Origin of the sequence: Erwinia typographi (assembly GCF_000773975.1) — a bacterium.
GTDB lineage: Bacteria > Pseudomonadota > Gammaproteobacteria > Enterobacterales > Enterobacteriaceae > Erwinia > Erwinia typographi.
In genome coordinates, this window is record NZ_JRUQ01000007.1 from 1 (window position 1) to 57,448 (window position 57,448).

Genomic DNA, 57,448 nt, shown 5'->3' on the forward strand with positions numbered 1-57,448 from the left:
GCTATTTAGGACGGGTCACACACGGCAAAAAGGCGCTGAAAAGCGCCTTTTTTTATGCCCTTGCCGCGTGGTCAGAAGCGGTAACCGGCACCAAAGAAGAAGACGAAAGGATTGATATTGGTATCGATGCTCTGGTGGCCCGCAGGAGAGTCAAAGCCCACTTTGGTTTTAATATTCATGTACCACAGTGAGGCATTCAGCATCCAGTCCGGCGTCAGCTGATAATCCAGACCAACCTGTCCGGCAACCCCCCACGAATTTTTCACGCTCAGATTGCTCAGCCCGGCATCCCGCCCCGTCTGGTTAAAATCGTTATCGTAAAACACGGTGTAGTTCACGCCGACACCGACATAGGGCTGCACCTTGCTGGTATTGTCCATGAAGTACCACTGCGCCATCAGCGTTGGCGGCAGCTGATGCACCGTCGCCAGCGTGCCGGTTGCCGGCAGTCCTACTTTATGCCTGAAGGGCGTAGCCCCCAGCAATTCAATACCGATGTTGTCGGTTGCCATATAGGTGAAGGTCAGGCCCAACTGCGTATTGTTGCTGACGTCGAACTCGCCCAGCCCCAACACGTTGTCAGAGCCGCCGGTAGGACGAACCGTGGCCGTTCCGGCACGCATGAAGAAATCGCCTGCCTGATGGGCAGAAGCCACTACCGGTAACAATGTCGCCACTGCGATAACCAACGCTTTCACTTTCATAACCACTCCTTTGCAAATTAAGGTGCGCGCCACTGCGCAGTCGTCTTTTTGATTGGCGACAGTTTCACTCTAATTTTGCAAAAGATCATCTCAATCAATTCTTTCTAACCCCTTAAAAAATATAGAGTTGATTTGGATCAATTTACTGACCTTTTTTAACGGCGTCAGCGTCAGTAAATCCTCATCGCCTCTTTAACCGAAAGTTATGTAAGTCAGGGTGCCAGGTTGCCCACAGACCATGTACAATCGCCGGATCGTAATTATGGGTTTTTCAAGGAGTGTACATGTCATTCACGGCAGGTTCGTTATACCGTGACACCGGGAATTTTTTCCGCCATCAGCTGCTGACCATCGTTCTGATGTCGCTGCTGACCTCATTTATCACCGTGCTGATTGGCCATGCGTTAACGCCCGGCCCGGATCAGCTCTCGCTTCTGACCGAAGGGGATGCCGGTTCCGGGATGAGCCTGCTGGAGATGGTGCAGAATATGTCGCCCGATCAGCAGCGCGTGCTGCTGCGCGCTTCCGCCGCCGGAACCTTCGCTTCGCTGATAGGCAATACGCTGCTGCTGGGCGGAATGCTGAGCCTGATCCCAATGGTTTCCGCCGGACAGCGGGTGAGCGCCCTGCGCGCCATTGGCGCCTCGGCCCCGACGCTGCCGCGTCTGCTGCTGCTGGTATTCCTGATGACGCTGGTCATCCAGCTCGGCTTTATGGCGCTGGTGGTGCCAGGACTGGCGCTGGCGGTGCTGCTGTCGCTGTCGCCGGTGATCCTGGCGACCGAAAAGGTCGGCATCTTCGGCGCTATGCGCACCAGCATTCGCCTGGTCTGGAGCCAGATGAAGGTCGTCTCGCCAGCCGTTGCCGTGTGGCTGCTGGCGAAGGTGGCGGTTCTGCTGCTGGCCTCGTCGATGACCGTTCTGCCCGCTAACGTAGCGTCAGTGGTGCTCAACGCGTTGAGTAACCTGATCTCGGCAATACTGGTTATTTATCTGTATCGCCTGTATATGCTGTTACGTTAATCGCTGAAGGCGCGCCGCAGATGAGACGCGCCTTCACTGCTTAATTTTTTAGCCTGGTACCCGGAAACCTTCTATGAAGCAGTTACTTGATTTCCTCCCTCTTGTGGTCTTTTTTGTCTTCTACAAGCTGTACGATATTTTCGTTGCCTCCGGCGCGCTGATTGCCGCCACCGCACTGGCGCTGGTTGCCAGTTGGCTGCTGTACCGCAGGCTGGAAAAAATGACCATCATCACCTTCGTGCTGGTAGCCGTGTTCGGCACGCTGACGCTGGTCTTCCATAACGATGAATTCATCAAGTGGAAAGTGACCGTCATCTACACCCTGTTTGCCGCTGCGCTGCTGTTCAGCCAGTTCTGGATGAAGCAGCCGCTGATCCAGAGTATGCTCGGTAAAGAGCTGACGCTGCCTGCCTTCGCGTGGAAAAGGCTGAATATAGCCTGGGCGCTGTTCTTCTTTGCCTGCGGTCTGGCAAATATTTATGTCGCGTTTTGGCTGTCGCAAGAATTTTGGGTTAATTTTAAAGTGTTCGGTCTGACCGGCCTCACCCTGCTCTTTACCGTCATCAGCGGTCTGTATATCTATCGCCTGATGCCACAAGAAGAAAAATAAAATAAATTCAGCGCCCGGCAACTGTCCGGGCTTTGCGCAGTAATTGACTGAGAAGCATAACAATGAGCGATGACGATAACCGAGTCCCGCAGGGCGAAATGGTGCTGCGTACCTTAGCTATGCCTGCTGATACCAATGCGAACGGCGATATCTTTGGCGGCTGGCTGATGTCGCAAATGGATATCGGTGGCGCGATTCTGGCCAAGGAGATTGCCGGTGGCCGCGTAGTGACCGTTCGGGCCGATGGCATGACCTTCCTTAAGCCGGTGGCCGTGGGCGATGTGGTCAGTTGCCATGCCCGCTGTATTCGCACTGGCTCCAGTTCCATTACCATCAACGTTGAGGTCTGGATTAAAAAGGTGGCCTCCGAACCGATTGGCCAGCGCTATTGCACCACCGAAGCCGTCTTTATTTACGTTGCCGTCGACAGCGCAGGAAAATCCCGCGCGCTACCCGAGGGTAAAAACCACTTTCAGTACGACGAGCAGGGATAAACCGACAGAGAGAGTGAAAGGCACCTCAGCTGACAGGGCGTCATGCGGAGCGTTGAGGTGCCGTTTGCTTAGCGTTACTCCAGGCTGGTGCCGCCGTTGATTTTGAAAATGATGTTCATGGTCAAATCTTTGCCTGGCTTATTCGCTTCATATCGCCATTTCTTCATCGCCTGCTTTACCTCACGCTCAAACATATTGCGCGGCTCCGCGGAGAGAATGCGAATATTATCCACCTGTCCCTGGCTGTCGACGTCAAACTGCACCCTCACGCGGCCTTCCATGCGCAACGCAAAGGCACGGGCCGGATAGGCTGGCTTACCTACGCTCAGCGCCTTAGGTCCGCTGGAGATGGAGGTAGACGGCGCCGGAGACGTTTTAGGCGCGGTCGACGGCTTAAGCGCCGTGGCGGTCTTCTCAGTATTCAGCGGCGCAGTCTGGCGCGGCTCGGTGCGCGGCTTGATCTCTTTCTTCGGTTTAACCACTTCCTTTTTCACCGGCTTCGGCTTAGGTTTAGGCACCTCAGGCTTAGGGATCGGAACGGGTTCGGGCTTTGGCGGCTCCGGCTCAGGGACCGGCTCGGGCTCAGGTTCAGGTTCCGCCACCGGCTGCGGCGCAGGCTGAGGTTCCGGCTGCACTTCAGGTGCGACCATTGACACGCTTATCGGCTGAGACGCTTTCGGCACTTCAACAACCTGGTGAAAAGAAGCATAAAGTATCCCCCCAATCACTACGGCATGTAGCCCCAGCGAAAACAGCATCGGCAGCGAAACACGGCTGGGTAAAGAATTTTCTGCAAGCGTCGTCATAATCTTTCTGCTGTAAGAATTGAAGCGTAAGTTTAAATGCAAATAGCAATCAGTTTCAATAAACTCTCTGCTTAAGCACCCCGATTTCGTCAGAAAAATCGTGTTGCGACGATGCGAATCAAGCCTGCGCACGCTTTCGTTTGCAGTTAGCTCAGCGATGACTTAACGTGAGTGCCGATATTATTGTCCTGACAGGAGTTGTAAACGTGCTCTACGTAATCTACGCGGAAGATAATGCTGATTCTCTGGAAAAGCGAACTGCTGTGCGCCCTGCCCACCTTGCGCGTCTGCAACTGCTGCACGATGAAGGCCGCCTGATTCTGGCTGGCCCGATGCCGGCGGTCGACAGCAACGATCCGGGGAAAGCGGGCTTCAGCGGCTCCACCATTGTGGCCGAGTTCAGCTCGCTGGAAGAGGCTCAGTCCTGGGCACAGGACGATCCCTATATTGCGGCGGGCGTCTACAAACAGGTTGCCGTCAAGCCGTTCAAACGCGTGTTCTGACAGCGTTAGCACCGCCTGATGAACAGCCGTTCATCAGGCGCAGTACGTCAGAAGTCGCCAGTCTGAGTAATAAACAGAATAGATCGCCGCTGCTGCTGGCTAAGCTGATGACGGATAGTGTGCATCCGGCCATATCTCCGCGACTGCCCTTCCAGCCAGCGCGCCCGCCGCCGCTGAACCTGACGCAACATACGCCAGCGTCCGACTTCATTTCTACTCCGTCTCATCTTGCCCTCTACGTGGTAAAAAACTCGCGCCGCATTATAGACCTTTCTTTCTGCAGGCCAGGTCCGATGACTTTAAAAAGGAAAAGGTTTCGCCCGTTGTAATCAACACGTAAACTCCCTCTATTCAAGCGTGAACAGGATTTCCACTTAATGACGACGTTTTATACAGTGCTCAGCTGGCTGCTGATCTTCGGTTACTGGCTATTGATTGCCGGGGTAACGCTGCGCATTCTGATGAAGCGCCGTGCCGTGCCCTCCGCTATGGCCTGGCTGCTGATAATTTATATTCTGCCGCTGGTGGGGATCATTGCTTATCTGTCGTTCGGCGAGTTGCATCTGGGAAAGCGCCGTGCCGAACGCGCCCGTACCATGTGGCCCTCCACCGCCAGATGGCTTAGCGACCTCAAATCCTGTCACCATATCTTCGCCGATGAAAACAGCGACGTTGCCCGTTCGCTGTTTCAGCTGTGCGAAAATCGCCAGGGCGTGGCTGGCGTCAAAGGTAACCAGCTACAGCTGCTGACGTCCACCGATGATACGCTGCAAGCGCTGGTGCGCGATATCCAACTGGCCCGTCATAATATCGAGATGGTCTTTTATATCTGGCAGCCGGGCGGCAAGGCGGATGAGGTTGCGGAGGCGCTGATGGCGGCCGCGCGCCGCGGCGTGCATTGCCGTCTGATGCTGGACTCCGCTGGCAGCGTGCAGTTTTTCCGCAGCCCGTGGGCGACCATGATGCGCAACGCCGGTGTGGATGTGGTGGAGTCGTTAAAAGTCAGCCTGATGCGCGTGTTCCTGCGCAGAATGGATCTGCGCCAGCATCGCAAAGTGGTACTGATTGATAACTATGTAGCCTACACGGGCAGCATGAACCTGGTCGATCCCCGCTATTTCAAGCAGGACGCGGGCGTCGGCCAGTGGATAGACCTGATGGCGCGTATGGAAGGCCCGGTGGCCACCACCATGGGGATTATCTACTCCTGCGACTGGGAAATTGAAACCGGCAAGCGGATTTTACCGCCACCTCCCGATGCCAACATCATGCCTTTTGAACAGGAGAGCGGCCATACTATCCAGGTGATCGCCTCCGGTCCCGGCTTCCCGGAGGACCTTATCCATCAGGCGCTGCTGACTGCGGTTTATTCCGCACGCGAGCAGCTGATTATGACCACGCCCTACTTTGTGCCCAGCGAGGACCTGCTGCACGCTATCTGTACCGCCGCCCTGCGCGGCGTAGACGTCAGCATTATCGTGCCGCGTCACAACGATTCACTGCTGGTTGGCTGGGCAAGTCGGGCGTTTTTTGCCGAACTGCTGGCCGCCGGGGTCAAAATTTATCAATTCGAAGATGGCCTGCTGCACACCAAGAGCGTGCTGGTTGACGGGCAGCTCAGCCTGGTGGGCACGGTCAATCTCGATATGCGCAGCCTGTGGCTGAACTTTGAGATTACCCTGGTGATTGATGATGACGGATTCGGCGACGATCTGGCCCACGTTCAGGATGATTATATCGCCCGTTCGCGGCTGGTCGACGCTCAGCGCTGGTCACGGCGCGCCTACTGGCAGCGAATTGCTGAACGACTGTTTTACTTCTTCAGCCCGTTGCTGTAAAACGAGCGGAATTGCACAGCGCCCGCAGGGGCATTATGGGAAATGTTATGGATTTAAATAACCGCCTTACCGAAGATGAGACCCTTGAACAGGCCTACGATATATTCCTCGAACTGGCGGGCGATAATCTTGATCCGGCCGATATCATTCTGTTCAACCTTCAGTTTGAAGAGCGCGGCGGCGCCGAGCTGTTTGACCCTTCTGATGACTGGTCAGAACACGTAGATTATGACCTGAACCCGGACTTCTTTGCTGAGGTAGTGATTGGTCTGGGCGATGCCGACGGCGAGCCAATCAACGATGTTTTTGCCCGCGTGCTGCTGTGTCGCGAAAAGGATCACAAGCTTTGCCATATTCTGTGGCGTGAATAGCGACCTCAGGCTGAAGCAGACAGACAGTAAAAGGCCGGGCATTTGCCCGGCCTTTTCGTTTCCGCTAAAGCGGATCGACCTTCAGGCAGGAGACCGCATGATGAAAGCTCCCCTCCAGCAGCGGACGGGTTTTGGCGCATTCCGGCCCGGCAATCGGACAGCGCGTGCGGAAGACGCAGCCGGAGGGCGGATTGATTGGGGAAGGCAATTCCCCTTCCAGCAGCTGAATCGTCTTGTTTTTTTCCAGATCGGGATCGGGGATCGGCACGGCTGACATCAGCGCGCGGGTATAGGGATGCTGCGGATTCTGATAAACCTCTTTATAGGTTCCCAGCTCCACCGCATGGCCCAGATACATCACCAGCACGCGATCAGAAATATGCTTCACCACCGCCAGGTCATGAGCGATGAAGATCAGCGATAGCCCCATCTCACGCTGCAATTTTTGCAGCAGGTTGACCACCTGAGCCTGAATCGACACGTCAAGCGCCGAAACCGGTTCGTCACAGATAATCAGCTTCGGTTCAAGGATCAGCGCCCTGGCGATGCCGATACGCTGGCACTGCCCGCCGGAGAACTCATGGGGATAGCGGTTGATCAGGTTAGGCAGCAGCCCTACCTTCATCATCATCGCTTTAACCCGCTCCTTCACTTCCTGACGCGCCATTTTCGGCTGGTAGGTGCGCAGCGGCTCGGCGATGATATCGCCAATGGTCATCCTTGGGTTTAGCGAGGCCAGCGGGTCCTGGAAAATCATCTGAATATCGCTGCGCGCCCTGCGCCACTCCTCTTCGCTCTGTCCCAGCAGATTGCGCCCCAGCCAGGCTACGCGGCCTTCCGTTGCCTTCACCAGCCCGATGATAGCGCGGGCCAGCGTCGACTTGCCGCAGCCGGACTCGCCGACCACGCCCAGCGTCTCGCCTTCGTAAAGACGCAGGCTGACGCCATCCACCGCCTTCAGGGTTTTTGACGGCTGCCAGAACCACTGTTTGCCGTCCTTAATGTCAAAATGCACTTTCAGATCGGCAATTTCTAACAGCACTTTCTTTTCCGCTACCGCGCTCATACCAGCTCCTCCGCGGGTTTAAAGCAGGCACGCAGGCGTCCTTCGCCAAAAGGCTCCAGCGGCGGCGCGGTGGCACAAATCGCCATGGAATGCTGGCAGCGCGGCTGGAACGGGCAGCCTGGGGGCAGACGCAGCAGGTTTGGCGGGTTGCCTGCGATGGTGACCAGGGTCTCGCCTTCCTCGGCATCCAGCCGCGGAACGGCATTCAGCAGGCCAATTGAATAAGGATGCGTAGGCCGGTAAAACACGTCGCGCGAGGTGCCGTATTCCATCGTCCGACCGGCATACATCACCAGCACGCGATCGCAGATGCCCGCCACCACGCCCAGATCGTGGGTGATCATAATGATAGCCGTATTGAATTCGCGCTTGAGGTCGTTCAGCAAAGTCATGATCTGCGCCTGTACCGTCACGTCCAGCGCGGTGGTCGGCTCGTCGGCAATCAGCAGTTTAGGACGGCACAGCAGCGCCATAGCGATCATCACGCGCTGGCGCATCCCGCCGGAAAACTCGTGCGGGAACATCTTCATGCGCTTGCGCGCCTCCGGCATTTTAACCGCGTCCAGCATACGCACGGACTCTTCAAAAGCCTGCGCGCTACCCATCCCCTTGTGTAGCTTGAGGACTTCCATCAGCTGCTCACCCACCTTCATGTAGGGATTAAGCGAAGTCATCGGGTCCTGAAAAATCATCGCCATCTGCTCGGCTCGCAGGCGATTCAGCTGCTTTTCGGGCAGGTTAAGGATCTCTTTGCCGTTAAACAGCGCCGAGCCGCCAATGCGCCCGTTGCTGGCCAGCAGGCCCATCAGGGCGAAGGCGGTCTGCGACTTGCCGGAGCCGGACTCGCCAACGATACCGAGGGTTTCCCCGGCGCGCAGGTTGAAGTTCAGATCGTTCACGGCCGTGACGTCGCCGTCAGGCGTGCCGAAGGTCACGCGCAGGTCCTTCACGTCGAGCAGAAGGTCGGTTCCCGCTTTCTTTGCCATTACTGGCTGCATTTCAATTACGCTCATCGGGAAACTCCTTAACGATCTTTCGGGTCGAGGGCATCACGAAGGCCATCGCCGATAAAGTTGAAACAGAACAGCGTCACCACCAGGAATCCTGCCGGGAACAGCAGCAGCCACGGTGAAACTTCCATCGAGTTGGCGCCGTCACTTAGCAACGCGCCCCAACTGCTCAGCGGTTCCTGGGTGCCAAGGCCGAGGAAGCTGAGGAAAGACTCAAACAGGATCATGCTGGGTACCAGCAGCGAGGCGTAAACCACCACCACGCCAAGCACGTTAGGCACAATATGGCGCAGCACAATGCTAATGGTGGAGACCCCGCCGACGTGCGCCGCTTCAATAAACTCTTTGCGTTTCAGGCTCAGGGTTTGCCCTCGCACGATACGCGCCATATCCAGCCAGGAAACCAGACCGATAGCGACGAAAATCAGCAGAATATTACGGCCGAAGAAAGTTACCAGCAGGATCACAAAGAACATAAACGGGAAGGAGTTAAGGATTTCCAGCAGGCGCATCATCACCGAGTCAGTTTTGCCGCCGAGATAGCCCGCAAGGGAGCCGTACAGCGTACCTACCAGCACTGCCACCAGCGCCGAGGCAATTCCCACCATCAGCGAGATGCGGCCGCCAATCGCCACGCGGACCAGCAGGTCGCGACCGGAGGAGTCGGTGCCGAAGTAGTGTTTCGATACCATATCCGGTGCCGCAGACATCATTCCCCAGTCGGTATCGTCATAAGTAAACGAGGAGAGCATCGGGGCTAAAATCACGAACAGTGCAATCAGCAGCAGTACAATCAGGCTGGTCAGTGCCGCACGGTTATGGATAAAGCGGCGTCGGGCGTCCTGCCACAGGCTGCGGCCTTCAACCTCCAGCTTTTCGCTGAACGCTTCGAGCGCTTCGCTCTTTTTTTTACTCAACATCATGGAGCGCTCCGCAATTAATAACGAATTTTGGGATCGATGACGGCATACAGCACGTCGACAATCGCGTTGAACAGAATAGTCAGCACGCCGACCAGGATGGTCAGGCTCAGCACCAGCGAGTAGTCACGGTTCAATGCGCCGTTGACAAACAGCTGGCCGATACCCGGCAGGCCATAAATGGTTTCAATCACCATTGAGCCGGTGATGATGCCGACGAAAGCTGGCCCCAGATAGGAGAGCACCGGCAGCATCGCCGGTTTCAGCGCGTGACGTAGCACAATGCGGCGCATCGGCAGCCCTTTGGCGCGGGCGGTGCGGATAAAGTTAGAGTGGAGGATCTCGATCATGGAACCACGGGTAATACGCGCGATGCTGGCGATATAGGCCAGCGACAGCGCCACCATCGGCAGGATCATATATTTGACCTCCCCGCCGTTCCACCCGCCGCCGGGCAGCCACTTCAGCGCGATGGCGAAGATCAGCACCAGCAGCGGCGCGACCACAAAGCTGGGGATCACCACGCCGGTCATCGCCACCCCCATCACCACAAAGTCCCATTTGCTGTTCTGCTTCAGGGCGGCAATAACGCCTGCGGCGACGCCCAGAACCACCGCCAGGATGAAGGCGGCAAGCCCAAGTTTGGCCGACACCGGGAAGGCATGGCCAACCAGGTAGTTAACCGAATAATCTTTATATTTGAACGACGGTCCAAAATCGCCGTGGGCGAGCTGTACCAGATAGTTGGTGTACTGTTTCCAGATTGGATCGTTCAGATGGTATTTGGCTTCGATATTGGCCATCACTTCAGGCGACAGCGTGCGCTCACCGGTAAAAGGACTCCCTGGTGCTAAACGCATCATAAAGAAGGAGATGGTAATCAAAATAAGTAACGTCGGAATCGCTTCCAGAAAACGACGAAAGATGAACTTTAACATTGCCCGTACCTGCTGGCTTGTGCCTCAGCACTGCTTAAAATACACACGCTGAGGGAAGGTCGCCCTTCCCCCAAATTGTTGCGATTAATGCTTAATGATATACAGATTTTTATCGTACACATTGTCCAGCGGATCTTTACCTGTGTAGCCGCCGACGTAGGTTTTCACCAGACGGGCATTCACATAGTAATAGACGGGAGCAATTACCGAGTCTTTGTCGAGGATCTGCTCGGCTTTCGCGTACAGATCGCTACGTCCTTTTTCATCGGTTGCCTGAGCGGCATCGGCCATCACTTTATCGAAAGCAGGCGATTTATAGTGTGAGGTGTTGTTGCTGCTGCCAGACAGCATGGTGTTCAGGAACGAGGTGGGTTCGTTGTAGTCGGCACACCAGGCGGCGCGGGAGACATCAAAGTTTCCCTGATGACGCGTGTCGAGGAAGGTTTTCCATTCCTGATTGTTCAGCTTGATGTTGACGCCAAGGTTTTTCTTCCAGATCGACGCGGCGGCAATCGCCAGCTTTTTATGCAGATCGGAGGTGTTGTACAGCAGCTCAAAGGTCAGCGGCTTGTCGGCAGTGTAACCAGCCTCCGCCAGCAGTTTTTTCGCTTCCGCATTACGTTTGTCCTGAGACCAGCTGAACCATTCTGGCTTAATCAGATCTGCGCCATCGGTCGCAGGAGGCGTGTAGCTATAGGCTGGCAGCTGGCCCTGTGCCAGAACTTTGTTAACCATGATGTCACGATCCAGACCCAGCTTCAGCGCCGCGCGGACGCGTGGATCGGTAAACGGTGCTTTCTGGTTATTGATTTCATAATAATAAGTACACAGATACGGATCGACATGCAGCTCTTTCGGATTATCGCGCTGCAACTTTTTAAACAGCTCAATCGGCATGTTGTTATAGGTCATGTCGCTGCCGTCGTTACTGAAGTAACGGTTGACGTCGCTGACTTCAGAAGAGATGGGCAGGAAGGTCACTTTATCCAGCCTGGTGTTGGCGTTATCCCAGTAGTCCGGGTTACGCACCAGCACGATACGCTCGTTGATCACATGCGTCTGCAATTTGAACGCGCCGTTACCCACCCAGTTTTCAGGCTGAGTCCATTTTTCGCCAAATTTATCGACCGCTGGTTTGTAAACCGGGGACATCGAAGGGTGGATCAGCAGCTTGAAGAAATAAGGTACGGACTCGCTCAGGGTAACCTGAAGGGTATTGGCGTCGATCGCCTTCACACCCAGGGTGTCGGGGCTTTTTTTCCCGGCGATAATGTCATCGATGTTTTCGAGGTGACCATATTGCAGATAGCTCGCATAAGGCGATGCCGTTTTTGGATCGGCCAGGCGCTGCCAGCTATAAACGAAATCTTGTGCGGTGACCGGCTCGCCGTTGGACCATTTGGCATTTTTACGCAGGTGGAAAGTCCAGATTTTGCCGTCTTTGTTTTCCCAGCTCTCCGCCACGCCAGGGATCGGATGTCCCTGAATGTCGCTAATCACCAGCCCTTCCAACAGATCGCGGTTGACGTTAGACTCCGGCACCCCTTCAATTTTATGCGGGTCCAGCGACTGCACTTCATCGCCATTCCCCTTTACCAGCTCCTGCTTTGCCGCTAATTCGACGCCCGCAGGCACCGTGGCGGCCACGGCCATATTGCCCGCCAGCGCGGACAGAATGCCAAGTGCAATCAGGCTTTTTTTCGTGATGTTGGTCATGAGTTATCTACTCCAGTTTTTATCATTGCTGATGGGATAGAAACCATCAGCTACCCCGTTTCCGGCTTTCTGCCCGACACGTCTGAAGATGACGTTCGGATCGCTGTTTACCCTTTCCTGCTAACATCCTTGCGGCTGGACGGAAAATGTTTCGCCCGGCCTCAATGCTTAACGATATAAAAATATTTTAAATCGGTCAGATCCTGTGGATCCTTGCCGGTAAATCCGCCAACCCACGGTTTCACCAGCCGTGCGCTGACGCGGTAATACACTGGCACAATCGCCGAGTCGCTATCCAGCTGCTGCTCCGCCTGCTGATAGACGGCCGCACGTTCGCTGTCGGCAACCGTTAATGATTTCGCCATCAGCGCATCGAATTTTTCGCTTTTGTAAAAGGCGGTGTTGCTGGATGAGTGACTTAACATGGCGTTGAGGAAGGTTGACGGTTCGTTGTAATCGGAGCACCAGGTGGCGCGCGCCACGTCGAAATTCCCCTGATGGCGGGTATCGAGCATGGTTTTCCACTCCTGATTATCCAGTACCACTTTCGCGCCGAGATTCTTACTCCACATCGACGCGGCGGCAATCGCCTGCTTTTTATTCACGTCAGAGGTGTTGTAGAGCAGGTGGAAACTCAGCGGCCTGTCGCTGCTGTAACCCGCTTCTGCCAGCAGTTTTTTCGCCTGCTCATTTCGCTGCGGCTGGGTCAGGTTCATCCACGCAGGCTGTGTCAGCTGCGCGCCGTCAATAAATGGCGGGGTGAAGCCCCCTGCCGGAATTTGTCCCTGCCCCATGATTTTGTCGGCGATGATGCTGCGATCCAGCGTCAGCTTGACCGCTGTCCGTACGCGGGGATCGTTAAACGGCGGACGCTTATTATTCAGCTCATAGTAGAAAGTACACAGTAGCGGGCTGATGCGCACCTGGCTGCCCAGCGTCTTTTTCAGCGTAGGGAACAGATCTGGTGGCAGTACGCTGCCGGTCATATCGATCTCGCCGCTGCGATAGCGATTGACATCATTTGACGCGGAATCAATCGGCAGAAAGGTCGCGGTATCAATGACCGTTTTGGCATTATTCCAGTAGCGATCGTTGCGTTTAACCACGATTTTTTCGTTGATCACCCAATCGCTCAGGAGATAGGCGCCGTTGCCCACATAATGCCCTGGCTGAGTCCACTGTTCGCCCCACTGCTCGATGGCTTTACGATTCACCGGCTTCAGTGAAGTATGGGCCGTAAGGGCGATAAAATAAGGAACCGGCTCACTGAGCGTGACCTCAAGGTGGCGATCGTCCAGCGCTTTTACCCCCAGCGTATCCGCCGTTTTTTTTCCGGCAAGGATCTCATCAACATTGTTGATATGGGCATATTGCAGGTAGCTGGCGTAAGGCGAAGCCGTTTTCGGATCCACCAGCCGCTGCCAGCTATAAACAAAATCAGCCGCGGTAACTGGCTCGCCGTTGCTCCACTTAGCATCCGCACGCAGAGTGAATGTCCAGACTTTTCCCTGCTGGCTCTGCCAGCTTTCCGCCACGCCGGGCACCACATGCCCAGAGTTATCGGTGGTGGTCAGTCCTTCGAGCAAATTGAGGATCACGTTACTCTCAGGGACGCCCTCAACTTTTTGCGGGTCCAGCGAGGAGACTTCGCTACTGTTATTGATCACTATGCTCTGCAGGGGAGACAGCGTGACGTTGGCTGGTACCGTAGCGGCAGTGGCGTGGGCTGTTACCATGCCAAAACTCACCATAGTGGCCCGATATACGAACTGGCGGGAATGCCAAAAACATTTCATGAAGCGTTCATAACCTGTGTCCATGGGTCTGCGGTCAAATCGGAAAAAGTGGTATTCATTTGCACATCCAATGCCAGTTTTATGCGAATCATCCGAAAACTATCAGAACGCTAATTTTTTCGCCAAAGCAAAATAACAAAAATGTTACCTGATTCTCTTTTATCACAAGTAATTAATATGAGGAAACGTTATTTAACGACAAGAATTAACTGCTATTACTTTGATTTTAAGGGATTTACTGGATAGATAGCTTAGAAAACGCCCACTTCAGCCAGGGTTTTCGCTCACAAATCAGGCTACTTTCTCAGCTTTGTGTTAAATTCAGGTATTACTTCTGCCAAATGATAATTAATAAGCATATTAATTCAGAAAATCGGCACAGAGGATGATGAAGTTAATGTTAAAAAAATCACATTTCATCATTATTTTATGCAGGATGAGTGAGTTGCAGCCGTTTGCAGTAATTACACTAATAAACTGATTATCATATTAAGTTAAATGAATAACCGCACCATTATGGTGCGAATATCCACTCTGAAGCCCTGTTTTAGCGCCTCATTTTGCAGCATAAAAAAATAAAGCGCAGATTATGCGCTTTAGCGGGAGATTTTTAGCGGGGGATTACTCAGCTGACTAAGCCGGGGAATAGCGCTCTGATGCCGGTGACCACAAACTCAATCCCCAGCGCCATCAGCAGCAGGCCCATGATACGGGTGATCACGTTGATCCCGGTTTGGCCAAGAACCCTCACCATCAGCGGCGCGCCACGAAACAGCAGCCAACAGCAGAAGGCAAACAGGGCAATCGCCACGCTAAAGCCCAGCAGATTTTGCCAGCTGTGATAGCGGGTGCTCCAGACTATCGTCGAACTGATAGCCCCTGGCCCCGCCATTAAAGGCAGCGCCAGCGGCACCACGCCAATACTTTCACGGATGGCAGATTCTGATTTCTCCTGCTTGTTCTGCTTATCTTCCCCCAGCTTGCCGCTGATCATCGACATTGCAATGGTCACCACCAGAATGCCCCCGGCAATGCGAAAGGAATCGATGGAGATGCCAAAGATATGCAGAATACCGTCGCCCAGAAACAGCGAGGTCCAGAGAATGATCGCCACCGACAGGTTTGCCGTCAGGTTAGTTTTATTACGGGCGGCGGCTACCTGATAGCTGGTCATGCTGATAAATACCGGGATAATGCCCACCGGATTGACCAGGGCAAACAGCCCAACAAAAAATTTAATATAGCCAGAAAGATCTAAAAGTGCCGGGTTCACGCGATACTCCCTAAGCGGGCCAAGTTACTGGCGGCTAATGTAAAGGAAAACCCTCACGCTGGCTATGGTCAGAGGCTCGAATTTATACCTGGATTTTAGGCCACAAGGTAGCGTAAATCACTGGCATTCCCCCATCAGTCCATTAATGCATTCTACCCTTTCACCTTTTGGCAACACTTCGCTAATACACTCAGCATGGCCTGGCGCAAATCATGCGGCTGAAAGGTGTCAGCTTTGGTTAAAGATGATCCAAATCAAAATTAGCTTACCTCTAAGTGAGTAAGCTTTTCATCACCAAGGGAGTGGTTAGCAATCGTCCCCGGTTGATCCCAATGGCCGAAGGCGAAGACTCTTTCAGTAAACCTGTAGAACTTTTCGGAAAAGATGCCAGGCTAGTCACAGCGATCTCACAACACCTTAACAGCGCGTGGCTATACTCCTAAGTTCTGACTTGTTTACTAATAGAGTTTAACTTCCATCAGGAGATGCATTATGGCCGTTACTAATGTTGCTGAACTTAACGCTCTGGTTGAGCGTGTCAAAAAAGCCCAGCGCGAATATGCCAATTTCACTCAAGAGCAGGTCGACAAGATTTTCCGCGCGGCAGCGCTGGCCGCAGCCGATGCCCGTATTCCCCTTGCTAAAATGGCCGTTGCCGAATCCGGCATGGGGATTGTCGAAGACAAAGTCATCAAAAACCATTTTGCTTCCGAATACATCTACAACGCCTATAAAGACGAAAAAACCTGCGGTATCCTCGGCACCGATGAAACCTTCGGTACTATCACTATCGCCGAACCTATCGGCCTGATCTGCGGTATCGTTCCGACCACTAACCCAACCTCCACCGCTATCTTCAAGGCGCTGATCAGCCTCAAAACCCGCAACGGCATTATCTTCTCTCCGCATCCACGCGCTAAAGACGCCACCAATAAAGCCGCTGACATTGTGCTTCAGGCCGCGATTGCTGCGGGTGCGCCAAAAGATATTATCGGCTGGATTGATGCGCCTTCCGTCGAGCTGTCCAACCAGCTGATGCACCATCCGGAAATTAACCTGATCCTCGCTACCGGTGGCCCAGGCATGGTTAAGGCAGCCTACAGCTCAGGTAAACCAGCCATTGGCGTAGGCGCAGGTAATACGCCGGTAGTGATAGATGAAACCGCCGATATTAAACGTGCCGTCGCCTCCATTCTGATGTCAAAAACCTTCGATAACGGCGTAATTTGTGCTTCTGAACAGTCCGTCATCGTCGTTGATTCTGCCTATGACGCGGTTCGCGAGCGTTTCGTCAGCCACGGCGGTTACATGCTTCAGGGCAAAGATCTGAAGGCAGTGCAGGATATCATCCTGAAAAATGGCGGTCTGAATGCCGCTATCGTCGGGCAGCCAGCGGTGAAAATTGCTGAAATGGCCGGTATTAAAGTGCCAGCCGATACCAAAATCCTGATTGGCGAAGTGAAACTGGTTGATGAGTCCGAACCTTTCGCTCACGAGAAGCTCTCTCCTACCCTCGCCATGTACCGCGCGAAAGATTTCAATGACGCGGTTAGCAAAGCGGAAAAACTGGTCGCGATGGGCGGTATCGGCCACACCTCGTGCCTGTACACTGACCAGGACAACGAGCGTGAACGCGTCAATTACTTCGGCGACAAAATGAAGACCGCGCGTATCCTGATTAACACTCCGGCCTCGCAGGGCGGTATTGGCGACCTGTATAACTTTAAGCTGGCGCCTTCCCTGACGCTAGGCTGTGGTTCCTGGGGTGGTAACTCCATTTCTGAAAACGTCGGACCTAAACATCTGATCAACAAGAAAACCGTGGCTAAGCGAGCAGAGAATATGTTGTGGCATAAACTTCCTAAGTCTATCTACTTCCGTCGTGGTTCGCTGCCGATCGCCCTTGAAGAAGTGGCTACCGATGGAGCGAAACGCGCCTTTATCGTCACTGACCGTTACCTGTTCAACAACGGCTATGCAGACCAGGTTGTCTCCGTGCTGAAATCTCACGGTATTGAAACGGAAGTGTTCTTCGAGGTTGAGGCTGACCCAACGCTGAGCATCGTGCGCAAAGGCGCTGAGCAGATGAACTCCTTCAAGCCGGATGTGGTCGTTGCGCTGGGCGGCGGTTCGCCCATGGATGCGGCCAAAATCATGTGGGTGATGTACGAACATCCTGAGACTCACTTCGAAGAGCTGGCGCTGCGCTTTATGGATATTCGTAAACGTATCTACAAGTTCCCGAAAATGGGCGTGAAAGCAAAAATGATTGCTATCACTACCACTTCAGGAACCGGCTCCGAAGTGACGCCGTTTGCGGTCGTGACCGATGATGCAACCGGTCAGAAATACCCGCTGGCTGACTACGCGCTGACCCCTGATATGGCTATCGTCGACGCCAACCTGGTGATGAACATGCCTAAGTCGCTCTGCGCCTTTGGCGGTTTAGATGCGGTAACGCACTCGCTGGAAGCCTATGTGTCCGTGCTGGCAAATGAGTACTCTGACGGCCAGGCGCTGCAGGCGCTGAAACTTCTGCAGGAAAACCTGCCGACCAGCTACAACGAAGGAGCGAAGAATCCGGTGGCGCGCGAGCGCGTTCACAACGCGGCGACCATTGCCGGTATCGCTTTTGCTAACGCCTTCCTGGGGGTTTGTCACTCTATGGCCCATAAACTGGGTTCAGAGTTCCACATTCCACACGGGCTGGCTAACGCCCTGCTGATTTGTAACGTTATCCGCTATAACGCCAACGACAACCCGACCAAGCAGACCGCCTTCAGCCAGTACGACCGTCCACAGGCCCGCCGTCGTTATGGCGAAGTGGCTGACCACCTGCGCCTCACCGCGCCTGGCGACCGTACCGCGCAGAAGATTGAGAAACTGCTGGCCTGGCTGGAAGAAATGAAAGCAGAACTGGGCATTCCTAAATCCATCCGTGAGGCTGGCGTACAGGAAGCAGACTTCCTGGCGAAAGTCGACAAGCTGGCGGAGGATGCCTTCGACGACCAGTGTACCGGCGCTAACCCGCGCTATCCGCTGATTGCCGAACTGAAACAGATTATGCTCGATACGTTCTACGGCAACGCATATAAGGAAGTCTTCGCTAATATCGCTGAGGCTGTAGAAGCCCAGCCGGTTGCGACAAAGAAAGTCGAAAGAAAAGTGAAAAAGTAAAAGTTGCTTAAAAAAAACCCGCCAGCAGGCGGGTTTTTTATTGCTCAAATTCGTAAGGAAAACTAATCAACCTCTGAAATAACAAGCAGACTGATCTTTTACATTACCCTCAATATTCGCCGGACTTATTTAGCGCCCTGCTTACCGTGTACCGCCTGCAAACTCCCCTGCTCAATTGCCGCTTTGTAATGCTTACGACAGACGGAAACGTAGCGCTCGTTACCACCAATGACAACCTGCTCGCCTTCTTTATAAGGCGCTCCGTCTTGATCGAGTCTTAATACCATTCCCGCTTTTCTACCGCAGTGGCAAACGGTTTTTAATTCCACCAGCTTATCTGACCAGGCTAATAAGTACTGACTACCGGTAAATAATTCGCCACGAAAATCTGTACGCAATCCATAGCAGAGTACAGGTATATCCAGAGTATCAACAACGTCAGATAATGCTTTTACCTGTTCTCTGGTCAAAAACTGACTTTCATCCACCAGCACGCAGTGGATCGGTTCTGACTGGTGCTGAGCGTTAATCTCATCGAAAAGCGCACTGTGGTTATTATACAATTTTGCTGGCGAAGAAAGCCCAATTCTTGAGCTCACCTTGCCGCTGCCAAAGCGGTTGTCTATCTCAGCCGTATAGACCAGCGTTCTCATTCCCCGCTCATGGTAGTTATAAGAGGATTGCAACAATGCGGTGGATTTGCCAGCGTTCATCGCCGAATAGTAAAAATACAGCTGAGCCATCAGCTCTCACTCCCCACAGGAAAATTTTCAAAGAATGGTCCGAATTGTACCACAGGGTTTAGTGCCCTGACGGCCTTTAATTTCCTGCGCGTGATCAGGCCGCGACCGGCAACAGAAGGCGACATAACCCCGGAATGATGTTGAATTCTACCCATATTTTTACAAAAAACTTTTCCCCACTGTTGATTTTGTTGGCATTTAACCAATAAAAAACAAAAATAGCCCTGTTAATATTCGTGCCATTTCTTAAATGGTCATGACGTCAACTGAAAGGAAACAGTGGGGTTTACCAACGGACTCTAATATACAGCGGTCGTTACGCCAGTGGTTAACAGTCCGCCAGGCGGTACAGCCAATGCCACGATTATTTTGCTAAACTTATCTTTTAAGATTAATAACAGCAGGGACAATTCAGCCACTGTCATTATTCTGAGTTTCTTACAAAATTATCTATTGCAGTTCCTATATTCGCGCTCTATTATTATCAGGCAGAACTATTCCCCCACCTTTATAATTTTTGAGATTCATATAATGAGCGAAGCACTTAAAATTTTGAACAACATCCGTACTCTGCGTGCTCAAGCCAGAGAATGTACCCTGGAAACGCTGGAAGAGATGTTGGAGAAGCTGGAAGTGGTTGTTAATGAGCGCCGTGATGAAGAGAGCCACGCTCAGGCTGAAGTCGAAGAACGCACTCGTAAACTGCAGCAGTACCGTGAAATGCTGATTGCCGACGGTATCGATCCTAATGAACTGCTGTCCACGCTGGCTACCGCGAAAGCACCCGGTAAGGCCAAACGCGCAGCCCGCCCTGCTAAATACAAATATACTGATGAAAATGGCGAATCCCGGACCTGGACCGGCCAGGGCCGTACTCCCGCAGTCATCAAAAAAGCAATCGAAGAACAGGGTAAGAAGCTGGAAGACTTTCTGCTGTAATTCATCTGCCCAGTGTTTCACAGGAACCCATCCCCGCGATGGGTTTTTTATTGCCTTTCCTGCTGGCGTACAGGCGAAAAAAAAGGAGCCTTAGCTCCTTTATTCACCCACTGTCGCGCTTACACCTTATAGAAGGCGCGATACCAGCTGACAAAATTAGCAATACCTTCTTCCACCCCAGTCTGAGGCTTAAAGCCCGTCGCGGCATAAAGCGCGCTGGTGTCTGCGCTGGTCTCCAGCACGTCGCCTGGCTGCATTGGCAGCAGATTCTTTTTAGCGGTGATGCCCAGCGCTTTTTCCAGCGCTTCAATATAGGCCATCAGCGTAACGGGATGACTGTTGCCTAAATTGTAGACTCGATAGGGAGCGGAGCTGGTCGCCGGGCTACCCTGTTCAACGGTCCAGCGTTGATCCGGCTGCGGAATAATCTCCTGCAAACGAACGATGGCTTCGACAATATCATCAATATAGGTAAAATCGCGGCGCATCTGGCCCCGGTTATATACGTCGATTTCTTCACCAGCGATCATCGCGCGGGTGAATTTAAATAACGCCATATCCGGCCTTCCCCACGGGCCGTAAACGGTGAAAAACCGCAGGCCAGTGGTTGGGATACTGTACAGGTGGGAATAGGTATGAGACATCAGCTCATTGGCTTTCTTGGTCGCCGCATACAGCGACACCGGATGGTCAACGGAATCATCAGTCGAAAATGGCATTTTCCGGTTCAGGCCATAGACCGAACTGGAGGAAGCATACAATAAGTGCCCAACCTTATTATGGCGGCACCCTTCGAGAATATTGAGATGACCAATCAGATTGGCATCAGCGTACGCTAACGGATTCTCAAGCGAATAGCGCACGCCAGCCTGAGCCCCCAAATGAATCACGCGATCAAAAGCCCAGTCGCGGAACAGTTGGGCAACGCCCTCTCTGTCAGCAAGATCGAGCTTAATAAAGCTGAACAACTCATAAGGTTTAAGGAGATCAAGGCGGGCAAGCTTGAGGTTAACATCGTAATAGTCATTCAGGTTGTCGATACCGACAACCTGGTGACCGGCAGACAGCAGGCGTTCCGCTACATGGAAGCCAATAAATCCTGCCGCGCCGGTTACCAGATATTTCATACTGCCCTCGTTAATTATGCAATGTCGATAGAAGCGCCGCGGCCGATTGCATAATAAACGAAACCGCGCTTACTGATTCTTTCCGGATCATACAGGTTACGACCATCAAAAATCACGGGTTCTTTCAGCGCATTTTTAATGACGTCAAAATCCGGCGCGCGGAAGTTCTGCCATTCGGTACAAATGACCAGGCCATCTGCACCCTGCAGAGCGGCTTCCTTGGTGCCCATCAGCTTCAGATCGCTGCGGTGACCATAGATACGCTGCGCTTCATTCATCGCTTCCGGGTCGAAAGCCTGAACCGAAGCGCCTGCCTGCCACAGTGTTTCCATCAGCACGCGGCTTGACGCTTCGCGCATGTCATCGGTGTTGGGCTTAAACGACAGCCCCCACAGCGCAAAAGTTTTGCCCTGCAAATTATCAACGAAATGACGCTTAATGAAGGTTGGCAGTTTGTTCTTCTGCGAATCATTGACGTCTTCAACGGCCTGAAGCAGGCGTGGCTTGTAGCCAATCTGCTCCGCGGTACGGATCAGAGCCTGAACGTCTTTCGGGAAGCAGGAACCACCGTAGCCGCAGCCAGGATAGATAAATGAATAGCCGATACGGGAGTCAGAACCAATGCCCTGACGTACTTTCTCGACGTCTGCCCCCAGCCGCTCAGCCAGGTTGGAGATTTCATTCATAAAGCTGATTTTAGTCGCCAGCATACAGTTTGCGGCATACTTGGTCAGTTCAGCGCTACGAATATCCATCAGGATCATACGATCGTGGTTACGGTTAAACGGCTCGTAAAGCTCACGCAGCAGTTCAACAACTTCATCATTGTCGGTGCCCACTACGATACGTTCTGGACGCATACAGTCGTTAACGGCGGCACCTTCCTTGAGGAATTCGGGGTTAGACACCACGTCAAACGCGATTTCAGCACCGCGTGCCTTCAGCGTTTCTTCCATTACTGCGCGAACACGATCTGCCGTACCCACTGGAACGGTAGATTTGTCGATCACCACTTTGTGACCGTCCATGTGCTGCGCGATAGTACGGGCAACCGCGGTGACATATTTCAGATCCGCAGAGCCGTCTTCATCGGGAGGCGTTCCCACGGCAATAAACTGCATGATGCCGTGCTTAACACCTTCTTCGGCGTTAGTGGAGAACTTGAGGCGTCCGCTCTCATAGTTCTGCATAACCAGAGGCGTCAGGCCCGGCTCAAAAATTGGAATGATCCCTTTTTTCAGATTCTCGACTTTGCTTGCGTCGACATCGATACAAAGAACGTCATGTCCGACTTCGGCCAGAACCGCAGCCTGAACCAGACCAACATAGCCGATACCAAATACGGTGACTTTCATTGAATTGTCCCGGTTAGAAATGAAACTTACTTTTTAGTGCCAACGGTGCTTTCCAGCCACTCTTTAAAGTCGCTGCCCAGCGTATTATGACGCACGCCGTATTCGACGAAAGCCTGCATATAGCCCAACTTGTTACCGCAGTCGTGGCTTACGCCCTTCAGGTGGTAGGCTTCTACCGTTTCTTTGTCCATCAGCATGGCGATAGAGTCAGTCAGCTGGATTTCATCGCCCGCTCCCGGAGGGGTCTTAGCCAGCAGAGGCCAGATTTCGGCAGACAGCACATAGCGTCCTACCACGGCCAGGTTAGAGGGGGCTTTGTCAGCTTTTGGTTTTTCAACCACGCCTACCATCGGCGCGCTCTGACCTGCTGACAGTTCCGCACCCTGGCAATCCACCACGCCATAGGCGGTAACGTCGGCAACGGGTTCAACCATAATCTGGCTGTGGCCGGTTTCGTCGAAACGACGCATCATGTCGGCCAGGTTCTCTGTCGCCAGGTTGGATTCATATTCATCAATGATTACGTCAGGCAGGATCACCGCGACCGGTTCGTTACCCACTACCGGGTAGGCGCACATCACCGCGTGGCCCAGGCCTTTGGCCAGCCCCTGACGCACCTGCATGATAGTCACATGCGGCGGGCAGATAGACTGAATTTCTTCCAGCAGCTGGCGCTTAACGCGCTTTTCCAGCATCGCTTCCAGCTCAAAACTGGTATCGAAATGGTTTTCAATGGAGTTTTTAGATGAGTGCGTCACCAGCACAATTTCAGTAATACCGGCTGCGATACATTCGTTAACGACATACTGAATTAACGGCTTATCAACCAGCGGCAGCATTTCTTTTGGAATGGCTTTGGTTGCAGGCAACATACGCGTTCCCAAACCTGCTACCGGGATAACCGCTTTTTTTACTTTGGACTTATAGGCAGACATCTAAGTACCTCTCTTTATAGGCCGTTCAAGTTATTACTTGATATGTCGAGTTAAAAAACGAATTGAGTATACCAGTGGAATCATGACGGATTTATCCTGGATGAACCCTTTCAGCATAAATTAAGACTATTACCCAAGTGTAAAGCTTATCTTTGGCCCTGTCTGCCCGACATAAACAGAAATCCTGACGAGTTGCTTACTCTGTGGACAGCATCAGCCGCAGCCTGCCGCCAGCGCCCCAAACCTGGCACTGCCACGCCTTACAACGCTGGCTAATCTGGTTGAGATGGGTAGTGCCTAACGTACCCAGCGGCACGCCATTACTGAGCTGAATTTGATGGGTGTTGACGTTAAGAGTGGCGTTTAAACCAGCGGAAACGAGGATCAGGTTTTTTAATCCCTGATGGTAATATCCGACCAAAAGTGGGAACTGCCCTTTGAGATTGGCCTGGCGCAGCAGTTGGTTAACCTGCTTCAACAATCCGTTCAGCTCCGGTAAGCGCTGCGCCTGGCCGGATAACTGCTCCTGCAACAGGCCGTTGAACAGCGCCCTCAGCAGCAGCGCGGCCAGCACGCCGTTGTCTCCGGCTCGGGTAACGTCCAGACAGTAAAACGCCAGATCCTTTTCTGATAACGCGGCAATGTCCAGCACCAGTCCGGGCTGCTCGGCCATGGTTAACTGACGATAGTTAATGCGACAGTTGGCAATCTCCTGCTGTACCGGCGGTTGCAGCTGCTTGAGCAGTTTAGCGGCAGCATGTGGATCGCGTACCAGCGCGTCCCAGTCCTGGAAAAGTTGCTCGTCCTCCTCAACTTTGGAGGTGAACATGGAGGGGTACAAACACTCATAGACGGCTTCACGCAGCCGCCCGAGATCTTTCAGTGGTTTCAGCAGAACGTCCTGTACCCCCAGCCGCAGAATATGCGCTATATCAGCCATATTCTCCGTGGCGGAAATAACCAGAATAGGAAGCGTGTTACCTTTGCTGCGCAAATGTTCGACCAGCTTTAAACCGTTCATCCTGGGCATTTCCAGGTCGCAGATCATCAGGTCAGGGATGGACTGATTGAGCTTTTCCAGTGCCTGGAGGCCATCATCCGCCAGAATCATCTCCGCTCCCAGAGCAGAAAGATAGTTGTCCAGAAGAGAGCGGAAAACGACTTCGTCTTCAACAATCAGAATCTTTTTTCCGCTTAATGGCTTGTCCATTATCCCCCCCTGTACACTGGATTAGTCAATAGTGGCTCATAAACCCCAATTGCGCCTCTCAGATTTGGCTGAAGTCTCATATTTCACTCATCCGGCAGCGCTTTTTGACGAACCAGCGGGAGTAATTCATCCATCTTTTTTTCAACAGCCAGCTTCCCGGCTTCAATGGCTTCCTCTGCGCGATGAAAATCGAGGGTGGAAATTTGCGGGCAAAACGGCTGGATTAACACGTCCGGCGGATCGCCAGCCATCCGGTTACGCTTCAGCCGGTTTTCCAGCACCTGAATCGACGTGGACATGATCTCCATTGCGCCGGGTGTCTGGTTGATTTTGCGCTGCGCAACTCTTGACAGGCCCTGACGCAGTCGGCCTCCCCAACTGGTGACGGAGGCTTTTACTTCATCTTCAGACTGCGGGGTAACCGACAGCAGATCCTGCTGCATCAGATGGGCATCGTGCTGAAGGTCCACGGCGATCACAATGTCCGCGCCCAGCGCACGGGTTAACGAGACGGGGACGGGGTTTACCACCGCGCCATCCACCAGCCAGTAGCCATTATACGCCACCGGGGCCAGCAGGCCCGGCATACTACAGGAGGCGCGAACCGCCATATGCAGGTCGCCCTCGGTCAGCCACAGCTCCCGCCCGGTGCTCAGGTTGGTCGCCACCGCGCCAAAGCGCAGGGCGCACTCTTCAATATTGTCGTGAGGGACCAGCCTGCGAACGTGATTAAAAACCCGTTCGCCGCGCAGTAGCCCACCGCGCCGCCAGGAGAAATCCATCAGGCGGATAACGTCCCAATAGCTGAAGGAACAGACCCAGGTTTCCAGCAGCGGCATCCGATGGCTGGCATAGGCGGCGCCTACCAGCGCGCCAACGGAGCAGCCGGCAACCACATCGACCTTAATCCCCGCCCGTTCCAGCGCATTAATCACGCCAATATGCGCCCATCCTTTGGCGGCCCCTGATCCCAGGGCCAATCCAATCTTTACCTGTCTCATTCTGCCTCTGGCGTTTGCTTAACTTACAAATGGCATCATGGTGACCGCTCGGTTACCATGACGGCCAAAATCATTCGGCCTTTCACACTCACTGGAGCCTACGTGTCAGAACATTGCCCATGCGGTAGCGGATTGCAGTATAGCCTATGTTGCCAACCCTATCTGAACAGTGAGGCTATTGCGGCCAGTCCCGAAGCCCTGATGCGTTCACGTTATACGGCGTATGTCCGGCAGGATGCCCGCTATCTGATAGCAACCTGGCATCCGTCGTGCGATGCGCAGAGATTCCATGCCAGTCTGATCGAGAGTTTCTCGGCCACCCGCTGGCTAAGTCTACAGATTATTGCGGCAGAAGAACCTGGGGATAAGTCCGAAGGGTTCGTGACGTTTTTTGCTCGTTTCTCTGAAAATCAGCGCGAAAGCTTTATTCATGAACGTTCCCGCTTTGTTCAGGTTGAGCAACGCTGGTACTATATTGACGGAACGTACCCTGAAACAGGGCGAAATGACCGCTGCCCCTGCGGCTCCGGCAAAAAATTCAAGAAATGCTGCGGCCAGTAAGGTCGCTGATCTCATAAGAATTGCTTCGACAGGATTACCACTGCAATGCAAGCGCAAACACTGCAACGAAAAGTTTTACGCACCATCTGCCCGGACGCTAAAGGGCTAATCGCCAAAATCACCAATATTTGCTACAAGCATGAGCTGAATATTGTACAGAATAATGAGTTTGTCGATCACCGTACCGGACGCTTTTTTATGCGCACCGAGCTTGAGGGCATCTTTAACGATACCACTCTTTTGGCGGATCTCGACAGCGCCCTGCCCACCGGATCGGTACGGGAGCTAAACCCGGCAGGTCGTCGCCGCATCGTTATTCTGGTGACGAAGGAAGCCCATTGTCTGGGCGATCTGCTGATGAAGAGCACCTATGGCGGGCTGGACGTGGAGATTGCCGCAGTGATCGGCAACCACGAGACCTTACGCACGCTGGTTGAACGTTTTGATATTCCGTTTGTGCTGGTGAGCCATGAAGGCTTAACGCGCGAAGAACATGACAACAATATGGCCGCGGAGATCGACCGCTATCAGCCGGATTACGTGGTGTTAGCAAAATACATGCGCGTGTTAACGCCAGCTTTCGTACAGCGTTACCCGAACCAGATTATCAATATTCACCACTCATTCCTGCCGGCATTTATTGGCGCGCGCCCTTACCACCAGGCGTATGAACGCGGCGTGAAGATTATCGGGGCGACGGCGCACTACGTTAATGACAACCTTGATGAAGGTCCAATCATCATGCAGGACGTAATCCATGTGGATCATACCTACACGGCAGAGGACATGATGCGTGCCGGTCGGGACGTAGAAAAGAATGCCCTTAGCCGGGCGCTGTATCAGGTTCTGGCGCAGCGCGTATTTGTTTACGGCAACCGTACGATTATTTTGTAAGCGTTAGGCTGCTGTTTTGTCCGACAAAACAGCAGCCTGCATAAAAATAGCGCAAACGGCCATCATTCACTGTATTGCTGCTTTACAGGCTCAGTTAATTTGATATGATGCGCCCCGCTTCGAAGCACACCTGTCAGGCCAGTGTCAGAAGTGATGAGTACTTTATTCCCCAGTGGTGGGGTTCCCGAGTGGCCAAAGGGATCAGACTGTAAATCTGCCGTCATCGACTTCGAAGGTTCGAATCCTTCCCCCCACCACCATCTCATTTGATTACCGCATTCCCGTTCAGAGCACGATTTTTCATATTCCCCACGGGGGAGGATGAGAAGCTTCGACCTCGAAGGTTTGACCCGAAGGGTGAGTCGCAAAGCGACGAAAAATCCTTCCCACTCCGCACTTCCAGCATTCACACCACCATCTCATTTGATTACCGCATTCCCGTTCAGAGCACGATTTTTCATATTCCCCACGGGGGAGGATGAGAAGCTTCGACCTCGAAGGTTTGACCCGCAGGGTGAGTCGCAAAGCGACGAAAAATCCTTCCCACTCCGCACTTCCAGCATTAACACCACCCTCTCATTTGATTACCGCATGCCGGTTCAGAGCACGATTTTTCATATTCCCCCTTCCCCGTTTATTTGCTACCATCCGAACCACTTTTCCTCCGACTTATGGCCCACACCATGAAATTTGTTTCTTTTAATATCAATGGGCTGCGCGCCCGTCCGCACCAGCTCGAAGCGATCGTTGCGCAGCATCAGCCAGACGTTATCGGTCTGCAGGAAACCAAAGTACACGACGATATGTTCCCGTTAGAAGAGGTCGCCAAACTGGGCTATCATGTGTTTTATCACGGACAGAAAGGCCATTATGGCGTCGCCCTGCTAACCAAAGCTGAACCGATTGCGGTACGTCGGGGCTTTGCAAGCGATGACGAAGAGTCACAGCGTCGGCTGATCATGGCGGACATCGCCAGCCCGTTAGGTACGCTGACGGTGATAAACGGCTACTTCCCCCAGGGAGAAAGCCGCGACCATCCCACTAAATTCCCGGCTAAAGAGAAATTCTACCGCGATCTGCAAAGCTATCTTGAGAACGATCAGCAGCCTGCTAATCCGCTGTTAATCATGGGCGACATGAATATCAGTGCTGGCGACCTGGATATCGGCATTGGCGAAGAGAACCGCAAGCGCTGGCTGCGGACCGGCAAGTGTTCGTTCCTGCCGGAAGAGCGCGAATGGATGGATCGCCTGCTGGGCTGGGGATTGGTAGATACCTGGCGGGCGCAGAATGCCGAAGTTAACGATCGCTTCTCCTGGTTTGACTATCGCTCGAAAGGATTTGATGACAATCGCGGCCTGCGCATCGATCTGTTGCTGGCCAGCCAGCCTCTGGCCGAGCGCTGCGTGGCAACCGGCATTGACTACGACATTCGTAGCATGGAGAAACCTTCTGACCACGCGCCGATCTGGGCGCAGTTCAGCTTCTGATTTGTTCGGGCGCTGCCGGTGATTTATTTGATCGTTTGCCAGATCAAATTATTAGTGCCAAACGACTTGCCATCGCGCGCGCACTGCAACAGCACGCCCTCCATCCTGACCACTGAGCCTTCGGTATAACTACGGTTCTCATAGGTACAGCAGCGCTGGCACGGTGGCTGATTGCTGTTCTGCCCCTGGGTCCAGACTTCCGGGGGCAGATCGACCACCACATCGGCATTGGCGTCGCTACTGTTTCCCTGGCCAGACCCGGCATGATGGCCGGTTCCCACGTTCCAGCCTTCTGCCGCGACATACAGCGGGCTGCCGACCAGTAAAGCCCCTGCCAGCATCATTACGCCTGATAATTTCATCACTCAGTTTCCTTCGCTTTTGTCGCCTTGCGGCGCGGCTTTTTCGCTTCCGCCGCCGGGATACCACGGAAAGCCTGCGCAGCAGGCTGCTGGCGGGCCTGATGAATCAGGCTATGCAGCGTCTCCACCAACGGCAGCATAAAGTCCTGGTAACGGCACTGCTTTTCACTGATTTTGGTCAGCGTGGACTCCCAGTGGGCGGTCATATCGGGACGCGCCGCCATTTCTGGCAGCGAGTGGATCAGCGCCCGCCCGGCAGGACTTGAGTGAATGTAGCGCCCTTTCTTAAATAGAAAGGCGCGCTTGAACAACAGTTCAATAATCCCGGCGCGCGTAGCCTCTGTTCCTAAACCATCGGTCGCACGCAGGACTTTCTTTAGATCTTTATCCTGAACAAATCGCGCAATGCCGGTCATTGCGGAGAGCAAGGTGGCATCGGTAAAGGGACGAGGCGGCTGGGTTTGTTTCTCAACCACCTCACCACGCTCGCACAGCAGCTCGTCGCCTTTGGCGACCACCGGCAGCGGCGTGCCGTCATTTTCCTCATCCCGCTCTTTGCTGCCCAGCAGCGCGCGCCAGCCAGCTTCGGCAAGAAAGCGGGCTTTGGCGACAAATTTTCCACCGGCGATATCCAGCTCGATCACGCACTTGCGATAGACCGCATCCGGGCAAAACTGCATCAGATACTGGGTGGCGATAAGACGATAAATAGTGCTTTCGTTTTCGGTCAATCTGACCTGCGCACTGCGCGCGGTGGGCACAATGGCGTGGTGCGCATCGACTTTTTTGTCATCCCAGCAGCGGTTGCGGCGATCGCTGTCGAAATCCGCTGGCGGGGTAAGATCGGGCTGATGGGCATTAATCGCGTTAAGAACGGCGTGCCGACCGGCAAAATGTTCATCGGGCAGGTAACGGCTGTCCGAGCGTGGATAGGTAATCAGCTTGTGGGTTTCATACAGCTTCTGGCAGGTATCCAGCACGGTCTGCGCGCTAAGGCCGAAACGCTTGCCCGCCTCAATTTGCAGACTGGAAAGGGAGAAAGGCAGCGGGGCCGTATCGTTCTCCCTTTTGTCGTTATAGCTGGTCACGTTGGCAGGTGCGCCGTCAATACGCGCCACTACATGTTCCGCCAGCGGACGATGCAGCAGCCGCCCCTCTTCATCCTGATAAGGCTCGCAGGAGTCGCTGGGCTGCCAGAGGGCCACAAATCGCTCCTCATTCGGCGTAACGATATGCGCTTTTACCTCGAAGAAGTCTTTTGCCACAAAGTTTTCAATGTCTTCATCACGACGCACCACCAGCCCCAGCACCGGCGTCTGCACGCGGCCCACCGACAGCAGGCCATCATAACCAGCGTTGCGTCCAAGCAGCGTATAGGCGCGGGTCATATTGATGCCGTAAAGCCAGTCCGCCCTTGCCCTTGCCAGCGCGGAAACGCACAGCGGAACAAACTCTTTGTTTTCACGCAGGCGGCTTACCGCTCTTTCAACCGCGGAAGGGTTGAGATCGTTAATCAGGCAGCGCTGAACGGCAGCGCGCTTTTCCGGCGGCAGCGCCAGATAGTCCAGCACCTCATCCACCAGCAGTTGCCCTTCGCGATCCGGGTCACCCGCATGAACCACTTCAGTAGCCTGCGCAAGCAGCTCTTTAATCACGTTAAGCTGTTTGGCTACGGACGGCCTCGGCTGGAGCTGCCACTTTTCCGGCACGATCGGCAGGTCGGCCAGCGACCAGCGGGCAAAGCGGCTGTTGTAACTGTCCGGCTGCGCCTGTTCCAGCAGGTGACCGATGCACCAGGTGACCATCTGGTCCTGGCCGCAGGCGATAAAACCCTCTCCCCGGCGGTGAGGCTTAGGTAGAACATCCGCAATGGCGCGGGCGAGACTGGGCTTTTCGGCAATAAACAAACGCATCCGACAGTGACTTCCTTCAGGAGAATTTCAATTAACGCTGCGGGCCGCATGACGCTGGCATACAGACCAGAACCGCTGCAAATTTCGCTGAGGAAGTGACGATCGCCGTCCCGTTGGCCAAATCGCAGATCGCCGCATCAGTATGGATGTACTGTGTCAGACGTCTCGCGTTATCACTCATTGGTAACTCCCCTTCTGATTTACCGGCATCATGTTAGCGCTTTAGCCAGACGGGAGTAAGACTCTGGCGGTTTTTTCCCGTCCGTTCGCTCATTATCCCGACAAAATGCACGGCAGGTCACAACCCTGACCGCTGAGAAGGCGTTTGTCACTCAGAAATAACTGACAAAGGGAGCGGTATCAGGAGGAACGACCGTAGTGGAAGATTTTAGCTGAGGCGTGCCGAGGTAGAGGAAACCAACGATACTGTCCTGCTCGCGGCAGTGAAATGCCTCGCGCACCGACCGATCCTCAGTCCACGGACCGGTTCGCCAGATCCCATTAAAGCCCTGAGCGGCCGCCGCCATTTGCATTGCCATTACCGCACAGCCTGCTGACACCAGTTGCTCCCACTGGGGAACCTTGTGATCCGCTTCGCAGTGCGCCACTACCGTTATAATCATTGGCGCGCGGAAAGGTGCCTGCTTAGCCTTTTCAATCGCTTTATCCTCAAGGCCCGCCTGACGAGCGGCACTCTCCAGCAGCGCGCTGAAACGTTCGCGACCCTGGTTTTCAACGACGATAAAACGCCAGGGCTGCAACGTACCGTGATCGGGCGCGCGCATTCCCGCGCGGATAATGTTCTCCAGCGCTTCTCCTGCCGGAGCTGGCTCGCTTAAACGCGATGCCGAGCGACGGTTAACCACTAAATCCAGTGCGTCCATAACTTCCTCCTGATAATGATTTTCATTTAGCTGAAACTAGCACAGGATGATGATTTGTTACAGCATTCCGCTTTTTCCTGCTGACAATTTGCCCCCTGCTATTTAGGATGTCACCATCCCTGGCTGGTTTGGGCCGCTGGGCCCGCCTTGTTCCGGGCTTTTATATCGCGATTATGGAGATAATATGCGCACTTTGTGGCGATTTTTCGCTGGATTTTTCAAATGGACCTGGCGACTGCTGAATTTCGTCCGGGAATTTATTCTCAACCTGTTCTTAATCGTGCTGATCCTGATTTGCGCCGGTATTTATTTCCAGTTCAGCTCCTCCTCTACCCCTGCCGAACCGCAGAAAGGGGCGCTAATTGTCGACCTGACCGGCGTGGTGGTTGATAAGCCTTCGGTCAGCAACAAGCTCAGTAAAATTGGGCGATCGTTGCTGGGCGCCAGTAGCGACCGCCTGAAGGAAAACTCCCTGTTCGACGTGGTGAACGCCATCCGCCAGGCCAAAGGCGATGCCAATATCAGCGGAATGGTGCTGGATCTTCGCGACTTTGCCGGAGCCGATCAGCCCTCATTACAGTATATAGGCAAGGCGCTGCGTGAATTCCGCGACAGCGGCAAGCACATTTACGCTACCGGCGACAGCTACAGCCAGGCGCAGTACTACCTCGCCAGCTTTGCCAACAAGATCTACCTTTCTCCACAGGGCACCGTCGATCTGCACGGCTTCGCCACCAACGGCCTGTACTATAAATCGCTGCTGGATAATCTGAAGGTCAGCTCTCACGTCTTCCGCGTCGGCACCTATAAGTCTGCGGTTGAGCCGTTCCTGCGTGATGATATGTCACCGGATGCGCGGATGGCGGACAGCCGCTGGATTGGCGAGCTGTGGCAGAACTACCTCACCACCGTTGCCGCCAACCGTCAGATTACCCCGGAACAACTCTTCCCTGGCGCTCAGGGGCTGCTGGACGGTCTGCAGAAAACGGGTGGCGACACCGCAATCTATGCCAAAGACAACAAGCTGGTCGACGAACTGGCTTCCCGTTCGCTGGTTGATCAACAGCTGAGTAAAGTTTTCGGCTGGGATCAGCAGGCTAAAGATTATAAAGGCACCAGCATTTATGACTATCAGCTGAAGGACAACGGTTCGTCGGACGGCAATATTGCCGTGGTGATGGCTAACGGCGCCATTATGGACGGCGAAGAAACGCCGGGAAGCGTTGGCGGCGATACCACGGCGATGGAGATTCGTCAGGCGCGGCTCGATCCTAAAATCAAAGCGATTGTGCTACGCGTTAACAGCCCTGGCGGCAGCGTAACCGCTTCGGAAACCATCCGCGAAGAGCTGGCAGCGGCGAAGGAAGCGGGCAAGCCGGTCGTCGTCTCTATGGGCGGCATGGCGGCTTCTGGCGGGTACTGGATCTCCACTCCGGCCAGCTACATTATTGCCAGCCCGAGCACCCTCACCGGCTCAATCGGCATTTTCGGCGTGATTAACACGGTTGAAAATACGCTCGACGCTATTGGCGTTCATACCGACGGCGTCTCCACCTCTCCGCTTGCCGACGTGGCGACCACGAAGGCGCTGCCGCCGGAAGTGCAGCAGATGATGCAGTTGAGCATTGAGAACGGCTATAAAAACTTCCTGGGTCTGGTGGCTAAATCCCGCAATAAAACGCCGGAACAGATTGACCAGATTGCTCAGGGCCACGTCTGGACCGGCAGCGATGCCAAAGCCAACGGCCTGGTGGATGCGATGGGCGATTTCGATGATGCCGTGGCGAAAGCCGCTGAGCTGGCGAAGCTGAAAACCAGCAAGCTGAACTGGTATCAGGACGACCCGAGCTTTGCGGACCTGCTGTTCAGTCAGCTGGACGTCTCTGCGCGCGCGGCGCTGCCGCAAGCGCTGAAAGCCTGGCTGCCAGCGCCGATGTATGACGTGATGGCCACGCTGAAAAATCAGCCGGGGCTGTTCGATACGATGAACGATCCGCAGAACCGCTATGCGATGTGCCTGACCTGCGGCCAGGTAAAATAATACGCCCAGCCCGGCCTCTTCTGGTCGGGCTGCTTTTCCTCCACTTTCCCCTTATACTGCGCCTTTTCGGCCAGCCTGAGTGAAGTCATGCAAAAGAAATCCATCTACGTCGCCTACACTGGCGGTACTATCGGTATGCAGCGTTCCGAGCAGGGATTTATCCCCGTCTCCGGCCATTTGCAGCGACAGCTGGCTAATATGCCAGAGTTCCATCGTGCCGAAATGCCCGATTTTACTATCCACGAATATCAGCCGCTGATTGACTCCTCGGATATGACGCCGCTCGACTGGCAATCGATTGCGGATGATATCCGGCTCAATTACGATCGCTATGATGGTTTCGTGATCCTGCACGGTACGGATACCATGGCCTTCACCGCCTCAGCACTCTCGTTTATGCTGGAAAATCTCGCCAAGCCGGTAATCGTGACAGGGTCACAGATTCCGCTGGAGCAGTTACGTTCCGACGGCCAGCAAAATCTGCTCAACGCGCTATTTGTGGCAGCCAATTACCCGATCAATGAGGTCGCGCTGTTCTTCAACAACACCCTTTTTCGCGGTAACCGCACCACTAAAGCCCATGCGGACGGCTTCAATGCCTTTGCTTCACCAAATCTTGCGCCGCTGCTGGAAGCAGGAATCCACATTCGTCGTCTGAACACGCCTCCTGCGCCAGTGGGTCAGGGGCCGCTGATTGTACACCCCATCACCCCGCAGCCGATCGGTGTGGTAACCCTCTATCCCGGCATTCCGGCGGACGTGGTAAGCAACTTCCTGCTCCAGCCGGTCAAAGCGCTGATTCTTCGCTCTTACGGCGTGGGCAACGCGCCGCAGAACCCGGCGTTCCTGAAAGAACTGAAGGAAGCTTCCGCCAGAGGCATTGTGGTGGTAAACCTGACCCAGTGCATGTCCGGCAAGGTGAATATGGGCGGCTATGCCACCGGCAACGCGCTGGCGCTGGCTGGCGTAGTGAGCGGCTTTGATTTAACGGTGGAAGCGACGCTGACCAAGCTGCACTTCCTGCTCAGCCAGGACCTCGCCAGTGATGAGGTGCGGCGGCTGATGCAGGTCAACCTTCGCGGCGAACTGACTCCAGACGAGAAGGGATAAGCTGTGATGACAACCCGGCAGGCACTGCTTCTGATTGATTTACAGAATGACTTTTGTCGCGGCGGCGCGCTGGCGGTAAGCGAGGGCGATGACACCATCGCCGTTGCCAACCACTACGCAGCCGAATTCAGCCGACGACAGCAGCCGGTAGTGGCAACGCTGGACTGGCATCCGGCCAGCCACGGCAGCTTTGCCTCCAATGCGGCGCAGCAGCCCTGGAGTCTGGGGGAGCTGGCGGGGTTACCACAGGTGTGGTGGCCCGCGCATTGTGTCCAGCACACCCACGGCGCAGAGTTACACCCTGCCCTTGATCAACGCTTCCTCACCGACCGGGTCTGCAAAGGCGAGGACCCTCTGGTAGACAGCTACAGCGGCTTTTACGATAACGGCCACCGCAAGAAAACCAACCTGGACACGCTGCTCAAATCCTACGGGATCACGGCTCTGACCATCATGGGTCTGGCGACGGACTACTGCGTGAAGTTCAGCGTGCTGGATGCGCTATCGCTCGGCTATACCGTAACGGTTATTTCTGCGGGCTGCCGGGGCGTCAATCTGACGGCTGGCGACGCTGAGCGCGCTCTGACGGAGATGGCGGCTAAAGGGGCAGTCATTCTCTGACCTGTCGTCGACCGACCTTCCAGACGCTTCAGGGGCCGTCAGACGGCCCTGGTTAGCGGGAATTATTCCTGGAGGAATAATTTACTGTAACCTGATACGGGTGACGCCGTCATCGCTGATGCCAAACTCTTCTTTGAGCTGCTTCTTGCTCTTCATCACCATTTCTCCCCCCTTGCCCACGCTCATGTGCTGGGGGTTATCGTTGTGGCGCGCCTGCCAGAGCATCACCAGCTGCAGGCTGTTCTCTTTCTGTTCCGCCGTTAACGCCACGCCATCCGCCCATTTCCCGGTTTCTACGGCCGTAACCAGCCGCTGGTAGACTTCCGGAGTCATGGAGGCAATCATTTCATCAAGCTGCATATCCGCTATCCTTTAATGTTATTGCCATCATCGTCAGAGAAACTTAGCGATGCGGAGTTCACACAGTAGCGCTCGCCGGTTGGCTGTGGACCATCAGGGAACACATGCCCAAGGTGCGCATCGCAGTTGCCGCAGCGGATTTCAATGCGTTGCATTCCGTGCGAGTCATCATCGATATAGCGGATAGCGTCGTCGCTGTGAGGCTGATAAAAACTCGGCCAGCCACAGCCTGAATCGTACTTAGATTCGGAGAGGAACAGCGGAGCATGGCAGATGAGGCAGTGATAAACCCCCTCGTCTTTGTTATGCAGCAGCTTGCCGGAAAAAGGCGGTTCGGTCCCGCGCTGCTGGGTGACATAGCGCTGCATCTCGCTGAGGTCGGTCTCTGGGCTGAATTCGTCAGGTGCTTTAGTAGCCATTTTTGCTGGTCTCTGGCAGTGTGATTCTGAAAATATCGGCTAGTATTCTAACAAATACTTAACAACGTCAGGGGATTTTTTCACCTCAGGCGGAATCTGAAAGTCACCCAAAGATGAAAATGTGACTCAGATCACCCTTTAATTGCATCACCCCTTTATATTCGGGCTGAATGACCCAAGATCAAGGTTTAGTGGTAGCGGCGGAAGGCGCTCAGAGGTGAATAATTCCTGTCCGCAGGTTTGATTTGTCGCAACTATTGAAGCGATTCCGCTTGACGCCTGGTAAGGATTTTGTAATTTTACAGCCAACCTTTTATTCACTAACAACAGCTGGTGGAATATATGACTATCAAAGTAGGTATCAACGGTTTTGGCCGTATCGGTCGCATCGTTTTCCGTGCTGCTCAGCAGCGTTCTGACATCGAGATCGTCGGTATCAACGATCTGCTGGACGCAGAGTACATGGCTTACATGCTGAAATATGACTCTACTCACGGTCGTTTCGACGGTACCGTAGAAGTTAAAGACGGCCATCTGGTTGTTAACGGCAAAACCATCCGTGTTACCTCTGAGCGCGATCCGGCTAACCTGAAGTGGAACGAAATCGGCGTTGACGTTGTTGCTGAAGCAACAGGTATCTTCCTGACCGACGAAACTGCGCGTAAGCACATCGAAGCAGGCGCGAAGAAAGTTGTTCTGACCGGTCCGTCTAAAGATGACACCCCAATGTTCGTCATGGGCGTAAACCACAAGTCTTACGCTGGCCAGGAAATCGTGTCTAACGCTTCCTGTACCACTAACTGCCTGGCGCCGCTGGCTAAAGTGATCAACGACAAGTTCGGCATCGTTGAAGCGCTGATGACCACTGTTCACGCTACCACCGCTACTCAGAAAACCGTTGACGGCCCGTCTCACAAAGACTGGCGCGGCGGCCGTGGCGCGTCTCAGAACATCATCCCTTCTTCTACCGGCGCCGCTAAAGCAGTAGGTAAAGTGATTCCTGAGCTGAACGGCAAACTGACCGGTATGGCGTTCCGCGTTCCTACCCCGAACGTTTCCGTGGTTGACCTGACTGCGCGTCTGGCTAAACCTGCTTCATACAAAGAAATTTGTGCAGCAATCAAAGCCGCTGCTGAAGGCGAAATGAAAGGCGTTCTGGGCTACACCGAAGACGAAGTGGTTTCTACCGATTTCAATGGCGAAACCCTGACTTCCATCTTCGATGCGAAGGCCGGCATCGCACTGAGCGATACTTTTGTTAAGCTGGTTTCCTGGTACGATAACGAAACTGGTTACTCCAACAAGGTCCTGGACCTGGTTGCTCACATCGCTAAATAAGCGTGGTGAACGGATACAGAGGGCGACTACGGTCGCCCTTTTTTTTCGCTGAAGGTAAGGATGACAGATGAACGAGAAAATCTTTTCGCTTCCGGTAATTGAACAGATAACCCCGTATATTTCCCAGCGTAAAATCGGCGAGCTGCCGATCATTACGATTGTCCATCCCAAAGTCCGGGCGGCCGTTACGCTACAGGGTGCGCATCTGGTGGCCTGGCAGCCAGCGGGCGAGAAACCGGTGCTCTGGCTGAGTGACAAAACCGCCTGGGCCGCGGGAAAGGCGATCCGCGGCGGGGTGCCGATTTGCTGGCCGTGGTTTGGACCGGCAGGCGAACCGGCGCACGGCTTTGCGCGCAGCCTCCCCTGGAAGCTCTCCGCCCATGATGAGAATGATGACAGCGTCATGCTGACGCTGGTGCTGGAAAGCAACGAACAGACTAAAAAGCTCTGGCCGCATGACTTTACGCTGTTCGCCCGCTTCCGCTTTGCCGATCGTTGTGAGATTGAGCTGGAGGCGCACGGTGATTTTGAGGCGACGGCAGCCCTGCACAGCTATTTCTCGGTGGCCGATATTGCTGGCGTTGAAGTTAGCGGGCTGGGCAACAGCTTTATTGACAAGGTGAATAACGGTAGCGAAGGAACTTCACCGGACGGTAAGCAAACCTACCCAGATCGCGTTGACCGCATCCATACGCAGCCGGAAGACTGTAGCGTGATTAACGACAAGGTCGGTAAGCGGGTTATTGAAGTGTATCATCACTATCAGAGTGACGTTGTCACATGGAATCCGGGACCAGAACTCTCCTGTAGCATGGGTGATATGCCGAATGAAGGGTATAAAACCATGGTCTGCGTTGAAACCGCGCACATTTCAACGCCACTGATTAGCGCAGGCGAATCCCCTTCTCGCCTGGCCGCCACCATCAGATTGCGTAAAAATGCCTGAATGGCGGACTCACGCACGGGGAAAGCGGATGCTTTCCCCGCCGTACCTCAGACAATATCCAGCGGCATTTTTTCCGTTGGTGCAGGAAAGGCCTGATTAATCGCTGACAGCTCTTCACTGGTCAGCATCACCTCAAGCGCAGCGGCATTTTCGGCAACGTGCGCCGCCGAGCTGGCTTTAGGAATGGCGATGACGCCCTCTTTGCGGATGGCCCAGGCCAGCAGCAGCTGGGGCACACTGATGCCCTTTTGTTGTGCAATGCCATTCAGCAGCGGATGCGCCATCAGGTCTCGCCGCAGTCGCCCAGCCTGAGCAAGCGGACAATACGCCATCACCGGAATCTTCCGCTGCTGGCACTCGGGAAGCAGATCGTATTCAATGCCCCGTGAAGCCAGATGGTAAAGCACCTGATTGGTTGCACAGGCCGCGCCGCCCTTTTCAGCAAGCAGCTCGTTTAAATCTTCACTGTCGAAATTAGATACGCCCCAGCGCACAATTTTTCCAGCACGCTGGAGCGATTCCAGCGCGGAGAGGGTCTCCTCAAGCGGCACGTTTCCCCGCCAGTGAAGCAGGTAAAGGTCGAGATAGTCTGTTTTCAACCGGCGCAGGCTTCGTTCGCAGGCCTCCGCCGCCGCCTCCACCCCGGCGTTCCACGGATAGACTTTAGAAACCAGCCAGGCACTCTCCCTGCGCCCTTTTATCGCCTCGCCCACCACCTTTTCAGCACCGCCATCTGCATACATTTCAGCCGTATCGATTAGCGTCAGGCCAAGTTCGAGGCCAGCCTGGAGCGCAGCAACTTCTTGCTTTCGCTGACTGGCATTTTCACCCATATACCAGCTTCCCTGGCCTATTGCAGGTAATGCCGTGCCGTCGGAAAAAATCACTTTTTTTGACATACTGTTCTCCCGCACCATTTTTGATCGCCGTAATTGTGCAAAAGGGCGCAAAGCGCCCTTTTTTAGTGCATGACGGTGAATCAGAAGGTATAGCTGATGCCAGTCCAGACGGTAACCTGAGAATTATTATCCACCATCGGACTGTCTTTCACTTCGCTGCTCAGTCGGGTATAACGCCCTGACAGCGTGGCATTCCAGTTCTGGTTAATGCTGTACGCGGCGGTCAGCTCCAGATAGGGGTTCCAGCTGCCGTCGGCTTCGTAGCTGTTCAGCCCACTGCGGCGCGATTCGCTCTTCGACACGCCATAGTAGTAGTCATTTTGATTGTCACTGCTGTAGAGTGCTCCAATACCCGGCGTCAACGTCACATCGCCGAACTGGAAGCGATACAGATAGCTCAGATCCCAGATAAAGCCGTCGCTGTTGTCCAGCAGGTCGCCAGCCAGCACCGTGCGCACAATCCCCCAGTCCGCGGTGTGACTGTAGCTGAGGCCGCCCATCATCGTCATATGGCGCTTATCCAGCGCTTTGAGGCGTTTGTCTTTGGTGTCGTCAGGGTCGAAGTTCTGTGGTGAGCCAAGCAGGGTCAGCGAAAGCTGGTTTGCCGGGTCTTTCCACAGGTAGTAACCAGCGCTCAGGCTGTGAATATAGAAGCTGTCGCCGTCGTAATTGACAATCGGGAACGGGTAGTAACGCCCTTCGCCACCTTTGTACGGGCTCTGGCTGTAAATCACCGAAGCGCCGAGGGTGAGCGGGTTGGCATGCGCTGGGAGCGCGATCAATCCACAGGGCAAAAGTACGGCAAGCGCGCTAACTTTGAAATAGTTCACAATTAATTCATTCCATAAATATAACAATTAAGTCATTAGTCTATCAGCACATTGCACTTTGGTTAAAAATTTACATACCCTGTAGCACGTAGAATCAATTCAGCCGTAAAGGAGGTAAAGAGCAATTGTGTTGGCTTATTTACAAAATTCAGCCAGCCCGCATCAGATAAGGTCATCGCCGCTACGGTTTCTGACTTTGTTGTTGAAATTGCATTGAAAATCGTTCCAGGTTCAGGAAATATCTTAAATGCCAACTACGCTTAAATGAGACATGCTAAATTTTGGCGGGCAGAGCAACCATAGGTTTTATGTATCCTGATAAAAAAATGTCAGGTTGGCATAAGGGTTGCTGTACCTGGTTATAAGTTCCTTCAGGAGCTAACCACAATTAGGCTCCTGGTACCTGTGCTAAAAAAGAAAGGACGGGCATCGCTATGAATATATTCGATCACTATCGTCAGCGTTATGAAGCTGCCAAGGACGAAGAGTTCACACTGCAGGAATTTCTTGCCGTTTGCCGGCAGGATCGCAGTGCATACGCCAACGCTGCAGAAAGACTATTAATGGCCATCGGTGAGCCAGTAATGGTTGACACTGCTCTGGAGCCACGCCTTTCCCGACTCTTCTCTAACCGTGTCATTGCACGCTACCCCGCTTTCGAGGAGTTCTACGGCATGGAGGAGGCAATTGAACAGATTGTCTCTTACCTGAAACATGCCGCTCAGGGCCTCGAGGAGAAAAAACAGATTCTGTATCTGCTCGGTCCGGTCGGCGGCGGTAAATCCTCGCTGGCAGAGCGGCTGAAGTCGCTGATGCAGCGCGTCCCTATTTACGTACTGAGCGCGGATGGCGAACGCAGCCCGGTGAATGACCATCCGCTGTGCCTGTTCAACCCGCAGGAAGATGCCAATATTCTGGAAAAAGAGTATGGCGTCCCTCGCCGCTACCTCGGCACCATCATGTCCCCGTGGGCGGCTAAACGCCTGCACGATTTCGGTGGCGATATCTCCCGCTTTAAAGTGGTTAAGGTCTGGCCTTCGATTCTGGAACAGCTGGCGATAGCCAAAACCGAGCCGGGTGATGAAAACAACCAGGACATCTCTGCCCTGGTGGGTAAAGTGGATATCCGCAAGCTGGAAAACCACGCCCAGAACGATCCTGATGCTTACGGCTACTCCGGCGCGCTGTGCCGGGCGAACCAGGGGATCATGGAATTCGTCGAGATGTTCAAGGCACCCATTAAAGTGCTGCATCCGCTGCTGACCGCAACTCAGGAAGGGAACTACAACGGCACCGAGGGGATTTCCGCCCTGCCGTTCAACGGCATTATCCTGGCGCACTCCAATGAATCTGAGTGGGTCACCTTCCGCAACAACAAGAACAACGAGGCGTTTCTCGACCGCGTATACATCGTTAAGGTGCCTTACTGCCTGCGCGTGTCGGAAGAGATTAAAATTTACAACAAGCTGCTCGACCATAGTGAGCTGACCCACGCGCCGTGCGCGCCCGGCACGCTGGAGACGCTGGCCCGTTTCTCGATCCTCTCGCGTCTGAAAGAACCGGAAAACTCCAGCACCTACTCAAAAATGCGGGTGTATGATGGTGAAAGCCTTAAGGATACCGATCCAAAGGCCAAATCTTATCAGGAGTACCGTGACTACGCTGGCGTGGACGAGGGGATGAACGGTCTGTCGACCCGTTTTGCCTTTAAAATTCTCTCCCGCGTGTTCAACTTTGACCATGCTGAAGTTGCCGCTAACCCTGTCCATCTGTTCTACGTGCTGGAACAGCAGATTGAGCGCGAGCAGTTCCCGCAGGATCAGGCTGAGAAATACCTGGAACATCTGAAGGGCTATCTGATCCCGAAATACGCTGAGTTTATCGGCAAAGAGATTCAGACGGCTTATCTGGAGTCCTACTCGGAGTATGGTCAGAATATTTTCGACCGTTACGTGACCTACGCCGACTTCTGGATTCAGGATCAGGAATACCGCGACCCCGATACCGGGCAACTGTTCGATCGTGAGTCGCTGAACGCGGAGCTGGAAAAAATCGAGAAGCCTGCCGGGATCAGTAATCCTAAAGACTTCCGTAATGAAATCGTCAACTTTGTGCTGCGTGCCCGTGCGCACAACAGTGGACGCAATCCTAACTGGACCAGCTACGAGAAGCTGCGGACGGTGATTGAGAAGAAAATGTTCTCTAACACTGAAGAGCTGCTGCCGGTCATTTCGTTCAATGCCAAAACGTCCACGGATGAGCAGAAAAAACACGATGATTTCGTTGACCGCATGATGGAGAAAGGTTACACCCGTAAACAGGTTCGCCTGCTGTGCGAATGGTATCTGCGAGTCAGAAAGTCGTCCTGATAGTTGCCTCAGAAGTCCATTTCAAGGGGTCGGGGAAACCCGACCCAGCTTGCAACGTTGTGTGGGGGAGTTATGGCCTATTTTATCGATCGGCGTCTTAACGGCAAAAATAAGAGCGCGGTGAATCGCCAGCGCTTCTTGCGCCGCTACAAGTCGCAAATCAAACAGTCGATTTCCGAGGCCATCAATAAGCGTTCGGTAACTGACGTTGAAAGCGGCGAATCCGTCTCTATTCCCATTGATGACATTAACGAACCGAGTTTCCACCAGGGGCGCGGAGGACAGCGCCATCGCGTGCATCCTGGCAATGACCATTTTGTGCAGAATGACCGGGTTGAGCGCCCTCAGGGCGGCGGCGGCGGTGGCAGCGGTCAGGGTAACGCCAGTCAGGACGGTGAGGGTTCGGACGAATTCGTTTTTAATATCTCCAAAGATGAGTATCTCGACCTGCTGTTTGAAGACCTGGCGCTGCCTAATCTGAAAAAAAATCAGCATCGTCAGCTGAACGAGTATAAAGTGCATCGTGCTGGCTATACCTCTAACGGCGTGCCGGCAAATATCAGCGTGGTTCGTTCACTGCAGAACTCGCTCGCCCGCCGTACGGCGATGACCGCCGGAAAACGGCGGATGCTCAGCGAGCTTGAAGCTTCGCTGGAAGCCATTGAAAAAGCCGAACCCGCCCAGCTGCTTGAAGAGGAGCGGCTGCGCAAAGAGATTGCCGAGCTGCGTGCCCGCATCAAACGCGTGCCGTTTATCGACACCTTCGATTTACGCTACAAAAACTTTGAAAAACGCCCGGAACCTTCCAGCCAGGCCGTGATGTTCTGCCTGATGGATGTCTCTGGCTCAATGGATCAGGCGACCAAGGATATGGCTAAGCGGTTTTATATTTTGCTGTACCTGTTTCTTAGCCGGACCTATAAAAACGTCGACGTGGTCTACATCCGCCACCACACTCAGGCGAAGGAAGTCGATGAGCAGGAATTTTTCTACTCGCAGGAAACCGGGGGCACGATTGTTTCCAGCGCTCTGAAGCTGATGGATGAGGTAGTCAAAGATCGCTACGACCCGGCGCAGTGGAATATCTACGCTGCGCAGGCCTCGGATGGTGATAACTGGGCTGATGACTCACCGCTGTGTCATGAGATCCTCGCCAAGAATATTCTGCCGGTAGTGCGTTACTACAGCTACATTGAGATCACCCGTCGGGCGCATCAGACCCTGTGGCGTGAATATGAACATTTGCAGGCGATGTTCGATAACTTCGCCATTCAGCATATCCGTGAGCCTGAGGATATTTATCCGGTGTTCCGCGAACTGTTCCACAAACAGGCCGAAGAGAACTATTGATAGTGCCGTTCTGCTCCAGAAGCCAGTGACCGCGTTGCTGGCTTCGCTCTCCCTGCCGCTAAAGACCACAAAACGCCCCTTTCGCCCTCTTTTACAATCAATCCGTTAAATAAACCCCGTTTAATGCGCACTGAACGGCATTCGGCAGCCAACATTTTGAGTTATTATCCGTTATTAGCGCAGATTTCAATTCGTACTGCATAAAATACGCCAATATTTTGACAAGCAGGGTGCTCTTACAACACACTGTTAAAGAAAGCCTTTATCACACAGGAGAATGATGCCTTGGAAGCCAGCGCTATTTACAGTTTGTTTATTATCGGTTCCGTGCTGGTCGCCGCAAGCATTTTGCTGAGTTCTTTCTCATCCAGGCTTGGCATTCCGATTTTGGTCATTTTTCTTGCGCTCGGCATGTTGGCTGGCGTTGATGGCATCGGCGGCATCGCTTTTGATAACTATCCTGCTGCCTATCTGATCAGTAACCTGGCGCTGGCCGTAATTCTGCTGGATGGCGGGATGCGCACCCAGGCAAGTTCGTTCAAGGTGGCCCTTGGCCCCGCGCTGTCACTGGCGACAATTGGCGTACTGATCACTGCCGGCCTGACCGGTATGGCGGCCGCGTGGCTGTTTAACCTGAACATGATTGATGGCTTCCTGGTTGGGGCCATCATCGGCTCTACCGATGCGGCAGCGGTCTTTTCACTGCTGGGTGGTAAAGGGCTGAACGAGCGTGTCAGCGCAACGCTTGAGATCGAATCTGGCAGCAATGACCCGATGGCGGTATTTCTGACTATTACCCTGATCGAGATGATCCAACTGGGGGAGACCAGCCTGAGCTGGATGTTTGTGGTGCATCTCATTCAGCAGTTCGGCCTGGGGATCGTGCTGGGATTAGGCGGCGGCTGGGCGTTGCAGCAGCTGATTAACCGGGTTTCGCTGTCCAGCGGCCTCTATCCTTTGCTGGCGGTCAGCGGTGGCATTCTGGTGTTCGCTCTGACTACCCTGCTTGAGGGCAGCGGCATCCTGGCGGTGTATCTCTGCGGTTTCGTCCTGGGGAACCGCCCTATCCGTAACCGCCACGGAATTTTGCAGACCTTTGACGGCATGGCCTGGCTGAGTCAGATCGGCATGTTCCTGGTGCTGGGGTTACTGGTTAACCCGAAGGATCTGTGGAATATTGCGCTGCCCGCCATGCTGCTCTCGGCCTGGCTGATCCTGTTTGCCCGTCCTTTATCGGTGTTTATTGGCCTGCTGCCGTTTCGGGGTTTCAGTACCCGCGAGCGTTTCTTCATCAGTTGGGTTGGCCTGCGTGGGGCGCTGCCGATCATTCTTGCGGTGTTCCCGATGATGGCCGGACTGCCGCACGCTCCGCTGTTCTTCAATATCGCCTTCTTCGTGGTGCTGGTCTCGCTGATGGTTCAGGGCACCTCGCTGGGCTTTGCGGCAAAGAAAGCCCGCGTTATCGTCCCTCCAACGGCTTCACCGATCTCGCGCGTAGGACTAGATATCCATCCTGAAAACCCATGGGAACAGTTTGTCTATCAGATCGGCGAGGACAAGTGGTGCGTGGGTGCAGCCCTGCGGGATCTGAAAATGCCCAGGGAAACCCGGATTGCCGCGCTGTTCCGCGACAATTTACTGCTGCACCCTACCGGTAATACCCGCCTGCACGAAGGCGACGTACTGTGCATTATTGGCCGGGAGAAAGACCTGCCCGAACTAGGGAAGCTGTTCAGCCAGTCACCTGCCGTTTCGCTGGATCAGCGCTTCTTCGGCGACTTTATCCTACAGGCCGATGCGCGGCTGCACGATGTCTCAGAAATCTACGGCATTGACCTTGATGCTGAAACCAACGATCGGCAGACGCTTGGTCATCTGATTGCCAGCATGATCGGCGGCGCGCCGGTAGTGGGCGACCAGGTAGAGTGGAAAAATATGGTCTGGACCGTGGCGGAGAAAGAGGCCAACGAGATTATGAAAATTGGGGTGCGCGTAGCGGATGAGAAGGAACAGGCCCGACAGGGGTAAGACAAGGAATATTCCTGGCTCCGACGGCTAGATCTCCCGGAGATAACGACTACGCTTAAGGTTCGTGTCTGGTCAGAAAGGAGAATATCATGGGTCATGTCGTTAAGATTGGTCGCTATGAGATCGTCGATGCCGAACTGGATGCGCACAATGTGGATACCGTCAGCATTCCCTGTATTACCAATCCTGGCCTGAGCACTCAGCTCGACGGTTGGGATGATGAAACCAGCGTCCCCGCGTGGATCGACGGTAAACCCGTCGATTTAGCCATCGGCCATTATGACAAACAGCAGGATCGTTGGATACTGAAAAAACCCGCCTGAGACGTTTGTCTCTTTCACCGTTGCGGCGCCTTGCGACGGTGAACTCTTCATTAAATTGCCTTCCTGCTGTTATTAATCCGTCATAAAAATACGGGGTTAGCGCTATTTAGCCGCTTCGTTTACTTTTTGTTTTTGCTAATTTTATTTTGTTCACTTTCTCCTCGCTTTTAGGAATTTCCCGTATTAACTAACGCAAATAACTCCTGCATACTCGTTGAACTGCTTCATGATGAAACAGTGTTATATTAATGTTGCAATATATCCTGGTACTGTTTCCTTTGCCTTTTCGCCCTGAATGCAGCGATCCACCAAGAATAATTTATTGATTCTATGGGAATTAGCGTTGATAACGTTACTCCTGAACGCGTGCTTGAACCTCGTCAGGCTACTGATTCTTAATGAAAAGAGAGCAGGCATTATGGCAAGTACTCTGGTACTGAATAACCGTCGCCGCGCTTTTAGCGGCACACGAAAAAACATTATTGCCAAGGTTGCATTAAGTCTTTCAGATTTAATCTCTATTAACCTGGCACTGTTTTTATCTGCGGCAACCGTGAAAGGTATTTGGGGTAATTTAGATATCTTTATTCCCCCTCAGGAAGTGCAGATTCGCTTTACGGCGCAATTTGTCATGTCAATTGTCTGTACCGCCTGGTTCTGGATGCGGCTGCGCCACTACACTTATCGCAAACCTTTCTGGTTTGAATTAAAAGAAATTATCAAAACGTTAGTGATTTTTTCACTATTGGATCTGGCGCTGATTGCCTTTTCAAAGTGGGACTTCTCACGGACGATTTGGAGCTTCACCTGGACCTACGCGTTGATCCTGGTGCCGCTGCTGCGTTCAACCGTCAAGCACGCGATCCTGAAAGCTGGCCAGTGGCAGAAGCAGACCATTATTATCGGCTCAGGTAAGAATGCCCGCGAAGCCTATGCCGCGCTGCAAAGTGAAGAGCTGCTGGGTTATGAAGTGAAGGCGTTTGTTGCCAGCAATGGACATAACGGCGCAGAGAGCCTGCACGGCGTTCCGGTCATTACCTCCAGGGATATCGTCTGGGATACGGTCGATCTGGAAAATACTCAGTTCATCGTGGCAATGGAATATGAACAGCAGGCCATGCGCGATAAGTGGCTGAAGCTGCTGTCGAAGAAGAAGTGCCGCTCGGTCTCAGTGGTGCCTACGCTTCGCGGCGTGCCGCTGTACGGGACGGACATGTCCTTTATCTTCAGCCATGAAGTGATGATTCTACGGGTCAGCAATAACCTGGCTAAACGCTCATCCCGCTTCCTCAAACGGACTTTTGATGTTGTGGTTGCCTCGCTGCTGCTGCTGTTCCTGGCTCCGGCCTTTGCCCTGATCTGCTGGATGGTAGGACGCGACGGCGGCAATAAAATTTATGGTCATGAACGCGTGGGCCAGGACGGCAAGAAATTTAAGTGCCTGAAGTTCCGCTCAATGGTCACCAACTCGCAAGAAGTTCTCGAAGAATTGCTGGCAACCAGCGAGGAAGCCCGTGCCGAGTGGGATAAAGACTTTAAACTGAAGAACGACCCGCGCGTGACCAAAATCGGTGCCCTACTGCGTAAAACCAGTCTGGATGAACTGCCGCAGCTGTGGAACGTGATCAGGGGCGAGATGAGCCTGGTCGGGCCCCGCCCGGTTATTGAAGCAGAGCTTGAGCGTTATGCCGGAGATGTTGATTACTATCTGATGGCCAAACCGGGCATGACCGGCCTCTGGCAGGTCAGCGGTCGTAACGATATCGACTATGATACGCGCGTCTATTTTGATTCCTGGTACGTGAAGAATTGGGCGCTATGGACCGATATTGCCATCCTGTTTAAAACCGCCGGTGTGGTACTGCGCCGCGACGGCGCTTACTAAAACGTGATAAGTGAGAGTTATGCCAGCTAAGGGCATAACTCTCACCATGAAGAAAATTATCTTCTCTCCCCTTTCCTTTTTCCGCCGTTATCTCTACCCTTTGCGACTTGCTTTATAACGGATGCCGTCACGCACGATGCAAAAATTTACCCTTCTTCTTCTCAGCCTGGTACTTCTGGCCCCGCTGGGCATTGACCTTTACCTGCCAACCCTGCCAGAGATTGCGCTGGGTCTGAACACGCCGGTCACCACCATCCAGACCACTATCCCGATTTTTCTGCTGGTGATGGGACTGGGGCAAATTGTCGCTGGCCCGCTGGTCGATAATCTCGGCAGGAAGCCCATCGCGCTCGCCGGGCTGCTGCTGTATCTGCTGGGCAGCGTTCTTGCCGCCTCGGCAACCGGCTGGCCGCAGTTTCTCACCGCGCGTATTGTTCAGGGCTGCGCGGTGTGCTGTACCGCCGTGGTCGCCTTTAGCGGCGTACGCGACCGCCTTGAGGGCGATGAGGCGGCCAGAGCCTATGGTTTCCTCAACGGCGCGCTAAATATCGTCCCCGCTCTGGCCCCGATGCTCGGCGGTTTTCTGGCCGATGCCTTCGGCTGGCGTGCGCCCTTCTGGTTCCTGACGGGGTATGCCCTGGTCATTGGTCTGCTTATCGTCAGATTCCTGCCCGAAACTCGCCCGGCGGGCACGCTGGCAGTGAAGGGAATCCCCCTGCGACAGTATGCGCACATCCTGCGGGAACCGCGTTTCCTGGCCTTTACCTTTGCCAATGCGGGCGCGATGGGGATGGTGCTTACCTATGTCTCGCTGGCGCCACAGGTGCTGATGACCGAAGGCAAGCTGACGGCGCTACAGTTTTCCATCGCGTTTGGCGCTAACGGTTTCTGGATCATGCTGGTAAGCGTGCTGGTCAATAAAATGATCCGCAAACTGGGGCGGCCGATCTGTCTGGCGATTGGCAGCCTGGCGATGGCTCTTGGCGCGGTGACAATGTTGACCGGGATGGTTATTTTCCCCGCAGCCATGCAGAGTAGCTGGCCGCTGTATATGTTGCCGGTGGCGATTTCTGTCGCCGGTCTGGCCTTTACGGTCGGTCCCGCCACCAGCTATGCGCTGGAGCCTTATCAGCAGCAGGCTGGGGTGGCCTCCGCTCTGGCAGGCTTTATTCAGATGGCGGGAGGGTCTTCGGCGGGCCTGCTGGCGATGGCCCTGCCGCTGAATGAGAAGCTGGCGCTGAGTACCATGATGATCGTCGGCGCGGTGCTGGCTGCACTGGCGTGGCTGTGCAGTAAAAAAGTGCGCGGCACGTTGACCGCGCTGAAATCTAGCTGACTTTCACCGTTACCCGCGGCGCCAGAGCACACATCAGCTCATAGCCTACGGTGCCGGACGCCGAGGCGACCTCGTCAATTTTGACATTGTCGCCCCATAGCTCGACCTGGCTGCCGATACCCGCCTGCGGGCAAGGCGTCAGGTCAACGGTAATCATATCCATAGAAACGGCGCCGACCAGTTCACTTCTGACGCCGTCCACCCAGACAGGCGTTCCGGTTGGCGCATGGCGCGGGTAACCATCCGCATAGCCACAGGCGACCACGCCGATGCGCTGTTCCCCAGCCGCGCGATAGCGCGCGCCATAGCCCACCGCGTCACCCGATTTCAGGTTCTGGATGCCGATGATCTCGCTGTTCAGGGTCATGGCGGGCTTCAGCCCGCTGCTGGCAATATCCTGCCATTGCCCACTCGGCGATGCGCCGTACAGAATAATCCCCGGTCGAACCCAGTCGTAATGGGTATGCGGGTGCCAAAGCGTAGCGGCGGAGTTAGCCAGCGAGCGCGGGCAATCCAGCCCTTCGGCAGCCCGCTCAATACGCTTCATCGGCTCGATGATGCCCTCACTACGCTCAGACTCGGCAAAATGCGCCATTAGCGTCATTTCGCCAACGTTTTCGAGCGCGCGCAGTTTGCTCCAGGCCTGCTGAACCTGCTCGGGCTGAAAACCGAGTCGGTTCATGCCGCTGTTCATCTTCAGATAGATATCGAGCGGCGCAGAGAGTTTCGCTTTAGCCAGGGCCTGAATCTGCCAGTTGCTGTGCACGCTGGTCGTCAGGCGGTACTGGTCGAGGATCGCCAGCTCATCGGGGTGAAAGAAACCTTCAAGCAGCAGGATGGGCTGCTTCCAGCCGCGCTCGCGCAGCAGGATGGCCTCTTCAAGGTTCAGCAGCGCGAAGCCGTCGGTGCCAGCCAGACTTTGCCAGACGCGGTCGATACCGTGCCCGTAGGCGTTGGCTTTCACCACTGACCACAGGTGGGAATGAGGTGCAGCCTGGCGGGCAACCGCCAGGTTATGTCGCAACGCATTAGTGTCGATAGTTGCGACAATCGGACGAGACATAACTTCTCCTGGTTCTCAATGCGGGCAAATTAGCGGGCCGTGTGCAGCGTCTGGCCCGACGTTGGGTAAAATCCCGGCAGATAACGCATCACCGACAGATCGTCTGCGGCAATGGCAGGGCTGTTTCCAGAGATGATATCAGAAAGTAGCTGGCCCGATCCGCAGGCCATGGTCCAACCGAGCGTTCCGTGACCCGTGTTGAGATAAAGATTTTTCAGCGGCGTCCGGCCGACAATTGGCGTACCGTCTGGCGTCATCGGACGCAGCCCGGTCCAGAAGGTTGCCTGCGCCGTATAGCCACCTTGCGGGAAGAGATCGCCCACCACCATCTCTAACGTTTCGCGCCGTGCGGGCAGAAGTTTGGTGTTATAGCCGACAATCTCGGCCATTCCGCCCACGCGGATACGATTGTCGAAGCGGGTAATCGCAACCTTGTAGGTTTCATCCAGCACCGTTGAGATCGGGGAAGCCTGTTCGTCTTTGATTGGGAGGGTCAGGGAATAGCCCTTTAAGGGATAGACAGGCACGTCAACCACCCCTTTAAGCAGCCCGGTCGAGTAAGAGCCAAACGCCACCACATAGGCGTCCGCCGTCACCACTTCCGCGCCACATTTCACGCCCGCAATCTGATTCCCCTCCAGCAACAGGGCGTCGACCGACGTATTAAAGCGGAAAGTGACCCCGGCGGCGCTGGCCATTTCAGCGAGGCGCTGAGTGAAAAGTTGACAGTCGCCCGTTTCATCGTTCGGCAGGCGCAGGCCCCCCGTAAGCTTATGCTGAGTGGCGGCCAGTGCCGGCTCGACGCTGGCCAACTGGGCCGCCTCCAGCAGTTTGTAGGGAACCCCCGCCTCTTTCAGCACGGCAATATCTTTGGTCGCGCTTTCAAACTGCTGGGCGGTGCGGAACAGCTGGAGCGTCCCGCCCTGCCGACCTTCATAAGCAATGCCGGTTTGCTGGCGCAGCGCCTTCAGGCAATCACGGCTGTATTCCGCAATGCGCACCATGCGGCCTTTATTTTCCTGATAGTGCCGCATATCGCAGTTGCGCAGCATTTGCCACATCCATTCAAGCTGAAAGCGGCTGCCGTCCGGGCGTACAGACAGCGGAGCATGGCGTTGAAACATCCACTTAACGGCTTTCAGCGGCACGCCCGGCGCCGCCCAGGGCGCCGCGTAGCCCGGCGAAATCTGCCCGGCATTGCCGGCGCTGGTTTCCAGCGCCGCGCCGGGCTGGCGATCGATAACCGTAACCTGATGCCCCGCCTGAGCCAGATACCAGGCGCTCGCTACGCCAACCACACCACTACCCAGAATGACAACACGCATAGCCGCACCACCGCCGTTTAAAAAGAGGAATAAACTGGTTTGTTGCCAACGCCCCGGTCGAAAACACTACAAGGAAACAGGCAACATCGCACTGACATATTTCACATGTTTTTTAGCCGAAAGGGTAATAAAAAGAAGGTGGAGCAGGATATTTGGAATTTAATACTGCCGAACCCCGGTTTTAAGCAGCATATAATTACAAATCAGGCGTTTTCGTCCTTTCTCAGCAGAAAGCCTTCGCTTCAGATCTTTCCCTTATATACAGGATATAATCCTGCCTGATTGGCCATCTGGCGTATTTCACCTGACGTTAAAATGATTTTTCCTTTCCGGCTCTATTTTCTGTCGAAAATTTCCATTGTATTCAACCGAGCGATCGGAGAGAGTGAACTATCATTGAGGTATTGGCTTTAATTCCTGGCTTGCCTTTGCAGTCGCAGCGCATCGGCAGGTCAACATAAAACGGACGTTTTGCCGCTACGTGTTGTAACGTCGAACACCGGTTTTAAAAAAGGGGTGCGCAATGACGACTATCTTTGACGAGGCCATTAAGGACAGCAAACGTCTCAGTGATGGACCGGACTGGACCTTCGACCTGCTTGATGACTATCTGCAAGAGATCGATCGGGTAGCCAAGCTGTACCGGCTTGAAACCTATCCTCATCAGATTGAAGTAATCACCTCAGAACAGATGATGGATGCCTATTCCAGCGTAGGGATGCCCATCAACTACGCGCACTGGTCCTTTGGCAAAAAATTTATCGAAACGGAACAGCGCTACAAGCATGGTCAGCAGGGCCTGGCGTATGAGATCGTCATCAACTCTAATCCCTGCATTGCTTATCTGATGGAAGAAAATACCATTACCATGCAGGCGCTGGTGATGGCGCACGCCTGCTACGGCCACAACTCTTTCTTTCGTAATAACTACCTGTTCCGTAGCTGGACAGACGCCAGCTCGATTGTTGACTACCTGATTTTCGCCCGCAATTACATCACCAAATGCGAAGAGCGTTATGGGCTTGAGGAAGTTGAAAAGCTGCTCGACTCCTGCCACGCGCTGATGAATTACGGCGTTGACCGCTACAAACGCCCGCAAAAAATCTCGCTACAGGAAGAGAAAGCCCGTCAGCAAAGCCGCGAAGAGTACCTGCAAAGCCAGGTGAATATGTTGTGGCGCACGCTGCCCCGTCGTGAGAGGGAGCTTTCCCAGACCGAAGCGTCCCGCTACCCTTCCGAGCCGCAGGAAAACCTGCTCTACTTTATGGAGAAAAACGCGCCGCTGCTGGAGTCCTGGCAACGCGAGATCCTGCGTATCGTTCGCAAGGTGAGCCAGTATTTTTATCCGCAGAAGCAGACCCAGGTGATGAACGAAGGCTGGGCGACGTTCTGGCACTACACCATTCTTAACCACCTGTATGACGAGGGCAAAGTCTCCGAGCGCTTTATGCTTGAGTTTCTGCACAGCCATACCAACGTGGTTTATCAGCCGCCCTACAACAGCCAGTGGTATAACGGAATCAATCCCTATGCGCTCGGCTTTGCGATGTTCCAGGATATTAAAAGGATTTGTGAACAACCAACGGAAGAGGATCGCTACTGGTTCCCGGACATTGCCGGCAGCAACTGGCTGGATACGCTGCACTTCGCCATGCGTGAATTTAAGGACGAAAGTTTTATCAGCCAGTTCCTGTCACCGAAAGTGATGCGCGATTTCCGCCTGTTTACCGTAATGGACGATGACCGCAATAATTTCCTCGAAATTGCCGCCATCCACGACGAGGCAGGCTATCGGGCAATCCGCCAGCAACTGTCGGCGCAGTATAACCTCAGCAATCTGGAACCGAACATCCAGGTCTATGACGTTGATCTGCGCGGCGACCGCTCCCTGACGCTGCGCTACGTGCCGCACAGCCGCGCGCCGTTGGATAAAAGCCGCAGAGAAGTGCTGAAGCATGTGCACCGCCTGTGGGGATTTGACGTCCATCTTGAGCAGCAGAACGAAGACGGCAGCACCGAGCTGCTGGATCGCTGCCCGCCGCGCCCTCCCACACTGTAATTTCGCCATAAAAAAAGCCGGTTCAGAAGGAACCGGCTTTTTCCTGTGCGTCATTTAACGGCGCTGCGGCGGCAAATCCGTCGGCATACTGTTTTGCATCCCGTGCCAGATTTCCCCGCTGCGGCGGCCATAATCGCGCACCGCATCGACAATTTTATCAAACTGTTCGTTCTGACAAATAGTCAGCAGCTGCTGGTAGAAATCACGCGCCAGCTGGCGAGCTTCAGGATTAGAGAAATAGTGCCTGCCCACTCGGGTATAAAGTCCTTTAAGCCCGTTGAGGATCAGCCCATAAATCGGGTTGCCTGAAGCGAAAGCCAGCCCGCGGAAAATGCTGTAATCAAGGTCAGTATAAGACTCGGCCTTATCCTCAACGTTCTGTGCGGTTAGCAGCACTTCTTTCGCCTTATCCGGGTATGTTCGGATCGCGCGCCGGATGAAGATTGAGGAAATATTGGTACGCACGGCCAGCAGATTATCGATCAGCTGCGGGACGCTGTCATGATCGAGCCGTGCCAGCGTTTCGAGAATGCTCAACCCGGAGGTTTCCCAAAAATCATTCACCCTGGTAGGCTTACCGTGCTGGATGGTCAGCCAGCCGTCGCGAGCCAGACGCTGAAGGACTTCACGCAGGGTGGTGCGGGTAACGCCAATTAACTCGGAAAGCTCACGCTCTGCTGGCAAAATCGAACCCGGTGGAAAGCGGTTATTCCAGATGCTTTCAATAATATACTCTTCAGCGAAACCCGCAGGGCTCTGCGCCTTAATGACCATAGCGTTCTGTTTCCGTTGCGTTCATAACTGCAAATATTGGGCTCATCATACCAGATGCCCTGAGGATGACATAGAGCGCCTTCTGGCTAAAACCGTGACCATCACGCAAAAATCCCAAAAAGACCGGGTAATTTCACGATACGTCAGGGAGTTCCATTCATTACCTCTGCCAGAAGGTCACGAAACGGATTTATTTACAGGTGGTTTAACTTAAGTCATTTTCGGCGCTAAATTTTCTGCTGGCAACGCTGGCACAAGGCGCCTTTTAGTTTACACTGCCGTTTGAACGCCCATCACATGGAATGATTATGTTGCGATATCTGAATAGCTGTTCCCGCGGCCGCGGAGCCTGGTTATTAATGGCCTTCACTGCTTTTGCGCTGGAAATGGTCGCACTCTATTTTCAGCACGTTATGATGCTAAAACCCTGCGTAATGTGTATTTATGAACGTTGCGCCCTGTTTGGCATAATGGGCGCAGGGCTGGTGGGCGCAATTGCGCCGAAAACGCCGCTGCGCTGGGTTGCCATCCTGCTATGGATTTACAGTGCCTGGGAAGGTGTTCGTCTCTCGTGGGAGCACACCATGATCCAGCTGCACCCGAACCCGTTCGTCACCTGTGATTTCGCCGCCCGTTTCCCAGACTGGCTGCCGCTGGACAAGTGGCTGCCGTCGGTGTTTGTCGCTAGCGGCGACTGTGCTGAAAGATCCTGGACCCTGCTGACGCTGAGTATGCCGCAATGGCTGGTAGGCATTTTTGCCGCTTATCTGCTGGTGGCGCTGCTGGTGCTGATTGCTCAGCCCTTCAGGCCGAAAAAACGCGATCTGTTCTCACGCTGAACCTCATTTTCGCGCATTGAGCCCGCTGCCAGCGGGCTTTTTTGTGGCGGCCATTCACCGCTGACGGACAAATTATTTGAAGGATGCGGATTACGCTACTAAGCTGAAAATACGCAAAAAAACCAAAGGAATCGATAGTGAAACCGCTCGCATTTATTCTCGCCCTGGCGTGCTCCGCCGCCGTTCTTTCAGCCTGCGCTCCGCGTGACGATTTACACTCTGCTCCTCCGGCACCTCCCGGCGGTCAGCAGCCTGTGGGCGCGCCTGGTGGAGGCGGTCCGGTGGGTCAGCCTCAGGGCTGAGCTGTTTTCTTCCAGCCAACAGCAAAAAAGCCGCCCTGTTCAGAGGCGGCTTTTTTGCTTATCAGCGGTGAGGCCGGTTGATAATGTGGTCTTCCCAGTCCCGCACTTCACTCTCCCGCACGGCAATGTGGCGTACCGAGATGCGCGCGGAATGCATTGCAGCCTTAGAGCCGCTGCGTAAAGGATGCCAGACCGGCAAATTTTTGCCTTCAGCCAGCATACGGTAAGCGCAGCTTGGCGGCAGCCAGGAGAACGTTGGCAGGTTCTCGCGCGTCAGCTTGATGCAGTCCTCTTCATACTCGAAGCGGCGCTCATAGTTGCGACACTGGCAGGTTTTAATGTTTAGCTGGTTGCAGGCGACATTAGTGAAATAAATTTCATCCGTATCGGCATCCTGCAGCTTGTTAAGGCAGCACTGGCCACAGCCGTCACACAAGGATTCCCATTCCTCATCACTCATTTGTTCCAGCGTTTTCCGCTGCCAGAAAGGGGTCTCAGTCATGTTCGGCGTCCCGTTTTAGTAAAAGCCCGCACCTTATATCCAGTTCGGGCTTCAGATGCAAGCCTTACAGCACGCGGGTCGCCACGCCGTGACCGCCCAGCGACACTTCCAGAGTATCGCCAGAGGCCATTGGGCCCACGCCTTCCGGCGTCCCGGTCAGGATGATATCTCCGGCGCGCAGGGTGAAGAACTTGCTCATGTAGGCAATCAGCGGCAGAATTTTATGGATCATATCTTCGGTGCTGCCCTGCTGACGCACCTCGCCATTGACCACCAGCTTCAGCTCAACGTTCTGCGGATCGGCATCGAACTCGCCAGCCGGGATAAAACCGGATATTGGACAGGCGTTATCAAAACCTTTGGCTTTTTCCCACGGCTGCCCGGCCTTTTTACAGCCAGCCTGCACATCGCGCAGCGTCAGATCCAGCGCAACGCCGTAGCCGGCAATCGCTTTAGCCACATGCTCTTCGGTCGCGTGCTTCAGGGTGGAGCCAATCAGCACGGCCAGCTCCACCTCATGGTGCACAGCGCCAAGATCTTTCGGGATCGACAAAGGCTGACGAATATCGCACAGCGCCGTTTCGGGCTTAATAAACAGCACCGGTTCGGACGGCGTGGCGCTGCCCATCTCTTTAATATGTTTGGCATAGTTACTGCCCACGCACACCACTTTGCTTACCGGATAGTCCAACAAAGCGCCCTGCCAGTTATGATGCTGATACATACTGTTCCCCTGCCTGCGTTGATGTGTAAGAGCCCGTGTGGGCCACTCGTTCCGTTATTGTGCTGCTGATGTTTGAGCCGTTTGTTGCTGAGCAATCGCGTCAGCCATCATGCCGATGCTGATGGCGAAATAATAAGACCGATTCCAGTGCATAATGGTGCGAAAATTGTCATAAACCATGAATGCCCGTCCCGGCACGTCGTCAGGCAGGATAATCCAGGCCCGCTGACTGCTGTCCGGCAAGGCGCTGTCGCTGTTGAGACGGACGCCCAGCTTTTGCCATTCGCCGACGGTTTTCGCCTGCGCCTCTTTCAGGCCAGCCAGCTCCGGCGTAAAGTCCACCGGCA

At 54.1% G+C, this 57,448-nt stretch carries 54 protein-coding genes, 1 tRNA gene and 2 other RNA genes (1 of these 57 cut by a window edge); 27 read left to right on the forward strand and 30 right to left on the reverse strand.

What is annotated here, in order from left to right:
* Positions 1–71: 71 nt before the first annotated feature.
* The gene (gene ompW, locus NG99_RS01890; RefSeq protein WP_034887833.1) at positions 72–704 is read right to left on the reverse strand and encodes an outer membrane protein OmpW; all 633 of its coding nucleotides are present in this window, start codon (positions 702–704) and stop codon (positions 72–74) included.
* Between the two features lie 284 nt (positions 705–988).
* On the opposite strand from ompW, the gene NG99_RS01895 reads away from it, so the two are divergent.
* The 3 genes from NG99_RS01895 to yciA all read left to right on the forward strand — a co-directional run bounded on the left by NG99_RS01895 (position 989) and on the right by yciA (position 2,830).
* Positions 989–1,726 carry a YciC family protein gene (locus NG99_RS01895; protein ID WP_034887835.1) on the forward strand — a complete coding sequence of 246 codons (738 nt, stop codon included), beginning with the start codon at positions 989–991 and terminating at the stop codon, positions 1,724–1,726.
* A gap of 73 nt (positions 1,727–1,799) precedes the next feature.
* On the forward strand, positions 1,800–2,336 hold the full coding sequence (locus tag NG99_RS01900) for a septation protein A (protein ID WP_034887836.1): 537 nt from the start codon (positions 1,800–1,802) through the stop codon (positions 2,334–2,336).
* A gap of 62 nt (positions 2,337–2,398) precedes the next feature.
* The gene (gene yciA / locus NG99_RS01905) at positions 2,399–2,830 is read left to right on the forward strand and encodes an acyl-CoA thioester hydrolase YciA (RefSeq protein WP_034887837.1); all 432 of its coding nucleotides are present in this window, start codon (positions 2,399–2,401) and stop codon (positions 2,828–2,830) included.
* Positions 2,831–2,904: 74 nt separating this feature from the next.
* Here yciA and tonB read toward each other — a convergent pair whose 3' ends face one another.
* Entirely contained in the window at positions 2,905–3,636 is a 732-nt protein-coding gene (tonB, locus tag NG99_RS01910) for a TonB system transport protein TonB (RefSeq protein ID WP_034887839.1), read from the reverse strand.
* Positions 3,637–3,842: 206 nt separating this feature from the next.
* On the opposite strand from tonB, the gene NG99_RS01915 reads away from it, so the two are divergent.
* On the forward strand, positions 3,843–4,139 hold the full coding sequence (locus NG99_RS01915; RefSeq protein WP_034887841.1) for a YciI family protein: 297 nt from the start codon (positions 3,843–3,845) through the stop codon (positions 4,137–4,139).
* Between the two features lie 47 nt (positions 4,140–4,186).
* Here NG99_RS01915 and NG99_RS27855 read toward each other — a convergent pair whose 3' ends face one another.
* The gene (locus tag NG99_RS27855) at positions 4,187–4,366 is read right to left on the reverse strand and encodes a YciY family protein (RefSeq protein ID WP_072017507.1); all 180 of its coding nucleotides are present in this window, start codon (positions 4,364–4,366) and stop codon (positions 4,187–4,189) included.
* Positions 4,367–4,516: 150 nt separating this feature from the next.
* On the opposite strand from NG99_RS27855, the gene cls reads away from it, so the two are divergent.
* Entirely contained in the window at positions 4,517–5,977 is a 1,461-nt protein-coding gene (gene cls, locus NG99_RS01920; RefSeq protein WP_034887843.1) for a cardiolipin synthase, read from the forward strand.
* Between the two features lie 47 nt (positions 5,978–6,024).
* Positions 6,025–6,348: an HI1450 family dsDNA-mimic protein gene (locus NG99_RS01925; protein WP_034888014.1), complete on the forward strand. Its 324-nt coding sequence runs from the start codon at positions 6,025–6,027 to the stop codon at positions 6,346–6,348.
* A 64-nt stretch (positions 6,349–6,412) separates the two neighbouring features.
* On the opposite strand, the gene oppF is transcribed toward NG99_RS01925, so the two are convergent.
* The 7 genes from oppF to NG99_RS01960 form a co-directional block, all read right to left on the reverse strand.
* Positions 6,413–7,414, reverse strand: coding sequence for a murein tripeptide/oligopeptide ABC transporter ATP binding protein OppF (oppF, locus tag NG99_RS01930; protein ID WP_034887845.1), 1,002 nt, complete (start codon positions 7,412–7,414; stop codon positions 6,413–6,415).
* A complete protein-coding gene (gene oppD / locus NG99_RS01935) occupies positions 7,411–8,427 on the reverse strand; it encodes an ABC transporter ATP-binding protein (RefSeq protein ID WP_034887847.1) in 1,017 nt (338 codons plus the stop codon). The genes oppF and oppD overlap by 4 nt, the downstream gene beginning before the upstream one ends.
* Before the next feature lie 11 nt (positions 8,428–8,438).
* Positions 8,439–9,347 (reverse strand): oligopeptide ABC transporter permease OppC, encoded by a 909-nt coding sequence (gene oppC / locus NG99_RS01940; protein ID WP_034887849.1) that lies wholly within the window; start codon positions 9,345–9,347, stop codon positions 8,439–8,441.
* Positions 9,348–9,361: 14 nt separating this feature from the next.
* Positions 9,362–10,282: an oligopeptide ABC transporter permease OppB gene (oppB, locus tag NG99_RS01945; protein WP_034887851.1), complete on the reverse strand. Its 921-nt coding sequence runs from the start codon at positions 10,280–10,282 to the stop codon at positions 9,362–9,364.
* Between the two features lie 84 nt (positions 10,283–10,366).
* On the reverse strand, positions 10,367–11,998 hold the full coding sequence (gene oppA / locus NG99_RS01950; protein ID WP_034887853.1) for an oligopeptide ABC transporter substrate-binding protein OppA: 1,632 nt from the start codon (positions 11,996–11,998) through the stop codon (positions 10,367–10,369).
* A gap of 161 nt (positions 11,999–12,159) precedes the next feature.
* Positions 12,160–13,734: an ABC transporter substrate-binding protein gene (locus NG99_RS01955; RefSeq protein WP_232298151.1), complete on the reverse strand. Its 1,575-nt coding sequence runs from the start codon at positions 13,732–13,734 to the stop codon at positions 12,160–12,162.
* 685 nt (positions 13,735–14,419) lie between these two features.
* The gene (locus NG99_RS01960) at positions 14,420–15,067 is read right to left on the reverse strand and encodes a YchE family NAAT transporter (RefSeq protein ID WP_034887855.1); all 648 of its coding nucleotides are present in this window, start codon (positions 15,065–15,067) and stop codon (positions 14,420–14,422) included.
* Between the two features lie 492 nt (positions 15,068–15,559).
* Here NG99_RS01960 and adhE point away from each other — a divergent pair, with 492 nt between their 5' ends.
* Positions 15,560–18,244 (forward strand): bifunctional acetaldehyde-CoA/alcohol dehydrogenase, encoded by a 2,685-nt coding sequence (adhE, locus tag NG99_RS01965; protein ID WP_034887857.1) that lies wholly within the window; start codon positions 15,560–15,562, stop codon positions 18,242–18,244.
* 125 nt (positions 18,245–18,369) lie between these two features.
* On the opposite strand, the gene tdk is transcribed toward adhE, so the two are convergent.
* The gene (gene tdk / locus NG99_RS01970; protein WP_034887859.1) at positions 18,370–18,987 is read right to left on the reverse strand and encodes a thymidine kinase; all 618 of its coding nucleotides are present in this window, start codon (positions 18,985–18,987) and stop codon (positions 18,370–18,372) included.
* 531 nt (positions 18,988–19,518) lie between these two features.
* Here tdk and hns point away from each other — a divergent pair.
* On the forward strand, positions 19,519–19,926 hold the full coding sequence (gene hns / locus NG99_RS01975; RefSeq protein ID WP_034888018.1) for a histone-like nucleoid-structuring protein H-NS: 408 nt from the start codon (positions 19,519–19,521) through the stop codon (positions 19,924–19,926).
* A 119-nt stretch (positions 19,927–20,045) separates the two neighbouring features.
* On the opposite strand, the gene NG99_RS01980 is transcribed toward hns, so the two are convergent.
* From NG99_RS01980 to rssA, 5 genes are all read right to left on the reverse strand, one after another.
* Positions 20,046–21,053 carry an NAD-dependent epimerase gene (locus tag NG99_RS01980; protein WP_034887861.1) on the reverse strand — a complete coding sequence of 336 codons (1,008 nt, stop codon included), beginning with the start codon at positions 21,051–21,053 and terminating at the stop codon, positions 20,046–20,048.
* 14 nt (positions 21,054–21,067) lie between these two features.
* On the reverse strand, positions 21,068–22,408 hold the full coding sequence (locus NG99_RS01985; RefSeq protein ID WP_034887863.1) for a UDP-glucose dehydrogenase family protein: 1,341 nt from the start codon (positions 22,406–22,408) through the stop codon (positions 21,068–21,070).
* A 26-nt stretch (positions 22,409–22,434) separates the two neighbouring features.
* Positions 22,435–23,343: a UTP--glucose-1-phosphate uridylyltransferase GalU gene (gene galU, locus NG99_RS01990; RefSeq protein WP_034887865.1), complete on the reverse strand. Its 909-nt coding sequence runs from the start codon at positions 23,341–23,343 to the stop codon at positions 22,435–22,437.
* Positions 23,344–23,539: 196 nt separating this feature from the next.
* Positions 23,540–24,553, reverse strand: coding sequence for a two-component system response regulator RssB (gene rssB, locus NG99_RS01995; protein ID WP_034887867.1), 1,014 nt, complete (start codon positions 24,551–24,553; stop codon positions 23,540–23,542).
* Between the two features lie 83 nt (positions 24,554–24,636).
* Positions 24,637–25,554 (reverse strand): patatin-like phospholipase RssA, encoded by a 918-nt coding sequence (rssA, locus tag NG99_RS02000; protein WP_034887869.1) that lies wholly within the window; start codon positions 25,552–25,554, stop codon positions 24,637–24,639.
* Between the two features lie 102 nt (positions 25,555–25,656).
* Between rssA and NG99_RS02005 the strand changes: the two genes are divergently transcribed.
* The 6 genes from NG99_RS02005 to xthA all read left to right on the forward strand — a co-directional run bounded on the left by NG99_RS02005 (position 25,657) and on the right by xthA (position 28,499).
* A complete protein-coding gene (locus NG99_RS02005) occupies positions 25,657–26,115 on the forward strand; it encodes a YchJ family protein (protein WP_034887871.1) in 459 nt (152 codons plus the stop codon).
* Between the two features lie 45 nt (positions 26,116–26,160).
* Positions 26,161–27,009, forward strand: coding sequence for a formyltetrahydrofolate deformylase (gene purU / locus NG99_RS02010; protein WP_034887873.1), 849 nt, complete (start codon positions 26,161–26,163; stop codon positions 27,007–27,009).
* A gap of 174 nt (positions 27,010–27,183) precedes the next feature.
* Positions 27,184–27,269, forward strand: a tRNA-Tyr gene (locus tag NG99_RS02015).
* A gap of 40 nt (positions 27,270–27,309) precedes the next feature.
* Positions 27,310–27,406: non-coding RNA, RtT sRNA (locus NG99_RS27860), on the forward strand.
* A gap of 60 nt (positions 27,407–27,466) precedes the next feature.
* Positions 27,467–27,563, forward strand: a non-coding RNA gene (locus NG99_RS27865) — RtT sRNA.
* 129 nt (positions 27,564–27,692) lie between these two features.
* The gene (gene xthA / locus NG99_RS02020) at positions 27,693–28,499 is read left to right on the forward strand and encodes an exodeoxyribonuclease III (protein WP_034887875.1); all 807 of its coding nucleotides are present in this window, start codon (positions 27,693–27,695) and stop codon (positions 28,497–28,499) included.
* A gap of 23 nt (positions 28,500–28,522) precedes the next feature.
* Here xthA and NG99_RS02025 read toward each other — a convergent pair whose 3' ends face one another.
* The 4 genes from NG99_RS02025 to NG99_RS02035 all read right to left on the reverse strand — a co-directional run bounded on the left by NG99_RS02025 (position 28,523) and on the right by NG99_RS02035 (position 31,658).
* Positions 28,523–28,861 (reverse strand): DUF1496 domain-containing protein, encoded by a 339-nt coding sequence (locus NG99_RS02025; RefSeq protein ID WP_034887877.1) that lies wholly within the window; start codon positions 28,859–28,861, stop codon positions 28,523–28,525.
* Entirely contained in the window at positions 28,861–30,774 is a 1,914-nt protein-coding gene (locus tag NG99_RS02030; RefSeq protein ID WP_034887878.1) for a DNA topoisomerase III, read from the reverse strand. The genes NG99_RS02025 and NG99_RS02030 overlap by 1 nt, the downstream gene beginning before the upstream one ends.
* A gap of 31 nt (positions 30,775–30,805) precedes the next feature.
* Complete coding sequence (locus NG99_RS29050; RefSeq protein ID WP_157032528.1) at positions 30,806–30,955, reverse strand: hypothetical protein; 150 nt, start codon at positions 30,953–30,955, stop codon at positions 30,806–30,808.
* A 151-nt stretch (positions 30,956–31,106) separates the two neighbouring features.
* Complete coding sequence (locus NG99_RS02035) at positions 31,107–31,658, reverse strand: NAD(P)H nitroreductase (RefSeq protein ID WP_034887880.1); 552 nt, start codon at positions 31,656–31,658, stop codon at positions 31,107–31,109.
* Between the two features lie 184 nt (positions 31,659–31,842).
* Here NG99_RS02035 and sppA point away from each other — a divergent pair, with 184 nt between their 5' ends.
* The 3 genes from sppA to pncA all read left to right on the forward strand — a co-directional run bounded on the left by sppA (position 31,843) and on the right by pncA (position 35,430).
* Positions 31,843–33,699, forward strand: a complete 1,857-nt coding sequence (gene sppA / locus NG99_RS02040) for a signal peptide peptidase SppA (RefSeq protein ID WP_034887882.1) — start codon at positions 31,843–31,845, stop codon at positions 33,697–33,699.
* Positions 33,700–33,786: 87 nt separating this feature from the next.
* Positions 33,787–34,809, forward strand: a complete 1,023-nt coding sequence (gene ansA, locus NG99_RS02045; protein WP_034887884.1) for an asparaginase — start codon at positions 33,787–33,789, stop codon at positions 34,807–34,809.
* Positions 34,810–34,815: 6 nt separating this feature from the next.
* Positions 34,816–35,430, forward strand: a complete 615-nt coding sequence (gene pncA / locus NG99_RS02050; RefSeq protein ID WP_034887886.1) for a bifunctional nicotinamidase/pyrazinamidase — start codon at positions 34,816–34,818, stop codon at positions 35,428–35,430.
* Between the two features lie 81 nt (positions 35,431–35,511).
* On the opposite strand, the gene NG99_RS02055 is transcribed toward pncA, so the two are convergent.
* Both NG99_RS02055 and msrB read right to left on the reverse strand, forming a co-directional pair.
* A complete protein-coding gene (locus tag NG99_RS02055) occupies positions 35,512–35,790 on the reverse strand; it encodes a YeaC family protein (protein WP_034887888.1) in 279 nt (92 codons plus the stop codon).
* Between the two features lie 5 nt (positions 35,791–35,795).
* Complete coding sequence (gene msrB, locus NG99_RS02060) at positions 35,796–36,209, reverse strand: peptide-methionine (R)-S-oxide reductase MsrB (RefSeq protein ID WP_034887891.1); 414 nt, start codon at positions 36,207–36,209, stop codon at positions 35,796–35,798.
* Between the two features lie 342 nt (positions 36,210–36,551).
* Between msrB and gapA the strand changes: the two genes are divergently transcribed.
* Entirely contained in the window at positions 36,552–37,547 is a 996-nt protein-coding gene (gene gapA / locus NG99_RS02065) for a glyceraldehyde-3-phosphate dehydrogenase (RefSeq protein ID WP_034887893.1), read from the forward strand.
* 67 nt (positions 37,548–37,614) lie between these two features.
* Complete coding sequence (locus tag NG99_RS02070; RefSeq protein ID WP_034887895.1) at positions 37,615–38,493, forward strand: D-hexose-6-phosphate mutarotase; 879 nt, start codon at positions 37,615–37,617, stop codon at positions 38,491–38,493.
* Positions 38,494–38,540: 47 nt separating this feature from the next.
* Here the strand turns inward: NG99_RS02070 and NG99_RS02075 are convergent, their stop codons facing one another.
* Positions 38,541–39,392 carry an aldo/keto reductase gene (locus NG99_RS02075; RefSeq protein WP_034888021.1) on the reverse strand — a complete coding sequence of 284 codons (852 nt, stop codon included), beginning with the start codon at positions 39,390–39,392 and terminating at the stop codon, positions 38,541–38,543.
* A gap of 80 nt (positions 39,393–39,472) precedes the next feature.
* Positions 39,473–40,222 carry a MipA/OmpV family protein gene (locus NG99_RS02080; RefSeq protein WP_034887897.1) on the reverse strand — a complete coding sequence of 250 codons (750 nt, stop codon included), beginning with the start codon at positions 40,220–40,222 and terminating at the stop codon, positions 39,473–39,475.
* Between the two features lie 434 nt (positions 40,223–40,656).
* Here NG99_RS02080 and yeaG point away from each other — a divergent pair, with 434 nt between their 5' ends.
* From yeaG to NG99_RS02110, 6 genes are all read left to right on the forward strand, one after another.
* Positions 40,657–42,591, forward strand: coding sequence for a protein kinase YeaG (gene yeaG, locus NG99_RS02085; RefSeq protein ID WP_034887899.1), 1,935 nt, complete (start codon positions 40,657–40,659; stop codon positions 42,589–42,591).
* A 72-nt stretch (positions 42,592–42,663) separates the two neighbouring features.
* Complete coding sequence (locus tag NG99_RS02090) at positions 42,664–43,941, forward strand: YeaH/YhbH family protein (protein WP_034887902.1); 1,278 nt, start codon at positions 42,664–42,666, stop codon at positions 43,939–43,941.
* A gap of 285 nt (positions 43,942–44,226) precedes the next feature.
* Positions 44,227–45,969: a potassium/proton antiporter gene (locus NG99_RS02095; RefSeq protein WP_034887904.1), complete on the forward strand. Its 1,743-nt coding sequence runs from the start codon at positions 44,227–44,229 to the stop codon at positions 45,967–45,969.
* Between the two features lie 89 nt (positions 45,970–46,058).
* Positions 46,059–46,292 (forward strand): DUF1480 family protein, encoded by a 234-nt coding sequence (locus tag NG99_RS02100; protein ID WP_034887907.1) that lies wholly within the window; start codon positions 46,059–46,061, stop codon positions 46,290–46,292.
* Positions 46,293–46,710: 418 nt separating this feature from the next.
* The gene (gene wbaP, locus NG99_RS02105; protein WP_034887909.1) at positions 46,711–48,177 is read left to right on the forward strand and encodes an undecaprenyl-phosphate galactose phosphotransferase WbaP; all 1,467 of its coding nucleotides are present in this window, start codon (positions 46,711–46,713) and stop codon (positions 48,175–48,177) included.
* Positions 48,178–48,313: 136 nt separating this feature from the next.
* Positions 48,314–49,513 (forward strand): multidrug effflux MFS transporter, encoded by a 1,200-nt coding sequence (locus NG99_RS02110; protein WP_034887911.1) that lies wholly within the window; start codon positions 48,314–48,316, stop codon positions 49,511–49,513.
* Here the strand turns inward: NG99_RS02110 and dadX are convergent.
* Together dadX and NG99_RS02120 are read right to left on the reverse strand one after the other, a co-directional pair.
* The gene (gene dadX, locus NG99_RS02115; protein ID WP_034887913.1) at positions 49,506–50,576 is read right to left on the reverse strand and encodes a catabolic alanine racemase DadX; all 1,071 of its coding nucleotides are present in this window, start codon (positions 50,574–50,576) and stop codon (positions 49,506–49,508) included. The two genes, NG99_RS02110 and dadX, sit on opposite strands and share 8 nt — an antisense overlap.
* Before the next feature lie 29 nt (positions 50,577–50,605).
* Entirely contained in the window at positions 50,606–51,901 is a 1,296-nt protein-coding gene (locus NG99_RS02120; protein ID WP_034887915.1) for a D-amino acid dehydrogenase, read from the reverse strand.
* Between the two features lie 523 nt (positions 51,902–52,424).
* Between NG99_RS02120 and NG99_RS02125 the strand changes: the two genes are divergently transcribed.
* Complete coding sequence (locus NG99_RS02125; RefSeq protein WP_034887917.1) at positions 52,425–53,960, forward strand: SpoVR family protein; 1,536 nt, start codon at positions 52,425–52,427, stop codon at positions 53,958–53,960.
* Positions 53,961–54,014: 54 nt separating this feature from the next.
* Here the strand turns inward: NG99_RS02125 and fadR are convergent, their stop codons facing one another.
* Positions 54,015–54,734: a fatty acid metabolism transcriptional regulator FadR gene (gene fadR, locus NG99_RS02130; protein ID WP_034887919.1), complete on the reverse strand. Its 720-nt coding sequence runs from the start codon at positions 54,732–54,734 to the stop codon at positions 54,015–54,017.
* Between the two features lie 308 nt (positions 54,735–55,042).
* On the opposite strand from fadR, the gene dsbB reads away from it, so the two are divergent.
* Positions 55,043–55,573 (forward strand): disulfide bond formation protein DsbB, encoded by a 531-nt coding sequence (gene dsbB / locus NG99_RS02135; protein WP_034887921.1) that lies wholly within the window; start codon positions 55,043–55,045, stop codon positions 55,571–55,573.
* A 363-nt stretch (positions 55,574–55,936) separates the two neighbouring features.
* On the opposite strand, the gene NG99_RS02140 is transcribed toward dsbB, so the two are convergent.
* The 3 genes from NG99_RS02140 to NG99_RS02150 all read right to left on the reverse strand — a co-directional run.
* Positions 55,937–56,377: a YcgN family cysteine cluster protein gene (locus NG99_RS02140; RefSeq protein ID WP_034887923.1), complete on the reverse strand. Its 441-nt coding sequence runs from the start codon at positions 56,375–56,377 to the stop codon at positions 55,937–55,939.
* 64 nt (positions 56,378–56,441) lie between these two features.
* Entirely contained in the window at positions 56,442–57,101 is a 660-nt protein-coding gene (locus tag NG99_RS02145) for a fumarylacetoacetate hydrolase family protein (RefSeq protein ID WP_034887925.1), read from the reverse strand.
* Between the two features lie 54 nt (positions 57,102–57,155).
* Positions 57,156–57,448: the 3' end of a lytic murein transglycosylase gene (locus tag NG99_RS02150; RefSeq protein WP_034887927.1), read on the reverse strand. It continues 826 nt past the right edge of the window; only the last 293 of its 1,119 coding nucleotides appear in the window; its start codon lies beyond the right edge, outside the window — the gene reads right to left on this strand; its stop codon occupies positions 57,156–57,158.

Coding starts and splice junctions, on each gene's coding strand:
- ompW (WP_034887833.1), bottom strand. CDS start 704: ATGAAAGTGAAAGCGTTGGTTATCGCAGTGGCGACATTGTTACCGGTA.
- NG99_RS01895 (WP_034887835.1), top strand. CDS start 989: ATGTCATTCACGGCAGGTTCGTTATACCGTGACACCGGGAATTTTTTC.
- NG99_RS01900 (WP_034887836.1), top strand. CDS start 1,800: ATGAAGCAGTTACTTGATTTCCTCCCTCTTGTGGTCTTTTTTGTCTTC.
- yciA (WP_034887837.1), top strand. CDS start 2,399: ATGAGCGATGACGATAACCGAGTCCCGCAGGGCGAAATGGTGCTGCGT.
- tonB (WP_034887839.1), bottom strand. CDS start 3,636: ATGACGACGCTTGCAGAAAATTCTTTACCCAGCCGTGTTTCGCTGCCG.
- NG99_RS27855 (WP_072017507.1), bottom strand. CDS start 4,366: ATGAGACGGAGTAGAAATGAAGTCGGACGCTGGCGTATGTTGCGTCAG.
- cls (WP_034887843.1), top strand. CDS start 4,517: ATGACGACGTTTTATACAGTGCTCAGCTGGCTGCTGATCTTCGGTTAC.
- NG99_RS01925 (WP_034888014.1), top strand. CDS start 6,025: ATGGATTTAAATAACCGCCTTACCGAAGATGAGACCCTTGAACAGGCC.
- oppF (WP_034887845.1), bottom strand. CDS start 7,414: ATGAGCGCGGTAGCGGAAAAGAAAGTGCTGTTAGAAATTGCCGATCTG.
- oppD (WP_034887847.1), bottom strand. CDS start 8,427: ATGAGCGTAATTGAAATGCAGCCAGTAATGGCAAAGAAAGCGGGAACC.
- oppC (WP_034887849.1), bottom strand. CDS start 9,347: ATGATGTTGAGTAAAAAAAAGAGCGAAGCGCTCGAAGCGTTCAGCGAA.
- oppB (WP_034887851.1), bottom strand. CDS start 10,282: ATGTTAAAGTTCATCTTTCGTCGTTTTCTGGAAGCGATTCCGACGTTA.
- oppA (WP_034887853.1), bottom strand. CDS start 11,998: ATGACCAACATCACGAAAAAAAGCCTGATTGCACTTGGCATTCTGTCC.
- NG99_RS01955 (WP_232298151.1), bottom strand. CDS start 13,734: ATGGTAACAGCCCACGCCACTGCCGCTACGGTACCAGCCAACGTCACG.
- adhE (WP_034887857.1), top strand. CDS start 15,560: ATGGCCGTTACTAATGTTGCTGAACTTAACGCTCTGGTTGAGCGTGTC.
- tdk (WP_034887859.1), bottom strand. CDS start 18,987: ATGGCTCAGCTGTATTTTTACTATTCGGCGATGAACGCTGGCAAATCC.
- hns (WP_034888018.1), top strand. CDS start 19,519: ATGAGCGAAGCACTTAAAATTTTGAACAACATCCGTACTCTGCGTGCT.
- NG99_RS01980 (WP_034887861.1), bottom strand. CDS start 21,053: ATGAAATATCTGGTAACCGGCGCGGCAGGATTTATTGGCTTCCATGTA.
- NG99_RS01985 (WP_034887863.1), bottom strand. CDS start 22,408: ATGAAAGTCACCGTATTTGGTATCGGCTATGTTGGTCTGGTTCAGGCT.
- galU (WP_034887865.1), bottom strand. CDS start 23,343: ATGTCTGCCTATAAGTCCAAAGTAAAAAAAGCGGTTATCCCGGTAGCA.
- rssB (WP_034887867.1), bottom strand. CDS start 24,553: ATGGACAAGCCATTAAGCGGAAAAAAGATTCTGATTGTTGAAGACGAA.
- rssA (WP_034887869.1), bottom strand. CDS start 25,554: ATGAGACAGGTAAAGATTGGATTGGCCCTGGGATCAGGGGCCGCCAAA.
- purU (WP_034887873.1), top strand. CDS start 26,161: ATGCAAGCGCAAACACTGCAACGAAAAGTTTTACGCACCATCTGCCCG.
- xthA (WP_034887875.1), top strand. CDS start 27,693: ATGAAATTTGTTTCTTTTAATATCAATGGGCTGCGCGCCCGTCCGCAC.
- NG99_RS02025 (WP_034887877.1), bottom strand. CDS start 28,861: ATGAAATTATCAGGCGTAATGATGCTGGCAGGGGCTTTACTGGTCGGC.
- NG99_RS02030 (WP_034887878.1), bottom strand. CDS start 30,774: ATGCGTTTGTTTATTGCCGAAAAGCCCAGTCTCGCCCGCGCCATTGCG.
- NG99_RS29050 (WP_157032528.1), bottom strand. CDS start 30,955: ATGAGTGATAACGCGAGACGTCTGACACAGTACATCCATACTGATGCG.
- NG99_RS02035 (WP_034887880.1), bottom strand. CDS start 31,658: ATGGACGCACTGGATTTAGTGGTTAACCGTCGCTCGGCATCGCGTTTA.
- sppA (WP_034887882.1), top strand. CDS start 31,843: ATGCGCACTTTGTGGCGATTTTTCGCTGGATTTTTCAAATGGACCTGG.
- ansA (WP_034887884.1), top strand. CDS start 33,787: ATGCAAAAGAAATCCATCTACGTCGCCTACACTGGCGGTACTATCGGT.
- pncA (WP_034887886.1), top strand. CDS start 34,816: ATGACAACCCGGCAGGCACTGCTTCTGATTGATTTACAGAATGACTTT.
- NG99_RS02055 (WP_034887888.1), bottom strand. CDS start 35,790: ATGCAGCTTGATGAAATGATTGCCTCCATGACTCCGGAAGTCTACCAG.
- msrB (WP_034887891.1), bottom strand. CDS start 36,209: ATGGCTACTAAAGCACCTGACGAATTCAGCCCAGAGACCGACCTCAGC.
- gapA (WP_034887893.1), top strand. CDS start 36,552: ATGACTATCAAAGTAGGTATCAACGGTTTTGGCCGTATCGGTCGCATC.
- NG99_RS02070 (WP_034887895.1), top strand. CDS start 37,615: ATGAACGAGAAAATCTTTTCGCTTCCGGTAATTGAACAGATAACCCCG.
- NG99_RS02075 (WP_034888021.1), bottom strand. CDS start 39,392: ATGTCAAAAAAAGTGATTTTTTCCGACGGCACGGCATTACCTGCAATA.
- yeaG (WP_034887899.1), top strand. CDS start 40,657: ATGAATATATTCGATCACTATCGTCAGCGTTATGAAGCTGCCAAGGAC.
- NG99_RS02090 (WP_034887902.1), top strand. CDS start 42,664: ATGGCCTATTTTATCGATCGGCGTCTTAACGGCAAAAATAAGAGCGCG.
- NG99_RS02100 (WP_034887907.1), top strand. CDS start 46,059: ATGGGTCATGTCGTTAAGATTGGTCGCTATGAGATCGTCGATGCCGAA.
- wbaP (WP_034887909.1), top strand. CDS start 46,711: ATGGCAAGTACTCTGGTACTGAATAACCGTCGCCGCGCTTTTAGCGGC.
- NG99_RS02110 (WP_034887911.1), top strand. CDS start 48,314: ATGCAAAAATTTACCCTTCTTCTTCTCAGCCTGGTACTTCTGGCCCCG.
- dadX (WP_034887913.1), bottom strand. CDS start 50,576: ATGTCTCGTCCGATTGTCGCAACTATCGACACTAATGCGTTGCGACAT.
- NG99_RS02120 (WP_034887915.1), bottom strand. CDS start 51,901: ATGCGTGTTGTCATTCTGGGTAGTGGTGTGGTTGGCGTAGCGAGCGCC.
- NG99_RS02125 (WP_034887917.1), top strand. CDS start 52,425: ATGACGACTATCTTTGACGAGGCCATTAAGGACAGCAAACGTCTCAGT.
- fadR (WP_034887919.1), bottom strand. CDS start 54,734: ATGGTCATTAAGGCGCAGAGCCCTGCGGGTTTCGCTGAAGAGTATATT.
- dsbB (WP_034887921.1), top strand. CDS start 55,043: ATGTTGCGATATCTGAATAGCTGTTCCCGCGGCCGCGGAGCCTGGTTA.
- NG99_RS02140 (WP_034887923.1), bottom strand. CDS start 56,377: ATGACTGAGACCCCTTTCTGGCAGCGGAAAACGCTGGAACAAATGAGT.
- NG99_RS02145 (WP_034887925.1), bottom strand. CDS start 57,101: ATGTATCAGCATCATAACTGGCAGGGCGCTTTGTTGGACTATCCGGTA.